The 57,671-nt window shown below is 34.3% G+C and carries 50 protein-coding genes and 1 tRNA gene (1 of these 51 running past the window's edge); 16 read left to right on the top strand and 35 right to left on the bottom strand.

Translation table 11 applies throughout. From position 1 onward, the window contains the following. The 3 genes in view from RM542_RS12870 to udk are tightly spaced (at most 18 nt apart) and all read right to left on the bottom strand, a layout consistent with a single transcriptional unit that may run on beyond the window. Nucleotides 1–1,317, bottom strand: partial view of a methylmalonyl-CoA mutase subunit beta gene (locus RM542_RS12870; protein ID WP_311386157.1) — the 5' portion only. Its footprint begins 81 nt before the window's first position; the window shows 1,317 of its 1,398 coding nt (coding positions 1–1,317); it begins with the start codon at nt 1,315–1,317; the stop codon falls past the left edge of the window. A gap of 18 nt (nt 1,318–1,335) precedes the next feature. Beyond that, a complete protein-coding gene (locus RM542_RS12865) occupies nt 1,336–1,662 on the bottom strand; it encodes a septum formation initiator family protein (protein WP_311386156.1) in 327 nt (108 codons plus the stop codon). 3 nt (nt 1,663–1,665) lie between these two features. After that, nucleotides 1,666–2,274 (bottom strand): uridine kinase, encoded by a 609-nt coding sequence (udk, locus tag RM542_RS12860; protein ID WP_311386155.1) that lies wholly within the window; start codon nt 2,272–2,274, stop codon nt 1,666–1,668. Nucleotides 2,275–2,474: 200 nt separating this feature from the next. Here udk and RM542_RS12855 point away from each other — a divergent pair, with 200 nt between their 5' ends. From RM542_RS12855 to RM542_RS12840, 4 genes are all read left to right on the top strand, one after another. Beyond that, entirely contained in the window at nt 2,475–2,960 is a 486-nt protein-coding gene (locus RM542_RS12855; protein WP_311386154.1) for an acetyl-CoA carboxylase biotin carboxyl carrier protein subunit, read from the top strand. A gap of 8 nt (nt 2,961–2,968) precedes the next feature. Further along, entirely contained in the window at nt 2,969–4,411 is a 1,443-nt protein-coding gene (gene accC, locus RM542_RS12850) for an acetyl-CoA carboxylase biotin carboxylase subunit (RefSeq protein WP_311386153.1), read from the top strand. A 5-nt stretch (nt 4,412–4,416) separates the two neighbouring features. Further along, complete coding sequence (locus RM542_RS12845; protein ID WP_311386152.1) at nt 4,417–5,958, top strand: acyl-CoA carboxylase subunit beta; 1,542 nt, start codon at nt 4,417–4,419, stop codon at nt 5,956–5,958. A gap of 143 nt (nt 5,959–6,101) precedes the next feature. Beyond that, entirely contained in the window at nt 6,102–7,313 is a 1,212-nt protein-coding gene (locus RM542_RS12840) for a multidrug effflux MFS transporter (protein ID WP_311386151.1), read from the top strand. Here the strand turns inward: RM542_RS12840 and RM542_RS12835 are convergent. The 5 genes from RM542_RS12835 to nagB are packed head-to-tail and all read right to left on the bottom strand — an operon-like array spanning nt 7,310 to nt 13,833. Next, nucleotides 7,310–8,395, bottom strand: coding sequence for an anhydro-N-acetylmuramic acid kinase (locus RM542_RS12835; RefSeq protein ID WP_311386150.1), 1,086 nt, complete (start codon nt 8,393–8,395; stop codon nt 7,310–7,312). The genes RM542_RS12840 and RM542_RS12835 overlap by 4 nt on opposite strands. Then, nucleotides 8,392–9,057: a methyltransferase domain-containing protein gene (locus RM542_RS12830; protein WP_311386149.1), complete on the bottom strand. Its 666-nt coding sequence runs from the start codon at nt 9,055–9,057 to the stop codon at nt 8,392–8,394. The genes RM542_RS12835 and RM542_RS12830 overlap by 4 nt, the downstream gene beginning before the upstream one ends. Before the next feature lie 10 nt (nt 9,058–9,067). After that, entirely contained in the window at nt 9,068–10,597 is a 1,530-nt protein-coding gene (locus tag RM542_RS12825; RefSeq protein ID WP_311386148.1) for a glycoside hydrolase family 3 N-terminal domain-containing protein, read from the bottom strand. Nucleotides 10,598–10,600: 3 nt separating this feature from the next. Further along, nucleotides 10,601–11,863 (bottom strand): MFS transporter, encoded by a 1,263-nt coding sequence (locus tag RM542_RS12820; RefSeq protein WP_311386147.1) that lies wholly within the window; start codon nt 11,861–11,863, stop codon nt 10,601–10,603. Nucleotides 11,864–11,898: 35 nt separating this feature from the next. Then, on the bottom strand, nt 11,899–13,833 hold the full coding sequence (gene nagB / locus RM542_RS12815; RefSeq protein ID WP_311386146.1) for a glucosamine-6-phosphate deaminase: 1,935 nt from the start codon (nt 13,831–13,833) through the stop codon (nt 11,899–11,901). Nucleotides 13,834–14,018: 185 nt separating this feature from the next. Here nagB and RM542_RS12810 point away from each other — a divergent pair, with 185 nt between their 5' ends. Both RM542_RS12810 and murQ read left to right on the top strand, forming a co-directional pair. Beyond that, complete coding sequence (locus RM542_RS12810) at nt 14,019–14,768, top strand: DeoR/GlpR family DNA-binding transcription regulator (RefSeq protein ID WP_311386145.1); 750 nt, start codon at nt 14,019–14,021, stop codon at nt 14,766–14,768. A 3-nt stretch (nt 14,769–14,771) separates the two neighbouring features. Beyond that, nucleotides 14,772–15,584: an N-acetylmuramic acid 6-phosphate etherase gene (gene murQ, locus RM542_RS12805; RefSeq protein WP_311386144.1), complete on the top strand. Its 813-nt coding sequence runs from the start codon at nt 14,772–14,774 to the stop codon at nt 15,582–15,584. Between the two features lie 24 nt (nt 15,585–15,608). Here murQ and RM542_RS12800 read toward each other — a convergent pair whose 3' ends face one another. Next, entirely contained in the window at nt 15,609–16,727 is a 1,119-nt protein-coding gene (locus tag RM542_RS12800; RefSeq protein WP_311386143.1) for a PQQ-dependent sugar dehydrogenase, read from the bottom strand. A 155-nt stretch (nt 16,728–16,882) separates the two neighbouring features. On the opposite strand from RM542_RS12800, the gene RM542_RS12795 reads away from it, so the two are divergent. The 5 genes from RM542_RS12795 to RM542_RS12775 all read left to right on the top strand — a co-directional run bounded on the left by RM542_RS12795 (nt 16,883) and on the right by RM542_RS12775 (nt 28,171). Beyond that, nucleotides 16,883–25,201 carry a T9SS type B sorting domain-containing protein gene (locus RM542_RS12795; RefSeq protein WP_311386142.1) on the top strand — a complete coding sequence of 2,773 codons (8,319 nt, stop codon included), beginning with the start codon at nt 16,883–16,885 and terminating at the stop codon, nt 25,199–25,201. A gap of 200 nt (nt 25,202–25,401) precedes the next feature. After that, complete coding sequence (locus RM542_RS12790; RefSeq protein WP_311386141.1) at nt 25,402–25,695, top strand: hypothetical protein; 294 nt, start codon at nt 25,402–25,404, stop codon at nt 25,693–25,695. Between the two features lie 69 nt (nt 25,696–25,764). Further along, a tRNA-Pro gene (locus RM542_RS12785) sits at nt 25,765–25,839 on the top strand. 216 nt (nt 25,840–26,055) lie between these two features. Further along, nucleotides 26,056–27,315 (top strand): site-specific integrase, encoded by a 1,260-nt coding sequence (locus tag RM542_RS12780; RefSeq protein ID WP_311386140.1) that lies wholly within the window; start codon nt 26,056–26,058, stop codon nt 27,313–27,315. A gap of 292 nt (nt 27,316–27,607) precedes the next feature. Then, nucleotides 27,608–28,171 carry a BfmA/BtgA family mobilization protein gene (locus RM542_RS12775; protein WP_311386139.1) on the top strand — a complete coding sequence of 188 codons (564 nt, stop codon included), beginning with the start codon at nt 27,608–27,610 and terminating at the stop codon, nt 28,169–28,171. Between the two features lie 161 nt (nt 28,172–28,332). Here the strand turns inward: RM542_RS12775 and RM542_RS12770 are convergent, their stop codons facing one another. Then, entirely contained in the window at nt 28,333–29,103 is a 771-nt protein-coding gene (locus RM542_RS12770) for a LytTR family DNA-binding domain-containing protein (RefSeq protein WP_311386138.1), read from the bottom strand. A 1-nt stretch (nt 29,104) separates the two neighbouring features. After that, nucleotides 29,105–30,166 carry a histidine kinase gene (locus RM542_RS12765; RefSeq protein ID WP_311386137.1) on the bottom strand — a complete coding sequence of 354 codons (1,062 nt, stop codon included), beginning with the start codon at nt 30,164–30,166 and terminating at the stop codon, nt 29,105–29,107. 194 nt (nt 30,167–30,360) lie between these two features. On the opposite strand from RM542_RS12765, the gene RM542_RS12760 reads away from it, so the two are divergent. The 5 genes from RM542_RS12760 (at nt 30,361) to RM542_RS12740 (ending at nt 38,357) form a co-directional block, all read left to right on the top strand. Next, nucleotides 30,361–31,248, top strand: a complete 888-nt coding sequence (locus RM542_RS12760) for a hypothetical protein (protein ID WP_311386136.1) — start codon at nt 30,361–30,363, stop codon at nt 31,246–31,248. Nucleotides 31,249–31,315: 67 nt separating this feature from the next. Further along, nucleotides 31,316–33,652: an ABC transporter substrate binding protein gene (locus RM542_RS12755; RefSeq protein WP_311386135.1), complete on the top strand. Its 2,337-nt coding sequence runs from the start codon at nt 31,316–31,318 to the stop codon at nt 33,650–33,652. Between the two features lie 20 nt (nt 33,653–33,672). After that, on the top strand, nt 33,673–34,761 hold the full coding sequence (locus RM542_RS12750; RefSeq protein ID WP_311386134.1) for an efflux RND transporter periplasmic adaptor subunit: 1,089 nt from the start codon (nt 33,673–33,675) through the stop codon (nt 34,759–34,761). Beyond that, nucleotides 34,754–37,834, top strand: a complete 3,081-nt coding sequence (locus RM542_RS12745) for an efflux RND transporter permease subunit (protein ID WP_311386133.1) — start codon at nt 34,754–34,756, stop codon at nt 37,832–37,834. Before RM542_RS12750 ends, RM542_RS12745 begins: the two co-directional genes overlap by 8 nt. A gap of 166 nt (nt 37,835–38,000) precedes the next feature. Beyond that, a complete protein-coding gene (locus tag RM542_RS12740; protein WP_311386132.1) occupies nt 38,001–38,357 on the top strand; it encodes a DoxX family protein in 357 nt (118 codons plus the stop codon). A gap of 771 nt (nt 38,358–39,128) precedes the next feature. Here RM542_RS12740 and RM542_RS12735 read toward each other — a convergent pair. From RM542_RS12735 to RM542_RS12620, 24 genes are all read right to left on the bottom strand, one after another. Further along, entirely contained in the window at nt 39,129–40,628 is a 1,500-nt protein-coding gene (locus RM542_RS12735) for an alpha/beta fold hydrolase (RefSeq protein WP_311386131.1), read from the bottom strand. Nucleotides 40,629–40,741: 113 nt separating this feature from the next. Next, the gene (locus RM542_RS12730) at nt 40,742–41,872 is read right to left on the bottom strand and encodes a helix-turn-helix transcriptional regulator (RefSeq protein ID WP_311386130.1); all 1,131 of its coding nucleotides are present in this window, start codon (nt 41,870–41,872) and stop codon (nt 40,742–40,744) included. 211 nt (nt 41,873–42,083) lie between these two features. Next, nucleotides 42,084–42,251, bottom strand: coding sequence for a hypothetical protein (locus tag RM542_RS12725; RefSeq protein ID WP_311386129.1), 168 nt, complete (start codon nt 42,249–42,251; stop codon nt 42,084–42,086). Nucleotides 42,252–42,282: 31 nt separating this feature from the next. Then, nucleotides 42,283–43,128 (bottom strand): NmrA family NAD(P)-binding protein, encoded by an 846-nt coding sequence (locus RM542_RS12720; RefSeq protein WP_311386128.1) that lies wholly within the window; start codon nt 43,126–43,128, stop codon nt 42,283–42,285. A gap of 27 nt (nt 43,129–43,155) precedes the next feature. Next, nucleotides 43,156–43,704, bottom strand: coding sequence for an NADPH-dependent FMN reductase (locus tag RM542_RS12715; RefSeq protein ID WP_311386127.1), 549 nt, complete (start codon nt 43,702–43,704; stop codon nt 43,156–43,158). A gap of 88 nt (nt 43,705–43,792) precedes the next feature. Then, entirely contained in the window at nt 43,793–44,194 is a 402-nt protein-coding gene (locus RM542_RS12710; RefSeq protein WP_311386126.1) for a DUF5367 family protein, read from the bottom strand. A 49-nt stretch (nt 44,195–44,243) separates the two neighbouring features. Next, nucleotides 44,244–44,735, bottom strand: a complete 492-nt coding sequence (locus tag RM542_RS12705) for a DUF1772 domain-containing protein (protein WP_311386125.1) — start codon at nt 44,733–44,735, stop codon at nt 44,244–44,246. Continuing rightward, nucleotides 44,725–45,096 (bottom strand): hypothetical protein, encoded by a 372-nt coding sequence (locus tag RM542_RS12700; protein ID WP_311386124.1) that lies wholly within the window; start codon nt 45,094–45,096, stop codon nt 44,725–44,727. Before RM542_RS12700 ends, RM542_RS12705 begins: the two co-directional genes overlap by 11 nt. Nucleotides 45,097–45,200: 104 nt before the next feature. Next, a complete protein-coding gene (locus RM542_RS12695) occupies nt 45,201–46,190 on the bottom strand; it encodes an AraC family transcriptional regulator ligand-binding domain-containing protein (RefSeq protein WP_311386123.1) in 990 nt (329 codons plus the stop codon). Nucleotides 46,191–46,388: 198 nt separating this feature from the next. Beyond that, entirely contained in the window at nt 46,389–48,041 is a 1,653-nt protein-coding gene (locus RM542_RS12690; RefSeq protein ID WP_311386122.1) for a serine hydrolase domain-containing protein, read from the bottom strand. Nucleotides 48,042–48,214: 173 nt separating this feature from the next. Beyond that, a complete protein-coding gene (locus RM542_RS12685) occupies nt 48,215–48,892 on the bottom strand; it encodes a hypothetical protein (protein WP_311386121.1) in 678 nt (225 codons plus the stop codon). Between the two features lie 260 nt (nt 48,893–49,152). Further along, on the bottom strand, nt 49,153–49,647 hold the full coding sequence (locus RM542_RS12680; RefSeq protein WP_311386120.1) for a hypothetical protein: 495 nt from the start codon (nt 49,645–49,647) through the stop codon (nt 49,153–49,155). Between the two features lie 502 nt (nt 49,648–50,149). Further along, nucleotides 50,150–50,704 carry a hypothetical protein gene (locus RM542_RS12675; RefSeq protein ID WP_311386119.1) on the bottom strand — a complete coding sequence of 185 codons (555 nt, stop codon included), beginning with the start codon at nt 50,702–50,704 and terminating at the stop codon, nt 50,150–50,152. Nucleotides 50,705–50,802: 98 nt separating this feature from the next. Beyond that, entirely contained in the window at nt 50,803–51,270 is a 468-nt protein-coding gene (locus tag RM542_RS12670) for a hypothetical protein (protein WP_311386118.1), read from the bottom strand. A gap of 204 nt (nt 51,271–51,474) precedes the next feature. After that, nucleotides 51,475–52,668 carry a S41 family peptidase gene (locus tag RM542_RS12665; protein ID WP_311386117.1) on the bottom strand — a complete coding sequence of 398 codons (1,194 nt, stop codon included), beginning with the start codon at nt 52,666–52,668 and terminating at the stop codon, nt 51,475–51,477. A gap of 22 nt (nt 52,669–52,690) precedes the next feature. Beyond that, nucleotides 52,691–53,302 carry a hypothetical protein gene (locus RM542_RS12660; RefSeq protein WP_311386116.1) on the bottom strand — a complete coding sequence of 204 codons (612 nt, stop codon included), beginning with the start codon at nt 53,300–53,302 and terminating at the stop codon, nt 52,691–52,693. A 162-nt stretch (nt 53,303–53,464) separates the two neighbouring features. Further along, nucleotides 53,465–53,866 carry a hypothetical protein gene (locus tag RM542_RS12655; protein ID WP_311386115.1) on the bottom strand — a complete coding sequence of 134 codons (402 nt, stop codon included), beginning with the start codon at nt 53,864–53,866 and terminating at the stop codon, nt 53,465–53,467. Between the two features lie 247 nt (nt 53,867–54,113). After that, nucleotides 54,114–54,566, bottom strand: a complete 453-nt coding sequence (locus RM542_RS12650; protein ID WP_311386114.1) for an MBOAT family O-acyltransferase — start codon at nt 54,564–54,566, stop codon at nt 54,114–54,116. A 161-nt stretch (nt 54,567–54,727) separates the two neighbouring features. Next, a complete protein-coding gene (locus tag RM542_RS12645; protein WP_311386113.1) occupies nt 54,728–55,159 on the bottom strand; it encodes a carboxypeptidase-like regulatory domain-containing protein in 432 nt (143 codons plus the stop codon). 154 nt (nt 55,160–55,313) lie between these two features. Beyond that, nucleotides 55,314–55,793: a hypothetical protein gene (locus RM542_RS12640; protein WP_311386112.1), complete on the bottom strand. Its 480-nt coding sequence runs from the start codon at nt 55,791–55,793 to the stop codon at nt 55,314–55,316. 152 nt (nt 55,794–55,945) lie between these two features. Continuing rightward, nucleotides 55,946–56,260: a hypothetical protein gene (locus RM542_RS12635; RefSeq protein ID WP_311386111.1), complete on the bottom strand. Its 315-nt coding sequence runs from the start codon at nt 56,258–56,260 to the stop codon at nt 55,946–55,948. Nucleotides 56,261–56,464: 204 nt separating this feature from the next. Beyond that, nucleotides 56,465–56,662: a hypothetical protein gene (locus RM542_RS12630; protein ID WP_311386110.1), complete on the bottom strand. Its 198-nt coding sequence runs from the start codon at nt 56,660–56,662 to the stop codon at nt 56,465–56,467. Continuing rightward, nucleotides 56,655–57,035, bottom strand: coding sequence for a DUF2750 domain-containing protein (locus RM542_RS12625; RefSeq protein ID WP_311386109.1), 381 nt, complete (start codon nt 57,033–57,035; stop codon nt 56,655–56,657). Before RM542_RS12625 ends, RM542_RS12630 begins: the two co-directional genes overlap by 8 nt. 179 nt (nt 57,036–57,214) lie before the next feature. After that, a complete protein-coding gene (locus RM542_RS12620; RefSeq protein WP_311386108.1) occupies nt 57,215–57,643 on the bottom strand; it encodes a hypothetical protein in 429 nt (142 codons plus the stop codon). Between the last annotated feature and the right edge of the window lie 28 nt (nt 57,644–57,671).

Raw genomic sequence — 57,671 nt, 5'->3', positions numbered from 1 at the left:
TTCTGTTTTAACAAAAGGGTGCAATTCTAAATCATCTTTCATTTTATCTTCCATGTTTTGGAAGGTGTTTGTGCCTATTAATACTAATTCTTCTTTATCAAATTTTGTTTGTTCTTTTGCTGCGTTTTCTTTTATTTTCTTTTGAATGATTCCTTCTTTCAATTGTTTTAAAAAGCCACCACTATTTTCTATTTGTTTAAAAAGGACAAGTGCTTTTTCCGCCAATTGTTGCGTTAGACTTTCGATGTAATATGTACCTTCAACAGCTTTCACCGCATCATCAAAATAGCTTTCTTCCTTTAATAACAATAGTTGATTACGAGCTATTCTTTCCCCAAACTCATTGTCTTTATGATATAATGAATCATAAGGTAGATTACATACTGTATTTGCTTCGCCAAGCACAGCCGACATGCATTCAGAAGTTGTTCTAAGCATGTTCACGTTATAATCATATATAGTTTTATTGCGCTTGCTTGGTGTTACTTTAATATGACAAGGTAAATCAAAGTTATATTCTTTACTTAAAGCAGACCAGAGAGCTCGTAGCGCTTTTAACTTTGCTATTTCAAAAAAATAATTTCCACCAACAGCTACATTAAAAGTCATTGATATTGACTTTTCTTCTGAACCCTGTTTTAAAAGTGAGAGGTGATTTAAATACTCATTGGCATGGGCAAGGCTATAGGCTAATTGTTGAACCATATCGCCACCTGCGTTTTGGTACAAGCTTAAATCAACTGCTAAAACTGAGATGTTTTTTTTTGTAGCACATGTATGGAATATATCTTCGAGAATTTGATGATCTTTTGTTTGATTATAAAACCAATTTCCTGTTCTGGCTAAATGTCCTAAAATATCGATGTGCAGATAGACCTCTATGACTTTGTCATCAACAAAATTTATTAATCTAGTGATGGCTTCATTGTCCAAAAAATTTAGATGAAGATGAATCGGTGTATTTGTGAGATCTAGATTTTTAAAAAGTACAGACCAAGTAATAGATGAATTAGAAATTTTAAAAACTAAAGATGAAACCCCTTTATTAAGAACATCTTTGGCTTTTTCATTGGCTTCGACTTCATCATTCACATAAATAGATTGCCCAATTTGCCAAATATCATTGTGAGTTGAGACTAGACTAGATGTTTTATCCAAATCTTCACTATGATAAAACGGTTTAACATGTATACCTTCTAAAGATTCCCAAACTAGAGTTTCATTATAATCTGCTCCCTTTAGGTCAAACTGAATTTTTTGTTTCCATTGCTTAGCAGAAACTTCTTGAAATTCTGAAAAAAGAGATTCGTTTTTCATGGTCATAAATTCAACTATTTAATGCTTCTGCTTTAAACTGTCTTCATGTTCAATGAGAAAAATTTCTTCATTGTCTTTTTTCATATAATATTGCTCTCTAGCGAACTTTTCCAGTTCATCTTCATTAGAAAGTTTTTTTAATACTTTTTTATCCTTCTCAATTTCATTTTTTAAAAAGGCTTTCTGTTGCTCTAGTTTATTGATTTCTTTTTTTAATTCTAAATGAATAAGTAGAGAGTTAGTATCAAAAAATGCCATCCAAATAACAAAAAGCGTTAAGACTAAAACATACATGTTTGTCATAAACCGAAACCAACCTTTTTGTTTTAAATCTTTCCAGCTCATCGATTAAACCAATTTTTCAATAATAATAGTTCTAACCATATCGACTGCTACCGTATTGTAATGGTTATTTGGAATAATGATATCTGCAAACTCTTTTGATGGTTCAATAAACTCGTTATGCATGGGTTTTACCGCATTTTGATAACGATGCAACACCTTTTCTAGGTCATGACCTCTTTCTTTCATGTCGCGTTGTAAACGTCTTATTAGGCGTTCATCAGAGTCGGCATGAACATATATTTTAATGTCAAATAACTTTCTTAGTTCTGGGTTACTTAAAACTAAAATCCCTTCAACAATAATCACCTTTTTTGGTACAGTGGTAATTGTTTCAGCTAATCTAGTTTCTTCTACAAAGGAATAAACAGGAATTTGAATTGAATTACCCTTTCTTAACTCATTTAAATGGTACATCAGTAACTCAAAATCAATAGAATTTGGATGGTCAAAATTTACCTTACTCCTTTCTTCTTTAGTCATATGAGCCAAGTCATTGTAATAGGAGTCTTGAGAAATCACTACCACTTCATCTTCCGGTAGTTCATCAATAATCTGTTTGACCACTGTAGTTTTTCCACAACCTGTTCCTCCAGCAATTCCAATGATGAGCATAAAAAAAGTTTAAATCAAAAGTAATAATTTGATCTTAGTATTTGATAGAAGAACAACTTTAAGTGAGTGGTTAAATTATCATGACCTTTCCATTTAAAACCGCCCATTCTATTTAAAAATCATATTCTCCTTCAATTTAGCCAGATAGCAAATTCAAGCTTAATCACTTATCTTAGAAGACCTAAAAGTAAAACAACCCAATGGAGAAATCGTATAAGCTTAAAGTGAACGGTGCCTATGAATTTGAACTTACCGCACAAGATTTAGATTCTTTAGATATTGTAAAGACCGGCGAATCTTCTTTTCATCTTTTACACGAGCATAAATCATTTCATATACAGACCACACATTCTGATTTTGGAAATAAGCATTATCAATTAAAAATAAATAATGATGACTATGATGTGGTTATTGAAACTCCATTAGATAGCTTAATTGATAGCATGGGTTTTGTATTGAACAATTCTGCTTTAGTTGAAAGTATTGAGGCACCAATGCCAGGTCTTATTCTAGAAGTTTCAATTCAAGAAGGTCAAGAAGTTAAGGAGAATGATCAGCTTCTTATTTTGGAAGCCATGAAAATGGAGAATGTTATTGTTTCTCCAAGAGATGGAGTTATTAAATGTATTTCAGTAACTACAGGTGAAGCAGTAGAAAAGAAAAGAACGCTAATTACATTTGAATAGGGTAATTCATGAGAAAATTATTAGTAGCCAATAGGGGAGAGATTGCCATTCGTGTTATGCGAACAGCGAAAAAAATGGGAATTAAAACTGTCGCTGTGTTTTCAGAAGCGGATAGATACGCACCGCATGTTCGTTTTGCAGATGAAGCGGTTTGTATTGGTCCGGCTCCATCAAATCAGTCTTATTTGTTAGGTGATAAAATAATCGAAGTCTCAAAAAATTTAGGTGTTGATGGTATTCATCCCGGTTATGGTTTTTTAAGTGAAAATGCTGAGTTTGCAGAAGCAGTAGAGGATAATGGATTACTATTTATTGGACCAAAATCTCATGCCATTCGTGTCATGGGGAGCAAATTGGCTGCAAAAGAAGCCGTAAAAAAATATGACATTCCGATGGTGCCTGGTGTTGATAAAGCTATAACAGATGTGAAAAAGGCACTTGAAATAGCAAAAGAAATTGGTTTTCCTATTTTAATAAAAGCTTCGGCCGGCGGCGGTGGAAAAGGAATGCGAATTGTAGAAAAAGAAGCGGAGTTAGCATCACAGATGACAAGAGCGATAAGTGAAGCTACTTCGGCATTCGGTGATGGCTCTGTTTTTATTGAAAAATATGTTAGCTCTCCTCGTCATATTGAGATTCAAGTAATGGCTGATGGACATGGTAATTTTCTTCACTTTTTTGAACGTGAATGTAGCATTCAGCGACGTCACCAAAAAGTTGTTGAAGAAGCTCCCTCCTCTGTTTTGACCACTGAACTTAGAAATCAAATGGGTATTGCGGCTACAAAAGTAGCCGAGGCCTGCGACTACGTCGGTGCTGGTACAGTTGAATTTTTAATAGATGCAGAACACAATTTCTATTTTTTAGAAATGAATACCCGATTGCAAGTTGAACATCCGGTAACTGAGTTAATAACTGGTTTAGATTTAGTTGAGTTGCAAATCAAAATTGCACGCGGTGAAGAACTAAATATCAAGCAAGAAGATTTAAGAATAAACGGTCATGCCTTAGAGTTAAGAGTTTATGCGGAAGACCCTTTAAATGATTTTCTACCAAGTGTTGGAACGTTAAATCGTTATAAATTACCAAAAGGAGTAGGTATTCGAGTCGATGACGGTTTCGAAGAAGGCATGGATATTCCCATTTATTATGACCCCATGCTTTCTAAGCTGATTACTTACGGTAAAACTCGTGAAGAAGCTATAGAGCTAATGATTAAGGCTATAGAAAATTACGAAGTCAAAGGTGTGCAAACAACACTGCCATTTGGCGCTTATGTGATGCGTCATGAAGCCTTTCGTTCCGGTAATTTTGACACCCATTTTGTGAAAAAATATTATGCTCCTAAAATATTACAAAAAGAACATGAAAAAGATGCTAGAATTGCAGCGATTATCGCTATGAAAAAATATTTTGAAGATCAAAAAATCCTAAGACTGCCTATAAATTAAATGACATGGACGAGAAAGTAAAAAAGTTACAAAACCATATTTCAGAGGCAAAACTAGGCGGAGGCGAAAAAAGGATTGAAAGACAACATGCCAAAAAGAAACTTACAGCAAGAGAACGCATTGCATTCTTTTTAGATGAAGGATCATTTGAAGAAATGGGAATTTTAGTAACTCATCGTACCACGGATTTTGGTATGGATAAAGAAATTTATTTAGGCGATGGCGTAGTTACAGGTTATGGTACGGTTCACGGGAGGTTGGTTTACCTGTATGCACAAGACTTTACGGTTTTTGGTGGATCACTTTCTGAAACACATGCTGAAAAAATTTGTAAAGTGATGGATTTGGCAATGAAAGTTGGAGCTCCAATAATTGGCCTAAATGATTCTGGTGGTGCCAGAATTCAAGAAGGGGTTAAATCTTTAGGAGGTTATGCTGATATTTTTTATAGAAATGTTCAGGCATCTGGCGTAATACCTCAATTATCTGCCATTATGGGTCCATGTGCTGGTGGTGCCGTTTACTCACCAGCAATTACCGATTTTATTGTAATGGTAGAGCAAACGAGTTATATGTTTGTTACCGGTCCGAATGTGGTAAAAACAGTTACCAATGAAGAAGTAACTTCTGAAGAATTAGGGGGAGCGATGACTCATGCTTCAAAATCTGGCGTCGCCCATGTAACATCTTCTAATGATGCTGCTTGTTTGATAGATTTAAAAAGGTTACTATCCTATCTACCTCAAAATAACACTGAGAAACCGACTAAGTTAGCTTTTATCTTAACTGATGAGATACGTGACAATTTAAATACTATAGTACCAGATAATCCCAATAAACCTTATGATATGCATGAAGTTATCAATGGAATTATTGATACGGAATCTTTTTTTGAAATTCATAAAACTTATGCAGAGAATATTGTTGTAGGTTTTGCCAGGTTAGGTGGCAGAAGTATTGGAGTCATAGCTAATCAACCTTTAATTTTGGCAGGAGTACTCGATGTGGATAGTTCTAAGAAAGCTGCTCGATTTACTCGCTTCTGTGATGCTTTTAATATTCCTATTTTGGTTCTAGTCGATGTTCCTGGTTTTTTACCTGGCACAGATCAAGAATGGAATGGTATTATTATGCATGGTGCAAAATTATTGTACGCGCTAAGTGAAGCAACGGTACCTAAGGTTACCGTAATAACTAGGAAGGCCTATGGAGGTGCTTATGATGTTATGAATTCCAAACATATTGGTGCTGATTTTAATTTTGCCTGGCCGTCCGCCGAAATAGCTGTTATGGGAGCAAAAGGAGCAAGTGAAATTATTTTTAAACGTGAAATCTCAGAAGCCAACAACCCAGAAGCTAAGCTTAAAGAAAAAGAAAAGGAATATGCGGATAAGTTTGCTAACCCCTATAGAGCAGCGCAACGCGGTTTTATTGATGAGGTCATCTTACCTGAAAATACCCGTAGGAAGCTACTAAAGACCTATGCAATGTTAGAAAATAAACAAGTAGAATTACCTAAAAAGAAGCATGGAAATATTCCTTTATAACCGATTTAAAGGGCTTCTTTGAAGAATACATGAAAATTTCCCTTTAGAATAAAAAAGGTGCACAAATGTTTCTTTGAGTCTACAAAATACAAATACCATAGCTTATTGTTTTTTAGTGTTTGAGGTATACTTACTTTTGCCGGATGCAAGAGAATAGTACCAAACCTAACTTTGAATTTATCGCATTAATGGCTTCATTAATGTCGATTGTTGCATTGTCTATAGACACCCTTTTACCTGCTATTCCTGATATTGGAGCGACTATAAATAGTTACGACTCAAAAGACAATCAATTATTAATCACCATGATTTTTTTGGGATTGGGAGTCGGGCAATTATTTTTCGGACCGCTCTCGGATCAATATGGGCGAAAACCTATGGTGTATGCTGGTTTCGTAGTTTTTGGAGTCGCCAGTTTAATTTGCTTATTAGCTCCAAATTTAGAGGTTATGGTAGTTGGAAGAGTGCTTCAAGGTATCGGATTGTCAGCACATAGAACTATAGCAATTTCTATAATTCGTGATTCTTACAAGGGTGATTATATGGCTAAAGTGATGTCTTTTATAACTGCTTTTTTTATTCTTGTTCCCGTAGTTGCCCCTGCTTTGGGTAAATTCATCATTGACCATTTTAATTGGCAAACAATATTTTATGTACATCTTTTCTTAGGTTTAATACTATGGATTTGGTTTTGGATAAGACAAAAAGAAACGCTTAATCCAGAGTATAAAGTCAAATTTTCGCCTAAAAACTTTGTAGGAGGGGCTAAAGAAATGATGAAGTATCCGGAAACGGTTTTATACACTTTTGTTTCTGGATTGGTGACAGGCGCTTTTTTGGTTTATTTGAGTTCAGCACAGCATATTTTTGAAGATCAATATGGATTAAGAGAGGCTTTTCCCTACATTTTTGCCGGTTTGGCTGTTTCAATCGGGACTTCTACTTTCACAAATGGTACTATGGTGATGCGTTTTGGTATGCGTAATCTTTCCCTTGCTGCTACTATAGCCTTTAGTTTAGTGGCAATGAGTTATTTAGTGTTTTTTTGGAATTCACCTAATCCGGAAGTAATTGTTTTGGTGGTTTTTCTCTTTTTACAATTCTTCTGTTTAGGATTTATGTGGGGGAATTTTAGGTCTATTGCTATGGAACCAATTGGTCATATTGCGGGAATTGGAGCTGCAATAAATGGTTTTGTTTCAACATTGATTTCTGTCCCTATAGCAACTTTTATTGGGGCATTTCTTGAAGATTTGGCTTTGCCTCTTTTTATTGGTTTGGCTTTTTGCGGATTTGGAGCCGTTCTTTTGATTCTTTTATCAAGAAGAAAGAAGGTTGCCTTGTCAAATACTTAGTGATTCTTTGTGGGTTCAAAAACAACTCCACTGCTAGAATCTTTTCTCGCACCCGTAACAGATGATAAAACATTTATTTCATCTAAGTCTTTCAGGACTCCCATAAAGGCAAAAACAAGAGCTTCTTTAAATTCAATAAATTTTTTAGGTGGTATATGTACTTTAGTAAGGCTACCTAATTTTTCTTGTAGCGTATCAATAAAAAATGAATTTAACGCTCCACCACCAGTAACTAAAACCTGACTATTTTTACGAGGTTGTTCTTTATTTATTGCATTAGAAATTTGTTCGCAATTATGGTGAATGATGGTACGTAATTTGTCTGCAATAGTTCCCTCATGACTTTCAATTAAAGGAATTATTTCGGAAGTAAACCATTCATAACCTGTAGATTTTGGATATGAGAGCTTGTAATATTCAAGAGCATTTAGTTCTTTCAAAAGAGTCGGAATTAATTTTCCATTTCTCGCCAATTTTCCATCGTCATCATATTTTAAATCAATTTTTTCAGTGAGATAGTTCAAAGGCATATTGGCAAGTCCAATATCATATGCGATGCGACTACCATCTTTTTCAAAAGAGAAGTTACTAATGCCGCCAAGATTTAGACAGAACTCATATTCTGGGAGTAATAGAGAATCACCTATTGGAACTAGGGGAGCACCTTGACCACCATTAGCCACATCAAATGTGCGAAAATCACAAATCACCTTTTGTTGGGCGGTATTGGCGAGTAACTGTCCATGGCCTAATTGAAAAGTAATTCCTTCTTCGGGTCTATGGTGTGAGGTATGACCGTGGCTAGCTATAAAATCAATATCAAAATCATGTTCTTCAATAAATACCTTAGCCTGTTCGCCCAGCCAAACACCATAATCGCGATGCAAATTAGCGTGCTCTTTTTCGGAAAGGTGTATGGCATTTTTTAGTAATCCGAATAATTCATCATGATAGGAAATAGCTCGAGTTTGACGAATTTCAAAATCCCAAGTATTATTTTCCTTCCAAATATGACAGTAAGCGATATCTAACCCATCAAGAGATGTACCGGACATCATACCCAAAACCTTAAATTTTTTCATGTAGTCTTCTTAATAGTTATGATTAATGATAAAGGTTTACCGCAAGTATTCGTTATTTCTTTAAAAGATATTTTGGTATCAGGAATCCTTTGTAATTCAGTATGCCAATCCTCAAAAGTTCGGGCAAACCAATGATGTCCATTGGTAAAGTTGCCGTCAAGTCCTTTCCACGAATCTTGAAGCCATTGACTTTCATAAGGCAGTTGCTGTTCCATTAAAAAGTAAGGGTGAAGGGTTTGTATTAAAATAGCTCCTGTTTTTACAAGCCTTTTTTTAGTTTGTGTCAATAAATCGGTCAGCCCATCCTTTTGATAGAGACAAAAGTTAAAAACGGCTAGGTCAAACGGACCATGGGGAATCGGAATCCCTGAGGTGATTTCTTCAAAAGTCATTTTTAAAAAGGGCACATCACTTTTGCTACGAGCATGTTGCAATAATGCTTCAACGGCGTCAATACCTACAACTTGTTTACCGGAATTTGACAAGACAGTTGTCAACCAACCTTCACCACAGCCTACATCAATAATAGTATTTGAATCCAAAGCTAGAATAACATCAAGAATTGCCTGGTTGGTGAATTGTCGAGAGCTTATGGACCCATCGGAAATGGTTTTAATCCATTCCGCTGCATTGAGTTCCCATGAAGTAATGATTTCATTCATTTAAGTGACATTACAATGTAACGGGTAAGTGACCTTCGGCTCGAATGCGTCCATAAAAATGGGCTACAGCATTTTCTTGAAACATATCAAAATCTTGATACACAACAACAATTGCTGTTGCCTTTTCCCAATTAAATAGTCTTAATGTATAGGGGTTTCCAAAGAGATAAACAATACAGTTAGTACTTGCAATAAGATCATTTACTTTCTTGATGTCATCTCCAAAAAGCCCAAAATGATTCGTTGGTTTCATTTCTGGTGGGAATATTGCAACGATAGTATTCTTCTTATTTTTTTGGTCTCTTTTGATGCTTTCACCAAAGATGGTACGTTCTTTTTTGCCTACTTGGATGAATTGAAACTCAGATTGATGTAACTTTTCAATATCCTCTGGTTTTCCTTTGACCATAGTCAAGGTTTTTGCTGCCAAAATATTCATCAAGTCCTGATAATCATAAGCAATATTTTTTGCAGAATTTTTAAATCCCTTCTCCTTCAGCGACCATACGCGTTCAAAACTGTTTTCGATTTCCTTCTTTGTTGCATTTTTTAGAATTAGATCAATACCTTCTGAAGTATGCTCTGCAAAACATAAAACATCATTTCCGGCCTCAAAGGCTTCCCATTCTAGTTGACCATACGTATCATATAATTTAGATACGCTATGCATATTTAATGCATCTGTTATAATTACACCAGAATGTTTAAATTCTTTACGAATTAAATCAGTAACTATTGGTATTGATATGGTTGAAGATTTAGTTTGACTATGACTAATAGCGGGCACCGCTAAATGACCCACCATTACAGAATCTACTTTATATTGAATTAATTGTTTGAAAGGAAATAATTCATTTTTAAGTAAATCCTCTTTTGATTTATCTATTCGAGGTAAACCTAAATGAGAATCAACTGAGGTGTCTCCATGACCAGGAAAATGTTTAATGGAATTCAATACACCACTTTTATTCATTCCATTAATAAAGGCTTTCGCTCTTTGGTAAACCTCTTCTGGTTCGTCACCAAAAGAGCGATAACCAATTACCGGATTATCAGGATTATTGTTAATGTCCACTGAAGGACAGAGATTCCAATGAATTCCTGCTTTTTTACAATCTACTCCAATGTGTTCTCCAACAGCTTCAATAAGTTCAGGATTGTCTTTTATCGCCCCTAAAGTAAGCGCGTAAGGATATTGTGGTGTTTGCTCTACCCGCATAGCTAAGCCCCATTCGGCATCAATTGCAATCAGTAGTGGATATTTTGAAGCAGCCTGATAGCGGGCAATCAATTCTCTTAATTTGTCGAGACTTTTAGCATTATAAATAACCTCTTTTTTGCCTTCATAATTTGTTGCTGCACTAGCACGACTATGAAAAAAACAAACAGACCCGATGCCGCAGTTTTTAATCAGATTCTCAATTTTTTGAATCTCGTCTTCTGAATCATTAATAAAAGCTGCAGGCATAAAAAATTGACCGACTTTTTCTTTTAAAGTCAACATGCCTTTTGCTTGATTATAGGGTGGTATTTTACTCATTAACTAAGTTGCTTTTTTACCATAATCTGGTGGGTACTTGATATATTTTAATAGTATTAATGACGGTATTGCTGCTAATACAACCCAAATAAAGAAACCATCATAACCTAACCATTCTTGCATATAACCACTGATTAAACCAGGCAACATCATGCCTAAAGCCATGAATCCAGTAGCAATTGCATAATGCGACGTTTTTGACATACCCTCTGCGATATAGATTAGAAAAACCATAAACCCTGCAATCGCAAATCCGTAACCAAATTGTTCTAAGACTACTGTGGTTACTACAGCTACAAGACTTGTAGTTTTGGTGAAGGCTAAAAATGCGTAGAATGCATTCGGTATGTTCAACGATAAAACCATTAAAAAGAACCATTTTTTTAACCCATCTCTCGATATTAAAATTCCTCCTAAAATTCCTCCAATAGTTAGCATTATTACACCAACTGTTCCATAAATGGTACCAACTTCTGCTGTTGAATATCCCAGGCCACCAACTTCCTTTGAATCTAAAAGAAATGGAGAGGCCATTTTAACTAGTTGCGATTCGCCTAATCTAAAAAATAATATAAAAGTTAGCGCCATACCCATGTTAGGCTTGGTAAAAAAAGACTTGAACACTTCTAAATAGCCTTTTGGTTTTTCCTTAATGATGGTAATAGAAGATTCATATTTTGGTGTTGCAAATAAATTGGAAATTGTCAAAACGAGCATCAAAATTCCGGCAGCAATCATGGTAATAGACCAGGCTTTGGTATTATCTCCGTAATGATTTTCTAAAAACCCGGCCATAATTACCAAAAGCCCTTGTCCAGTAACATTTGCTAGTTTGTAAAAAGTACTCCGCAGCCCTACAAAAAAGGATTGTTTTTCTTGGGTAAGACCTATCATATAGTAACCATCAGAGGCTATATCATTGGTTGCCGAAGCAAAGGCAGCCATCCAAAAACAGGCCAGGGTAGTTACAAAAAATATGTTTGTTGGCAGTAAAAAGCCTACCCCCAAAAGTGAAATTGCAATAACCATTTGCATGATTAAAAACCAATTACGTTTGGTGCCTATTAGTTCTAAAAATGGACTCCAAAGCGGTTTAATTACCCACGGTAAATACAACCAACTCGTATATAAACCAATATCGGCATTACTAATTCCTAATTTTTTATACATTATCACTGAAACCGTAACTACCATAACATACGGCAGGCCCTGGGTGAAATATAGTATGGGAACCCAAACCCAAGCCCATTTATTTTTTTCAATCATTTGATAGTGGTTTCTACTAAAATAGTTCTTTTACTTCAGATGTAACGATGGCGAACAAACCCTTCTATTGCAGCGTATTCTGCAAGTCCTAACTTTCGATATTTTTCCGCAGTATTTTTATTTCTTTCTTCTGCACGCATCCAAAATTCGCGGGTATCATCTCCCTGAAACATTACTCCATCTTTTTGCGATTGATGACAGAAAATGGCATTTCTTTTTTTCAAGACTTGTGTAGGACTCATAGGAACTGCCATTTCAATTTCATGAATATCCCATTCATGCCAGGCACCTCTATACAGCCAAACCCAGCAGTCTTCCATAAATTTTTCATTTTTTAAATCATTCAATGCGGCAAAAACAGCGTCTAGACAGACACTATGAGTTCCATGTGGGTCAGCTAAATCTCCTGCGGCATAAATTTGATGTGGTTTAACTTTTTTAATGATATCAATCATTAGGGCAACATCATCTTGGGTTAGATTATTTTTTTTAATAGTTCCTGTTTCATAAAAGGGTAGGTCCAAAAAATGCACGTTTGTATCCGGTAAGCCCAAATAGCGCGTAGCTGCAAATGACTCACCTCTTCGGATGCTTCCTTTTAGTTTGCGTACTTCTAAAGTATCTATTCCGCTTTCCGTTTTTGTTGTAATTGCAGAAATTAAGTCTTTTGATTTTTTTGATGAATTTACATTATCCAAGACTTCTGCAAATTTTAAAGCTTCAGTGTCCGTTACAGCAATATTACCTGAGGTTTGATAAGCCACGTGAACATCATGACCTTGTTCTATTAGTCTATCAAAAGTACCTCCCATTGAAATTACATCATCGTCTGGGTGAGGACTAAAAATAATTACTCTTTTCTTTTCAGGTTGTGCTCTTTCAGGTCTGCTAGTATCATCTGCTTTTGGTTTACCACCAGGCCAACCGGTAATTGTATGTTGCAGACTATTGAACATTTTTATGTTAAGATCATAAGAGTCTTGTTGCGCGAGTAATCCGGACATTCCGTTGTCATTATAATCTTTATCAGTTAGACTTAGAATTGATTTATTCAAAGTTATACTTAACCAGAGTACAGCCTTTGCAGTTAGTATTTCATTCCATTCACAAGATTCATCAACTAACCAAGGGGTTTTATTTCTTGTTAACTTACTGCCAGCTCCGTTGTCTAGAACAAAAGTACAATTGTGATGTTTCTGCAAATAAGTTGCAGGCACTTCTGATGAAATTTCTCCTTCAACAGTTTTTTTAATAATGTCCGCTTTATTTTGACCCCAGCCAAGCAATACAATTCTTCTTGCATTATGAACGGTAGAAATTCCCATTGTTATTGCTCTTCTAGGTACATTGTCAATTCCTAAAAATGCGGGAGCGGCATCTACTCTTGTGATATGGTCTAAAGTAATCACTCTAGTACCCGAATTATAATGCGAACCCGGCTCATTAAACCCGACATGACCCGTTCTACCAATACCTAATAATTGAAAATCAAGTCCGCCAACATCTTTTATTTTTTGTTCGTAATTCAAGCAATAAGGAATGATATCATCACCCAATAGAGTTCCATCTGGGATATTTATATTTTCAGAAGGTATATCTACATGGTTAAATAAATTTTCATGCATGAAATACCAATAGCTCTGTCGGTTATCTTTTTCCATAGGTAAGTATTCATCCAAATTGAACGTAATTACATTGGAAAAACTTAATTGTTCTTCCTTATGCATGCGCACTAGTTCTTCATATACTCGTATTGGAGATGAACCAGTAGCCAGGCCCAAAACACAAGGCAAATTTTGTTGTTGTTTTTTTCGAATAAGCTCAGCAATTTCTTGAGCTACAATTAATGAGGCTTGGCTTGAGCTATCAAAAATTACATTATGTATTTTTTCAAAACGTGTTTCTTCAAATTGCCCAACAGGCTTGTATGAAATGTCGAAACTTTTTTTAGATAGTAAAGTGGTTTTCATAATAGTAAATCGATGCTGTTAATATTGCAAGGTTTTGCGGTTACGCAGTACAAACATAAACATAATTGCAGTTTTATGCTCTTTTATTTGCTGTTTTTTGCAATTAATAACATTTATTTAATATTAAAACGGATTAAAACAGCAGTTTTGAGGATTTGTATATCTTTGTGTTTTGAATAAGATTTATGCTAAAAGAAGAAAGACAGCGAACCATTTTAAATGAGGTTGAGCTTCATAATAGAGTTCAACTCACAGATATTGCAGAAAAGCTAGATGTATCAATTGATACTGTTAGACGTGATGTCAAGGAATTGGATAGCGAAAATCGATTAAGAAAAGTACATGGTGGAGCTGTCTCTTTGGGTTTTGCAAATTATAGCCCCGCACGTAATAATGTTTATGCTTTAGAAGAGAAAACTGCCATTGCCGAAAAAGCTATCAAATTATTAAAAGATAATAGCGTGGTTTTAATTGACGGAGGCACGACTTGCCTCGAACTTGCCAGACTATTACCACTCAAAATTCAGTTAACCTGTTTCACATTGAGCTTAACAGTGGCTTCTGAATTATTGAATAAACCTAACGTTGAAACTATCTTTATTGGAGGTAAATTGTCTAAAGATTCCCAGATTGCGATTGGAGCAAATACTATTCATAACCTATCTGAAATTAAAGTGGATTATAGTTTTATTGGCACTGGGTATGTGGATGCTGATTTTGGATTAACAGAATTTGATTGGGATATTGTTCAAACTAAAAAAGCGGTTATTAGTGCATCAAAGAAAACGGTACTCTTGTGTATTTCTGAAAAGTTAAACTCTCAACATCGTTATAAGACTTGTGAGATTAATGCTATTAGTACCATGATTACCGAATTAAATCCTGATCATAAAGAATTAGATGCTTTTAAAAGTCAAAATATCAGTTTGTTATAACCTATGAATTACACTAAAATTACCGAGCAATCGTCTTTACATGATAATTTAGAGCAGTTGTCTACACTTGATTTATTACGAAAAATGAATCAAGAAGATATAAAGGTAGCACACGCATTAACCAATGTTATTCCTGAAATTGAAAAGTTAGTTGAGGCCTTAGTAAAACGTTTTGATAAAGGAGGGCGCTTATTTTATATTGGCGCAGGTACTAGTGGACGGCTAGGTATTTTAGATGCTTCTGAGATTCCACCTACTTTCGGTATGCCCCATGACCGTGTTATCGGTATTATTGCTGGTGGCGATACGGCGATTAGAAAAGCAGTTGAATTTGCTGAGGATAATACCTTCCAAGCTTGGAAAGATTTAGAGGAATTTAATATTAATGCAAATGATGTTTTGGTAGGTATTGCCGCTTCAGGTACCACTCCTTATGTTTTGGGCGGAATCAAAGATGCAAAAGCTAATGGAATACTAACAGCAGGTATTACCAATAACCCAGGTTCACCTTTGGCGGAAGAATCTGATATTCCAATTGCACTAAATGTTGGACCTGAATTTGTTACTGGTAGTACAAGAATGAAAAGCGGTACGAGTCAGAAACTCGCTTTAAATATGATTTCTACGGCCTTTATGATTAGGGTAGGTAGAGTAAAAGGAAATAAAATGGTTGATATGCAATTAACCAATACTAAATTGGTTGATCGAGGATCACGCTACCTTGTCGAGGCTTTAAATTTAGAATATAAAGCTGCTGAATCAGCTTTGAAAAAGTATGGCTCGGTTAGGGCGGCAATTAAAAATTTAAAAAATTAATTTTAAATAGTCCTAAGTAGAAACTTATTTAGGATCCAACCGAAAAATTCCTTTTCCTTCAACGGCAACATAAATGAAGCCGTCAGGAGCTTGACGAACATTTCTAACCCGACCAATACCATCCAGTAGTTTTTCACGATAGACTACTTTGTTATTCTTTAATTCTAAGCGTTCTAAATATTGAAAGGCTAAAGAGCCCACCAAAAGATTTCCTTTCCATTCCGGATATTTATCTGAAGTGACAAAAGTAAAACCCGATGGGGCAATAGAAGGCACCCAATAATATATCGGTTGTTCCATGTTGGGTCTAGTTGTCTCATCGGTAATTTTAGTGCCAACATAGTTTATACCATATGTAATAACAGGCCACCCATAGTTCATTCCTTTTTTAACAATATTGATTTCATCACCACCTCTTGGACCATGTTCATGATTCCAAATTTCACCGGTATATGGGTTCTTAATTAAGCCTTGAGGATTACGATGTCCGTAGCTGTAAATTGCTTTTTTTGCACCACTTTTATTAACAAAGGGATTGTCAATTGGTACACGTCCATCATCATGTAGTCTATATATTTTACCACCATCTCGCTTTATGTTTTGTGGGTTTTCATCGCGATTTCCACGATCTCCTATGGAGAAATATAAATAACCTTCATTATCAAACTCAATTCTTGAACCCCAGTGTTGACCTTTTTTAGTGTTTGGGGTGCCCTTGTATAACAATTGTTTATCAATAAGTTGATTACCATCTAATTTTGCTCTCATAATAGCTGTATTTCCTCCGCTATTTTCTCCTTCACTTGAAGAATATGAGAAATAAATCCAGCCATTTTTTTTATAATTTGGATGGAGTTTAACATCCATAAACCCACCTTGACCTCGGACATAAATATCAGGTAAATTATTGATTTCGGTTTCTTGACCGTTTTTGTATAAAATGAGTTTTCCGGCTTTTTCAGATGTTAAAATTGATCCATCAGGTAAAAAAGCCATTCCCCATGGATTTTGAAGGTTGCCAACCACTAATACCTCTGTAAATGAATTAGTTACGGGTAAATTTATTCCCTTATCAGTGGATTGGCCACAAGCTTCAAAGAGCAGTACAACGAAAAAATAGGTATACAATGAACGGTTTTTCATAATTTTATCGTTAGAATGTATATAAAGTTAGTCGAATGACGTTTTTATGCCGTTCAATGGATGTTAAAATTAAAAAGAATTTATAAGTATAGATAATTACTAATTAGTGTATTTGGCTCCCAAATCCCGATATACTAAAATACCGAGCTTAACCTATGCCCCGCAAAAAAACAAGACGTCATCTGTACGTCCTGCTATTGGTGTTATCATCAGTTGTAGTTTATTCGGCAGTAATAAAATCAAATGACCTTTTATTTGATACAAAGCCTGGTATGCCTAATTCTATCGAGACTACTGTACCTCCTGTAATAATTAAAAATGATAATAAAGATGTTACAGAAAGCTCCTTAACGACTTTTGCTCCCTTGTTTACCACAATTATTCAAGGTGCAAATGAAGAAGTTATTTGTCCTAATGATGCGAGTACCTTAGCCAAATTTTTTCTTTGTGGTACCAGTGATATTCGCACTTTATCACTTAGCCAAACAGGAAGTTCATATGAATGGGAAAAATTAGATGCAAGTACTTGTGCACCTAGTGTTATCGATGATTGCCCAACTTTTAGTGCAGCAGATACTTGTTGGGATTCAGTCGGTAGTGCTGCCACATATGATTTAGATGCACCGGGCGAGTATCGCGTTCGAGTTGATTCAGGACCTTACTATTATCTAAAGGCGACTCAAAACCCTCTAGATCCGCAGTTAATTTTTGAAGATATTGTATGTGGAAATCCAGGTAGAGTTGAAATAACAAATGTTCCTAATGGTTATGAGTATAGTCTGAACAGTTCAGCGGGACCTTATCAGACCGATCCATTTTTTGATGTTACTGTGGCCGACGATTATTTAGTATGGGTACGTTTAGTAGGTTCTGGTTCTAGTTCTTGTCTATTTCCATCAAACACGGTGACCGTACAGAGTTTAGATATGATGGTTGAAGTTACAAAAAATGATATTCAATGCAGTGGCGAACAGGGTAGTATTGATGTCCAAGTTACTGGTGTTCCTGGTTTTTATACCTACCGCTTAATCAAAAATGGTGTAACAGTAGATACATTTGGCCCAGACGGAGCAGACACTTATACTTTTGCTAATGTAGGTTCAGGAATATACACTATTCGTGTTGAAACAAACGACTGTGATCAAACCGTCACAACAGATATTAGCGGCAATTTAATTGAAATCGGAACAGGAATTAGTCCTTTAGATGTCTCAGCAACTACTTCTGATAGTTTTGGTTGTGGAGCAACTTCAGTTGATGTTACAGTGAATACAACGGGTGGAACAGCTCCTTACCGTTATAGTTTAGATGGGGGCACTAATTTTAGTGCTAACTATACAGGTTCAACTATGTTCTCTGTGACTTCTTCAGGCACTTATAACTTATTGATTGAAGATGCTAATGGCTGCCAAAGAACTGCTTCGGTTGATGTAGCAGATATTCCACCTCCCACATTTACGGTAACTCCTTTTGATGCTAACTGTGGAGGTGCCAACAACGGTCAAATTGTGGTTAATCTTACTAATGGGTTTGGTTATAATATTGAGTATAGTATTGATAATGGAACAACGTATCAAGTGAGTAATGTTTTCTCAAATCTTGCTCCTGGATCTTACGATATCATGCTGCGATATACACAAGATTCTTTTACTTGTAATACTGGTGCATTAACCACCTCTATAGGCACACCTTCAACTATTTTAGCAAGTGCTAACCCAGACTCAACACCTTCATGTTCTAATGAAACAGGTGGGCAGATTACAATTTCAGGTGTATCTGGTGGAACAGGACCATATGAATATAGTATTGGAGCTGGCTTCAGTACCGGGGCGGTTTTTTCTAATTTAGGAGTAGGGACCTACACACCATTAGTTCGCGATGCCAATGGCTGTGTTGAAGCTTTACCGGATATTGTATTTGATACTTTAGATAAACCAACTGATCTAGATTTTGCTATTTCTAGTTTAGACTGTATTTCAACAACTGCTTCTATAACTCTTACAGTGACTGATGGGGTTGGCCCCTTTAACTACGAAATTATTGCACCTAGTGCAAGTGTTATTGATAATGGTGCAAATTCTACTTTTACAGGTCTAGGGTTAGGTACATATACTTTTAGAGTAACGGATTCAGCGGGCTGTTTTTATGATGAAAACTATGCAATTACAGATATCAGCTCCATTGAAGCACAATCTCAACAAATTAGTCCTATTACCTGTTTTGGCGATAGTGATGGAGAAGGGCGTTTTTTAATTGATGGATTTAATGTCACTTATAGCTATAGCATTGATGGTGGAACAGTATTCACCGGTCAGACAAATAGTACTATTGATTTAACTTCTTTAGCTGCTGGTAATTATAGTATTGATGTAACAGATGAAGATACGAACTGTACTTCAACAGCAACATTGACTATAGAAGGGCCTTCAGCTGCTTTAGTTATTGATAACCTTGATGTTGAGGTTATGAATTGCCAAAATGGAAATATTGGAAGTGTTATTGTCAATACTTCCGGTGGATGGGGTGGAAATAGATATACGCTAACACAACCAGATAGTTCAACCAGAGGACCAAAAAACGGAAATACATTTTCAAATTTATCACAAACGGGTACTTATCAAGTAAGTGTTACAGACACCAACGGATGTACGGTTACTGATACATTTACCCTAAGTGCCTTGAGCACGCCTACTTTGACTGTGGATGTTGCAGCGTCGGACTTTTGCTATGATGCATTCGACGCTGCTTCCCTAGTTATGAGTACCACTGGCGGACTTGCGCCATATGAATATAGAATAAATGGTGGAGCACTTCAAAGCAGCGCTACGTTTTCCGGATTAAACCCAGGTAACTATACTATTGAGGTGGTAGATGCTAATGATTGTAGAGATGATTTAGCTATAACAATTCAACCACAAATTACAGCAAATGCAAGCATAATACGAGAATTAGAATGTTCAGGACCTGATGCTGAGATTGAAGTAACGGTTTCCAACGGTTACCCTTCAGGTAGTAATTATGTGGATTATGATGTTTATGTTAATGGGGTTTTGACCTCTTCAAATATTGCCTTTACTGGTAATACTTTTGTTCATACTATCCCGAATAATGGATCTATTACTGTAGATACTACATTTCGGTTTGTCGTAAGAGACAGTCAGGGTTGTGATAATACTTCAAATGAGGTGATTTTGACTCCACAAGAAACCATCGCGGGCAGCACTAATGTTATTGATACAACCTGTGGCCTTGATAATGGAATAATAGAACTAATACCAGATACAACTCAGGGTGTTCCACCATACCAGTATAGTAATGATGGTGGTACAACTTTCAGTAATCAAAATCTATTCTCGGGCTATGCAGCAGGTACCTATAGTAATTTATACATTAGAGATAGCAGAGGATGTGTTAGCCCTGCAATTTCCGCAACAATAGCTGTTAGTGTTGCATTAGATGCAAATGTGGTTGTAACTGACGCAGTTTGTGCATTTCCACCTGCAACTACTGAAGGGTCTATAGATGTAAGTATTTTGAATGGTGTTGCCCCTTATGATTATGAAGTTTACGACAATAGTAATACCCTAGTTGGTTCTTCATTGGCAACAGTAAGTACTTCGGAAAATTTTCCAAATCTTCCTATAGGTGATTATACAGTGATAACTACTGATGCCTCAGGTTGTGAAGATAGAGATATAGTTAGTATAGAGCAGAATCAATTAGATTTAACTCCTTTAGATACACCTCCTTTAAATTGTTCTGACCCTTTTATTTCTTATCGAGTACAGGCTTCAGGGGGGCTCGCTCCTTATGAATTTAGATTAGTTGGAGATCCTACATTTGTGTTGGCAAATGTAAATAGTATTGATATTCATGATTTTTCTGCAGTAGTAACGTTTGGTGTAACCTACTTTGTTGAAGTTAGAGATGCAAACGGTTGCACGTATATAGAACAAATAGATCCTATTACTCCCCCAAGCCCAATTAATGTAAATACAACCAGTTCGTCAGCATCCTGCTCACCGGCGGGTACTGGCGATATTTTCTTTGAAATTACCGGTATTGCTCCAAGCCCTGCTGATTTTACTATAGAATTACAAAATACAGATACAGGTGTTACTGTTTCCGGACCTACAACATTTAATAATGAGCCAATCCCGTACAATGGTTCTTTTACCAATCTTTCACCTGCCAATTATCAAATAATTGTTAATGATTTAAACACACAATGTAGTGCAAGTGATTTAGTGCTGATTACCCAAGATTTACCAAGTATTTTAATTATAAATAATATGCCTGGCACTTGTAATGCAGGAGCTTTGATTACGGTAAATGGACAAGGTGGTACCGCACCATATGGTTTTGCTTACGTGCCTAATGGTGATCCAGTTCCATCTACTTTTGTTTCGGAAACTACTTTTGAAATTGCTGGACCTTATCCAGCTGACTATGATTTCTATATTCAAGATGCTAATGGATGTACAAACTTAGTTACTGAGACCGTCACGGAAACAGCAGGGATACCTGCACCATCAATTAATGTAATTAACCAATGTACAGCAACAAGTGGTTATCAAATTGATGTTACAGCACCTTTAACTGTGCCAGCCAGTGGACCAGAAACTACTTTTCAGTATGATATTGGAGGTGGTTTTCAAGACAGTCCAAATTTTTTGGTTCCGAACCCTGGAAGCTATGTGATTACCATTAGAGATGGTAATGGTTGTACTGCAACAATAAGTGCCGATGTTTTTGACTTTTTCTCTATAACTGCTGATGCTACATCAGTACCAACTTGTAACGCTGGAGATGGAATCATTACTGTAAACACAAGTGGAGGAAGTGGAAATTTTGAATATCAATTACGAAATGATCTCACATTATTGGCTATTGGAGCACCTCAAAGTTCGAATGTATTCACAGGTATTGTTCCAGGAGATTATAATATTTTAGTTACAGATTTAAGTTCTAATACTGTGCCCTTATGCACAGATAATGCTGTTGTTAATGTGACAACTGTAGATACTCCAGTTATTACAGCAACACCCAATACCTCAATTAGTTGTTTTGGAGCCAATGACGCATCAATTTCGGTTGAACTTCAACCGGGTACAGATAGCGATACACCGTTGAGTTATACCCTTTATGATGGCAGTACAACAACAATAATTGCAGGTCCACAAGGTTCATCAGTTTTTGACAACTTAGGTCCTGGTACTTATCAAGTTGGAGTTGAATCAAATAGGAGTTGTACTAACCGTTCGACAGATATTATTATTAGCGAACCAACTGCACTTCAGATTAATACTTTAAATACGGAGTTTACTTGTAACCCTTCAAGTAATCAATTTAGTACAGCAACAATTACAGCTTTTGTTGATTCAAATGGTGATGGTTCTGGTGTTTTAACCGGTACTGGTCCGTACACCTATAGCATGAATGATGGAACAGCAGCATTTGACGGTACTAACTTTCAAACGAGCAGTGTTTTTGAAGTTATTGATAATGGTAGCAACCAAAGTATTGTTATATCTGCAAGAGATCAAAGCGGATGTGAGGTTGCTACAACTGTAAATATTAATGCGCCAACTGATTTGACTTTTAGTTATAATGTTAATCCAATTACGTGCGATGTTTCCGGGTCTGGTGTAGCTCCTGGCGCAATTGAAATTGTCATTAATCAAGGAGTCGGCAATTATGAAGTCGAAATACTTCCACTAGGTTCAGAGCCAGCACTAAATTCAGGCGGGACCGATAGGGTTGTTTGGCCAATTTCAACACCCGGTGATTATATTTTTGCTGTTACAGATTTATCAGGAGGAGGATGTAGTTATTTGACAAGCGTGATAAATATGCCAGAGTATAATAATATTCAAGCAACTATTGCTGAGGTAAGACCAGTAAGTTGTTTCAATGGCAATGATGGACAAATTAGTCTTGAAATAGCAAATTATAGTGGCAACTATAATTACGAAGTTTTCTCTCGTGACAACAGTGGTGTTGAAACTACTACTGGTGTTACAGGTTCTTTTGATACCAATGCACCTATAAACTCACCAGAAATTATAAATGGTCTACCTGCAGGTAATATGGTAGTTCGAATAGAAGCATTAGATAGCCCTTTTTGTGATGTGGTAAGTAATTTAGCTACAGTGCGCTCCCCAGATAGGGCATTAACGGTTACAACGAGTCAAACTGCCGAAGTTACTTGTAACGTACCTGGTCAAGGCGAGATTACTGTTTCAGGCGATGGTGGTTGGGGGGCTTATGAATATCGATTAGAAGCTCCAGATGGAAGTATGCTAGTTGATTTTCCTAACAACAATCCAATTTTTTCTGATTTAGAAGAAGGCCTTTATACGGTTAGCATAAGAGACAGTAATGGTTGTGAGACCACTAGTACAGTAGATTTAGCATTGCCAACAGCCATATATGCTGATATTCAAGTCGTAAGTCCTTTAAGATGTAATAACGACAATGACGGTAGTATAGAAGCTTACAATATTTCTGGCGGTCAAGGAGCTGGTAATTATCTGTATCAATTGAACAGATTAACAGATGGAACAACTAGTGGTTTACAGACGAATCCAACTTTTGCAAATTTAGCAGCAGGTGATTATACGATAACAGTTTTTGACGGTTGGAATTGTAGTTTTACAACAATACCAATTAATGTTCAAGACCCAGAGATTGTTATCGCTGAATTAGTTGAACTTCAGCCGCCAGGTTGCGGCGATTTGGGTAGAATGTTATTAACGGTAACAAATCCGGAATTAGGCGTTGATTATTATTACCGTCGATCAGGCACTACAGACCCTTTTGTTCCTTTTGGTACGGGTTTAACCAGTATTGAAATTGCAGAAGATATTACAATAGATCCTGGACCTTTTCAATATGATGTTCAAAACTCTAATGGTTGTCCTTTTGAATTATCAAATCAAATCTCGCTTGATCCCGCAGCTCCATTAGTTATTTCTTTAGATTTAACGAACGCAACAATTAATTGTGCTGGAGAAGCAACTGGTATTATTCGTTCAGAAGCATTTGGCGGAATTGGTAACTACTCTTATATGTTGCTTAGTACCAACTTGCCTCCGTATCCAAACCCTAGTAATACCATTCGTGCTGCACAAAGCTCTGGTATATTTAGAGATTTAGCACCTGGTACTTATTATGTTTTCGCAACAAGTGGAGGCTGTGAGGCCATTTCACCTCCAATAGTTATTGAGCCTAAACCACCATTAGTATTAGAGTATTTTGAAGTTATGAATGCTTCCTGTTTTGGAGAAACTAATGGACAAATAATCTTAGAAGCAAGCGGTGGAACAGGAGTAATTAGATATTCAATTTCTGATACCTTAAGTGAGTTTTTTGAAGGTGATGATCCCGCAAATCCTAATAGAAAAACCTTTACTGATTTAGCTCCACGACAATATGATATTATCGTCCAAGATGAGCTTGGTTGTACTATTACGAGAACTGTGGTTATTGAGCAGCCAATGGAATTAGTTGCTGGCTTAGCCGATTCAACTCCAGAAACTTGTCTAGGTGATGATGATGGTACCATTACTTTAAATGTCATGGGAGGAACAGCACCTTATTTCACAAGTGTTAACTCTGCTGACGATGCTGATTTTGTTCAGAATGATGCGCTATTCTTCGATAATTTAGCTGGTGGAGAAGACTATGTGATATTTGTTCGAGATTCAGCCGGATGCGAAACAAATATTATCGTGCCAGTCGGTATTGGTATTGATTTAATGGCTGAACCAATTGTTCAATATGGCTGTGATGGAATTTTCCCAAATAGCACTACCACAATTGAACTTACCGATAACTCGCTACTTTCTAATGTTCTCTTTTCTTTAGATGTTGATGATATTTCTTTAGCCACTGATACTAGAGTATTTGGTGATTTGCCAGCAGGTCAACACATTGTATATGTTTATCATGAAAACGGTTGTGTAACATTTACGGAGTTTGAAATTGATGAATATATGCCACTAATTTTAGAAGCAGAGAAGACTGGACCTAATGAAGTTACTGCAACGGTTACTGGTGGTTTTGGAGGATATGAGTTCTTTTTTCAAGATGAATCTTACGGAGATGTCAACGTTTTTACCATAAATCAAGATGCAAACATTAATATCATGGTTCGTGACCAAAACGGGTGTGTCGCTAATTTAGTAATGCCTTTTGATTTTGATGGAATGCCAGAATTTCCAGATTTCTTTACGCCAGACGGCGATAATTTAAATGATGAATGGTTCCCAGAGAATAGTGAGTTCTTTCCTGATATTGAAGTTAAAGTTTACGACAGGTATGGGCGCGTTGTAGCCGTTTTAAACGAAGTTAAAGGTTGGGATGGTAGTTATGAGGGTAATCCACTTCCAACGGGAGATTACTGGTATGTTGTGAACACCAATGACAATGAAAAACAGCAGTTCTTCGGTCATTTCACCTTATATAGATAATAGCTAGTTTAATCTATTGATAATCAATATGTTAAATAAAACTTAATTTACATTTTCAATTCACTATATAATATTGTCTATTCACCGTTATAAATAGTCGATTCACCTATTAACAGCATTGCTATTACTATATATTGGTCTAATTTGCTGTAAGTAAAGTAATGTTAAACTGGAACGAACCTTCTCCATTACCATAATTAATGAAAAAAGAAAGACAATCCCACGCAACTTCCTTTTTATTCAATAGTGATTTTGCTATTAATAAAGAATCCATCTTTATGATGAATTTATATTTAAATGCTGTTGATGAGAAACCCTATTCTATAGACTATAATACCCTTTTGATGAGCTACCATTTATGGAAAGGCGATGACATTGAAGATTTTTGCGAGAACCAAACTATAAGTTACTTTCTTTTTAACCCACAGAACGATTCGGCAGGAGCTCGAGAGGCATTTTATATGGATATACGAGAATTTCTTATAGGCAACTAATTCAACGTAATTTCAGCTTATTGCACCTTCACAAATCATAATAAATTTATATTTTTGCGTTTCTTTTTACGGGATGTGGCGCAGTCCGGTTAGCGTACACGGCTGGGGGCCGTGTGGTCGCAGGTTCAAATCCTGTCATCCCGACGAACCGCCATTCTGGCAATATCAAAACCTTGCTAATCGTATGATTTCCAGGGTTTTTCATTTTTTCTGCAATCATATGATATCGTTTAAAACCACCCTTCTGGTGTGCAATTCGGTGTGCAAAGCGGTACGCAATTTGTGCTAATTTTAAATAGCATTTAGTTCATTTTAGATGTAGTCTTTAAACAATATTGTTTAACCCAAAAGACTTATAACATGCGTACAGACAGCACATTAGGGGTGATATTCTTCACCCGAAAAAAGAGAAGCAATCCAAAGATATTGGCCATTTATGCCCGAATCACGGTCAATAAAGAGCGCGCAGAATTCAGTATAAAGCGGGACATTTCGGTGTGCAATTGGGATATTTTTAGGTGTCGAGCCAAAGAAACGAGCGAAAACCTGATTTTATTGAACACCTATTTGGACGATGTACATGCCGAAGTCCTCAATGCCCACAAGCAATTGCACTCGGAAAGGAAGTTGATTACGGCCAAAGCAATAAAGCTGAGGTACTTCGGGGAGGACGAAGAACGAATGTCCCTTATGAAGGCCGTGGAATACCATAACAAGAATATCAACAACGCCCTCAAGCCCGGAACCCTTAAGAACTATTTTTCCACTGAGAAGTACCTGAAAGAATTTTTAAGGGAAAAATTTAAGACTGATGATATCTACTTAATCCAATTGAACTATAGGTTCATTGTCAACTTTGAAAACTATATCAGAACCTATAAACCCAAAACAGCGAGAAGAACCTGTGCCAATAATGGTGTAATGAAGCATATGGAACGGTTGATGAAAATAGTTAACCTAAGCTTGAGTATGGAATGGTTGGAAAAAGACCCATTTCGGAACTATAAGCTTCGGTTTGTAAAAAACGAACGTAGCTACCTCACCGAAAGAGAGCTCAAATTGATTGAGGATACCTCTTTCATGCCCATAGGTTTAAAAAGGGTCAAGGATATATTCCTGTTTAGTTGCTATACAGGACTTTGCTACGTTGATATCAAAGAACTAAAACCCAACCAAATACTGATTGGAATAGATGGAAGCCAAAGGATACATACCAAAAGGGCGAAGACCGATGAACCGGTCAGGATTCCATTGCTGCCCATGGCCAAAGCAATACTTGAGAAGTACCGAGAAGAAAGTATAATGACAGATGAACTGTTGCCGGTCTATAGCAATCAAAAGACCAATCAAATACTAAAGGAGATAGCCAATGCCTGTGGTATCCATAAGAACATCACCTTCCATACTGCAAGACATACGTTTGCAACTACGGTCACCTTATCCAATGGAGTTCCCATAGAGACAGTTTCGAAGTTATTAGGACATACCAAACTATCCACAACACAAATCTATGCAAGGATATTGCAAAAGAAAGTAGGGGAGGACATGAATGATTTGATGGAGAAGTTAAAAAGGAAACAAGAAGTTGAAAGAAGCGCAGCCCCAAAATCCTTACCCTAACTTTTGTGCTAGGTTCCTGTTGGGTTTTTGTAGCGTCCCGAGAGGTAAGCGTGAAGCAAAAATCCGATAGGGCACAACTACTTTTTTGAATAAAAAATTCTGCTAGAAGTTTACAAATTTTAGCGGCGTAGCGGATAAGGTTTGTAAAGCAAGAGGGTAACACGCTAAAGCGATGTTACGAATTACAAACCATTGGTTTTCAATGAATTGAAAATGAAGCTAAAAATAATTTTGGCGCAAAAAACAGTAAAAGAGCTGTTAACCCTTATAAAACCTCAAAAAAATTACTGTAATGGAAACTGAAAAGAAGAAAAAAAGTGATTTCTCGGCCATAAGCATCAATCGTATAGTTGCTGGAAGGTATCGGGAGTTTTCAAAGAAGATTTCCAAGTCACATACACTTACCTTGGAACTGATGATGGACTTCTTTGAGGGGGCAAAGATTTCACCAAAGAACAAATACCTAATGAACCAAATGGGTTTTGAACATCGATTGAACAAACGATTGGATTATTTGGAAGAACTGCTTCGTAATTGGGAAAAGAACAGTTCCATCCCAAAAATCCATGATATGCTTAAAAAGGTATTTGACTTCGCAGAACAAGAAGAGAAGAATAGTCGAAAGGATTTAGAGCTCCAACAAAAAATGTATGACCAATCCTTAAAAAGGGATAAAGTGACCCAATACGACAATTATATGCTAAAGAAGAAATGGAAGTCAGAACGAAAACAAGTGCTTCGATTCTTAGAACAGATAAAAAAAGAAAAACCAAGATTTGGAAAACCATATTTCAAACTTGAAATTAAGGAATCAGAACTCGAAAGTCTAAAACAAGTATTGAAAAAAGACTTTTAATTTTACCTCGCAAAAAAATAGGATGAAGTTTGGTAAGTTTTGGGACTTACAGCACGAAACAAAGTTTCGCTTGTTTGTCTGGAAAGGTTGATAAGAATTATCAAAATAATCTTTCCACATAAAACCTTACTATTGAATCAAAATTACGGCGTGAGTTTTAGTTAACTATTCATCCATTTTTTAAAGTCTGTTATCCGTTCAGCTGAAATGAAAACATCAAAATCCAAAGGGTTGTTTAATTCTAGCTTATATCTACTTTTAGAGAAGTGATGTATTTCCTTAATAGCTTCAATTTTTACTATAACCTTGCGGTTAACTCTAAAGAATTTTTCAGAATCTAATTCATTCTTAAGTTTTTCTAAAGTATAATTGACATCGTATATCTTTTGTTGACGAGTAACTAAAAAGCAAGATTTGTTTTCAGCATAAAACAAATCAATCTCGTTAATATCAATTGAGCGAATTTTGGAACCAACTTGCACTAAAAAACGCCTTTTAAGATTATTCCTATTTATTTCTAAATCTCTAATAAGTTTAGAGTAATTTACTTGAAAATCAGTGTTGGATTTGCGAAAAATTTGTTCAAATTTCTTCAAACTTTTTTCAAGCTCTATCTGTTGTATTGGTTTAAGTAGATAATCAACGCTTGCCTGTTTAAAAGCTTCAAGCGCATAATTATCATAAGCAGTGGTAAAAATTATGGGAATGTTTAACTCTATTTGGTTAAATATTTCAAAACTATTACCATCTGCTAGATGAATATCTAAGAATATTAAATCGATATCATTTTTATTAGTATTTAAATAAGTAACCGTTTTGAAAACGGTATCAAACTGACCTGCAATAGAAATATTATTTTTTTCTGAATCCAAAAGCCGAACTAAACGCTTAGCTGATAATTCTTCATCTTCTATTACTAGAACTTTTATCATACTAATGAGATTCTTTGATTAATGGAAGTTTAGCAATAAACTCTGTTTTTGTCTTAATAAATTCCGGTTTTGTTTTTGAAATCAGATCATACGTCTTTTTTAAATTTAAAATACCGACGCCAGTGGAATTAGGCGTTTCTAAACGTGTTTGTATACTGTTAGTAACTACTAAATATTCACCAGTATCATTCATTGATATATATAATGGTTTAGCTTTAGACACTTCATTATGTTTTAAAGCATTTTCAATCAACATTTGTAAAGAAAGTGGTGGAATTTTTTTGTTAAATGCATCTTTGCTTAACCGATTTTCAAATTTTAGATTATCACCAAACCTTATTTTTTGAAGAAAAATATAAGCATTCACAAACTCAATTTCTTTCAATACAGAGACTAAAATTTCTTCTTTAAACTCTAACACATAGCGATAGACTTTGGTGAATTCTTCGATAAATGCATTCGCTTTAATTGGGTTTTCATACACGAGTTCTGAGAGAACACTTAGACTATTAAATAAAAAATGTGGATTTACTTTTTGTTGCAAGGCAGAAAGTTGAGATTGTATTTTTTCTTTTTCAGCTTTAGCTAGAGAAATCTGTAAATGTTTATTCTTTTGAATTGAATTCCATACTTCTACTATAGTGTAAATAACAGTTAAAAAAAGATAATTTGGTAAAAAGAAGAAAATGAGTTGCTGAAACTCGGACTCAATAACATCAAATGGTGGAGGTGTTGGTAGTACTTTGAAAGTTGATAAGCTAATTGTTGCCGAAATTATCAATGTAACGATAAAACCAATAATCCATCTTTTCCAATTATCAATAGCAATACCTAATTTATCTAAACCCTTTACTATGTAATCTATTAATATCGTACAGACAGATATTGTAATAAAGACTAATATTGGCATTAAAATAACTTCTAAGCCTATCGTTTTTTTTAAATCGGGAGGTGAAAAGAAAACTAGAATGATAAAATTAAAGGATAAGTATATCGCACTTAAAAAAACTGATATCAGTATTAAGTGTTTTTTACTTCTAACTTTTAATTTACTTAAGTCCAAATAAGATGTATTTAGGTACTCAAAGTACAAATATTTTAACAAGCAAATACTTTTTTTTATTTGGTTAATGGGTGTAATAATATTCGTCCTGATTTTCCCCTTTTTTACACTCATTTTTACAGCCTTCGTCAGTTTAATTTTCCTTGATTAGCGACTAAAAATTAGCTTGTGGAAAATTAAATCAGGGGAATTAAATGAAAATCATACTTGGATTTATTTTATCATTATTGCTGTTTTACTCTTGTAAAGAAAAAACTGTCCTTAGTAAAGAAGAGGTTATTGGATTTAAGGTAAAAAATAATGTTTCTGGCTCAGGTTATAGAGATTTAGAAGGAAAATTTATTGAGTATACGTATAATAATTTTGGTGGTTTTAGACTTGCCATATTTGACAATAAAATTAAATGGCGTGGCTATAAAGGGTATTTTGATAGTATTGTTTCTGAGGTAAGTCCGCAAATTTCTAAGGTAGGTGATAGTATCTATTTTTTATCGTGGATTTTACCCAATGGCGGTAGTGATAACGTGGTTGTAAACTTAAAGAACAAAACTGTTTTTGCCCATTTAGATTCTGGTCAAACTAATGATGCCAATACTACAGATTTTGAAATGATTAATGGAAGTATCAATTGCGGCCCATCTATTGAGTGCCCATTTCCTGATGGTGAATTGACAAGTATGTTCAAAGTGATGTCTACTATCGAATCCAATACAGAATCTTATAACCTTCCTGAGATTTATACAAAAGAAAAGCCCCTTATAAAAGAAAACAAATCTGCGAGAACTGAATTAACAGGAAAGGTTTTAAAATTAAAAACACCAGCAGGTATATTAGTTATTAAGGTAGAAGATGCTACCACACACGTAACAAAACCTGAGGGTAATTCCCAATCTTATAAAACCTATGTCACTAAACCTGCTGACGATATCTATTTTATTTCTTGGCTTAGTAAAGAATCAAATAGTGAAAATATAGTCTTTAATAAAAGTACTATGAAGGCTTATGACCATGTCGTTAATCCAGAAGGAACTCACGAAGAGCGAGTTTACGAGGCACTTAATTTTGAGCATAAAAATCTTTAATAATTGAATTTTTAATTTCAATAAAAGTATTTAAAAAGAAAAAACACGTATTAAACCCTAGCAGAAAATGAGGATTCATAAATATTTGTTATTGACATTAGCATTAGTCTTTAGCATAGGATGCTATGCCCAAAAGGAAATAAATATAGGTGTTGTCACAGATGTGCAAAACAGACAAATGGCGTTGGGTTTATTAGATAGTCTCCAATCCGAAATTCAAAAGACAGTAGGAAGCGACTACAGTATCAAAATCAATCCATCAAATATAATTAATGGTATTACCAATAAAGATGAAAGTCTAACCGCGTATACTAAAATTAATGCTACTTCTGTAGATATCATTTTTGTACTAGGCCCTAAAAGTTTGAGTGGTATATCACAAAATACTGTGTTTTCAAAGCCAACAATAGTCGCAGGAGTTTTAGATTACAGATTACAATTCTTGCCAAAAACCGAAAACGGAACTAGTGGTAAAAATAACTTCACATACATAGAAACTAGTACCGATTTAATAACATCCATCAAAAAATTTAAAGAATTGGTAGATTTTGAATCACTTTCGTTAGTCGTTGATAGTGATTTAATATCAATATTCGATGAAGCTACAGCAAGGTATAATATTCTAGAAATTGAAAATGAATTAAACATAAAGATTAAAACGATTGCTGTAGATGAAGCGAATTTAGAATCATTTAGGTTTCCCGAAGATGTGCAAGCAGCATTTCTACTCTTTAATTTTCAATATCCAAAAGACAACTTAAATAAAATTATAGAACAATTAGAACTGCAAAAAACACCTTCTTTTTCAACTTCAAAAGAACAAGTTACAAGTGGCGTTTTATTTGGATTAGGTGACGACATTGAGCAGATTAAGAGAAAAATAGCTTTAACCGTTGACGAAACACTAGAGGGCTTTTCGTTATCTGAAATGCCAGTGAGTTTAAACCTGAAGCAAGAACTTTTTGTAAACCTATCTACAGCAAAAAAAATTCAATTTCCGCTAACTTATCAATTAGTGTTTACCGCACATACCATAGAAAATGATAAAAACGTCATTTCTTATAGCCTCACTGATATTTTGACATCAGCACTAAATGAAAACCTTGACATTAAAATTAGTCAACAAGATATCCAGAACTCAACAATAGATATTGACCAAGCTATTTCAAATTATTATCCAGATTTAGATGCCTCTGTTTCTTACACTGAATTAAGTAAAAATCAATCAAGCGATATTATTGGACAATCACAACGTTCAGCATCTGGTAATTTGTCATTATCACAAGTTATTTTTTCTGAAAGTATTCTCGCTAATATTAAAACAAGCAAATATTTGCTTGAAGCTCAAAAATATAACACGCAACAAGATATACTAGATGTCATTTTCGATACTTACTCCGGGTATTTTAGTATTCTGCAGAATCAGGCTTCCTTAGATATACAAAATGAAAATTTACAACTATCAAAAACAAACCTTGACCTTGCAAAACTCAAAAAGAGTTTAGGGGCTGCAGACAACTCAGATGTTTATCGTTTTGAAGGAGAAGTAGCATCGAATACCCAACTAGTTATAGAAGCTCAAGCTAATACTGCAATTACCAAATTAGGACTAAATCAATTACTAAACTACACCTTAGAAGATGAATTTGAAATTGCTGATTCAAGTACAGAAAGTGAGGTTTTTACACGTTATAAAGAGCATCCTATTTTGGAAGCCATCAAGTCGCCAATAGGCTTAAAAAAGTTAGCTTCATTTTTAGTTTTAGAAGCTCAAAAAAGTAACCCTACTGGTGGCGAGCTTTTGGCTAATAAAAATATCTTGGAACGTCAATTAAAATTAAATAAACGTCAATTTTATTTACCAACGTTATCCGCTAGCGGTAACTTAAACAGCACATTTCTAAGAGGTGGTATGGCAAGTAGTCCCTCTGAAGGATTTGAGTTTGCTGATGATACCTGGAATGTTGGTCTTACCCTAAATTATCCCATTTTTGATGGAACGCAACGAAAACTAGATAAGCAACAAACGTTGATTTCTTTAGACCAAACCGAGTTATCTATCGAAAATTTTAATCAAAATATCAAACTAGCTATTCAAAATAGCTTGATTTCATTATTTACGTCTTATACCGATTTAGATTATTCAAAAACAGCACTAGAGAACCAAGAACAAAATTTCAAATTGAATCAAAATAAATACAGAGTTGGGCAAGTATCTATTGTACAACTTTTGGATGCACAAAATGCTCTAGTACAAGCAAAACAAAATTATGCTTTTAGCACCTATTCGTTTATTCAACAGTTTTTACAGCTAGAATATAATTTAGGTTATTTCAGTTCTTTGGCAACGCCCGAGCAACTGCAGGATTTTGAGTTTAGGCTGTTAGAATTTTTAAATAAATAGAATTACAAAATTAAAAATAGATGAAGCATATTTTAGTAAGAATGATATTTGTATTGTTGATTTTTTCTAGCTGTAATGATAGCAAATCAAAAAGTGATGCAAATCAAAACGAAGATATTAGAGCCGTTAGATACAAAAGCATTTTTCTATCGGGCGGTAAACAAATAAAAACCTATTCTGGCACCACACAATCTGCATCAGAATCTCGATTATCCTTCAGAACAGGTGGTCTAATTACTGAGTTGAAAACTGATGTCGGTAAAAAAGTAAAGAAAGGGCAATTACTCGCGAAATTAGATGTCACTGATGCTCAGTTAAACTACGAAAAGGCAGCAGCTTCTGAACGAAGTGCAAAGATTCAATTGGAAACCAGTAAGTCTAATTTAGACAGAGTAAAACAACTATATCTAGCCAATAGTACATCCCTTAGTGAGTATGAAAATGAAAAAAACAACTATGCAAGTGCCTTGTCTAATTACGAATCATCAAGAAAGTCTCTGAATTTACAGGCATCCCAGTTCAGTTATGCTAAAATTATTGCACCAGCAGATGGGGTTATTTCTGAAGTAAATTTTAAGCTCAATGAATATGCCCAAGCTGGAAATACAGTATTTGTATTCAATGCAGAGAATAGTGAGATAGAGGCTAATATTGGTGTTCCTGAAAAACAGATAGCAAATGTCACGTCAGGTCAAACAGTAAAAGTCAGTATTGGTGAAACAGAAATAATGGGAGAAGTTACTGGTGTAAGTTATTCAACATCAAGTTCTGCAACATACCCAGTAATCATAAACCTTGGAGCTGATGATAGCTTAAGACCAGGTATGCCTTGTAGAGCGACGTTTGAGTTTAATTATGGTACAGGACAACCACAACTAGTAGCGCCAATTAAATCAATAAGCGAAAACACCAATGGAACCTATGCTTTTGTATTAGTAAAAAATGATTCTTCAAGTCATTACACCGTGGAAAGACGTGATGTAGAAATAGGGCCTATAAACGATGAAGGGTTTATTATCATTTCAGGCTTAAACGAAGGAGAAAAAGTAGCAACTGCGGGCATTAGTTCACTTGTTAATGGAATGAAAGTAACACTACTAGATGAATAAAAGTAACCTAACATACATCGCACTAAAAAACAATCAAGTTGTTTATTTGGTAATGGCAGTAATTATAGGTCTTGGTTTGAGTGCATATTTTAGCTTGCCGCAAGACAGTATGCCACCATATACTGTCAGAAACGCATCAGTTGTTACAAATTATTCAGGCGCAAGCCCTGAACGAATAGAGCAATTAATTACCATTCCTATTGAGGAAGTTATTCAAGAAATTCCAGAGGTAAAAACCATAACAAGTACATCAAGAACTGGTGTTTCAATTATTAGTGTTTCGCTATATGATTTTGTAAAAAAAGAGCAGTTACAACCTATTTGGGACAAATTACGTCGAAAAATCGAGGCAATTGAAAATGGATTTCCAGGTGAAGCTTCCAGTCCAGATGTACAAGATGATGATATTGGTGTGTCTTACGGGATTTTTGTAGGGCTAAAAAATGATGGCTTTGCATATAATGAGCTTGAAGATTATGCAGACCATGTGAGGCAAGAGATTATAAGACTTCAAGATGCCGCAAAGGTAGAAATTGCGGGTATTATTAATCAACGTATTTATATTGATTATAATGATGAAGAATTAGCAAATTATGGTCTCTCAGGGCAACTATTACAAAACTATATAGCGTCTACAAATATCATAATACCAGCTGGTGAAGTAGCTCTAGAAAATGAACGCATAATTTTAGAACCTAGTGGTAACTTAGAATCTGTAGATCAACTAAAAAATTTATTGATAACTATTAATGGAAGTTCTATTCCTCTTAATGAAATTGCCAATGTTCGAAGAGACTATGTGACGCCAAGAGAAAGTATTGTAAAAATAGATGGTAAAGAAGCTATGGCTATTTATGTATCTATGAAAGATGGTGCAAATATTACAAGGTTGGGTGCCGAAATAGATAAGCTTATTCCCCAATTAAACAGCAAATTGCCATTAGGTATAGAAGCAATACGAATAGCGTCACAAGATTATGAGGTCTACAAAAGTGTGGATAGTTTTGTAAGCAATGTAATACAGAGTATCCTTATTGTACTTATTGTAGTTATTCTGTTTTTAGGCTATAGAGCTGGTTTTCTTGTTGCTAGTATAATACCCTCAGTAATAATAATGAGTTTCCTGTTTATGAGTTATGCAGGAACAGGACTCAATCAAGTCTCTTTGGCTGGTTTTATTATTGCTCTTGGACTTCTTGTAGACAATGGGATTGTAGTTGTTGAAAGTATTCTAGAACGCATAGAAGAAGGAGAAAGTAAATTCAATGCTTCTGTCAATACTTGTAAAGAATTTTTAGTTCCATTATTAATTTCTTCTCTAACAACATCAGCGGCGTTTTTATCTTTCTACTTAGCCGAATCCGTTTTAGGAGAGACAATGGGTAACCTTTTTGTGGTGGTAAGTATAGCACTATTGTCTTCTTGGGTAATAGCTTTTACTTTAATACCACTTTTAAGTCAGTGGATTCTATCAGACAAAAAGAAAGAAAAGGAAAAGTCAAATACTACGGTGTTTGCTAAAATTACACCGTATTATAGCAAGTTGATTAGCTACACATTAAAAAAACCATTACTAGCACTAGCATCTGTACTTATTTTATTCTTAATATCACTTTATGGCTTTACTAAAATTCCTTTTGAGTTTATGCCAAATAGCGAAAGAAATCTGATTACACTGGAGCTGGACTTACCATTGGGAACTAAAATTGAAGTTACCGAATCTACTATTGGAAAGTTAGAATCCTACATAACCAATAATCTGCAGAATGATTCAAAGGACAGTATAGGTATTTTAGATTGGTCCACATATATTGGGGTAGGTCCAAATTCTTTTGACCAAGGCTATACACCAGGCGAGCAAAATTCGTCCTATGCCTATATGATTATTAATACCACAAAATATGCTGCGAATCAACCAATGATTGATGCATTAGAAAGTTATGTAAAGAAAAACATATTGGATGGTTCAGTAACTGTAACGGAACTAGTTATGGGAGGTGGTGCTTCAGTTCCAGTTCAAGTGAGGTTAAAAGGCAATGATGCGTCTGTAATTAATAAGGCGGCTATTGAAGTAAAAAAGAAATTATTAACAATAGAAGGAACGAAGAACATAAGTGATGATTGGGGACCAAGAATAAAAAAGTTTTTTGTAGATATTAACCCGGTTAACTTGGCCGAAGCAGGTCTTACTAATCAAGATGTAGCACTTTCTTTAAATACGTTACTATCAGGTATGAATGTTGGAGATTTTAGAGAAGATGACCTAACGATACCTATTGTCTTAAGAAGCAGAACAGTAAATGAAATTAAATATAGAGACTTAGAATCGATAAATGTGTACTCTCAAAGTACTGGTAATAGCGTGCCCCTAAGTCAAGTAGCCGATATTGATTTAAAATGGCAATATCCAAAAATTAAAAGGAGAGATTTAGCACTCAATTTAACAATAGATTGTTTTATAGATAGTGATATTACAGCCAAAGATGTTACAGATATATTAAAGCCTTGGCTTGATGAAAAAAGTGAAGAATGGGGCAATGCAGTAGCTTTTGAGTTTGGTGGTGAGTCTGAATCTAGTGGTGATGCTATGGGAGCAGTAATTGTGAATTTGCCAATCTCTTTATTTATTATGGTTATTCTTCTAATGATTCAATTCAACTCATTGAAGAAAACCTTTATTATTCTGTCGACTATTCCATTTGTTTTAATAGGTCTGGTAGCAGGTTTATTACTAACAAATTCTTTTTTCAGTTTTACAGCATTCTTAGCTATTATATCCTTAGCTGGTATTGTAATTAATGATGCCATTGTGCTTATTGATAAGACCAGGCAACAGATGGAAGCAAATCCAGATGAACCCATTAAAGCATTAATCGATGCTGCTAAAAGCAGACTACAACCTATTTTACTTACCACATTTACGACATCTTTTGGTATGATTCCATTATGGATAGGTGGAGGTGTGATGTGGCGACCAATGGCAATAAGTATCATTTTCGGCCTCTTTTTCGCAACGGTGATTCTATTAATTTATGTACCTGCTTTATATAAAATAATGTATAAACTAAAATAATATGATAGTATCACAAGCTGATAGATTTGTCAATATTAGAGTGTTAAGACTAATTAACCAAATTGGTGAAAAATTATAATTCTCCAATGTGTTGTAGGAATTTATAGTCAAATGCTCTGGTTCAACTTTATGAAAATTTAAAATACTAAATATTATACTAAACGATATGTCTAAAAAAACAGCTAATAGAATTTACTACACTGCCAAATCTTTATTGTCAATATTAATGTTATTATCTGCAGGAATGTATATAATATTTCCACAAGCTGAAACTTTTGTTAAATTGGGTTATCCAACTTACATAATATATCCGTTAGCCATTGCGAAAATTCTAGGTGTTAGTGCTATATGGCTAAAACAATTAAAATCTTTTAAACAGTGGGCATATGCAGGCTTTTTTTATGATATGGTTCTTGCATTTGCAGCACATATATATGTAAAAGATGGCGAGTGGCCACCAGCACTTGCTGGATTAGTATTTGTTATTGTAGCAGTTATATACGAGAAAAAAGTTGAAAATTAATCATTTAGACTAATGATTGGTAGCTATCTCTTAATCAAGATAAATTTTAACGAAAGTAGAGTTTCGAGAAACTAATTACTACACTACAAAAATAAATAATACTTAAAAATTCCATGAAAAACCATTGAATAAGATATTTCTTTAACAGTGGATCAATCAAATCATTATTACCATAATATTAAAACAACATTGTTTTGACTTAACATTATTAGGTTAGATTTTGTCTAAGAAGAAAGATTTGTTAATTTGTATTTAAAAGAAACTACATCGTTTGTGCTTATTTGACTTAAAAATTGCAATACGGTGTACAGCTAAATATTAGCAAGGTAAATTATTGATAATCAAGGTGGTATATTTTTTATTTTAGGACTGTCATCCCGACCAACCGCCATTCTGGCAATATCAAAACCTTGCTAATCGTATGATTTCCAGGGTTTTTCATTTTTTCTGCAATCATATGATATCGTTCACTTCATTATTTGAATTTTGGAAGTTCATTAATAATTTTTCTAAGAAAATTATTTGCGTCGTCACAAGAAGTATTTGCAGGTATGAGTTAATTCAATTTTGATTAAGTTTATATTGAATAAAATAATCCTAACAAGATGGATTTTTTTTAAAAGTTTTTTATTTTCTCAGTGGTAAGCGTTCTGCTGACCTCCATCTCCTGTTTTAACAATTCTTGAAGTGACTCGAATAGAAAATCCGCCAAGATTTTCGTAGGTGTACCTATGCTAGCAATAAACTATACACGTTGTTGTAAAAAGTTATTTATTCTGTTTTAAATTCCGGACTTCCAATTTGTTCAAAACAGTCAGAATTTGGTTTTTCCGTAGGGTTATTGAAAAATTCATTTGCTAAGATCATTGCACATGGGTTACCCCAATTGGTTGTTGGGGTATGTTTCCATCCTTTAAAAACGAAATGATAGCTATTTACGAGGTTATTACTCATTGAATTTGCCCATTTAGGTGGAGTCAAATTATCATATTCTCCATTTATAAGTAAAACAGGAATATCACTTTTGACCGCTAAATCTTCAATTTCCGATACTTTTTGAACACCCCAAATTTTACATATCTCTTCTTCAAAAGTTTCAGAAGATAACCCCTTAACTTCTGGGTATTTTGTAGTTTCAGTTTTAATAATGCTTTGAGAACTAAATGGATATTCTTCTGCACACCAAACAGAAAGCCGCATGCCCAATCCAGAACCATAATTTGATTCTTGAAATAGATATGAAAGTTGTTCTTTTACCAAAGTTAAATCATCACTGAGCAGTTTATTTATTTCATAAGGTATATTTACGATATCCTCAGTAGAAGCTATAGTGAAAACCCCTATTAAATCTGCACCTGTTAGATTAAAGGTTTCAATTTTCCCATTGTTTGGATTATCTATTTTGACCTCCAGAGGTTTTTCTGTCTTTTCTTTTAGATAATTATAAAACCTAGTTTTTATTTTTGGAAAAGCATTATTGCACCCTTCATTTGCCTCACAATCAGAAAGCAATTTATCAACTGTTTCCAATAAGTTTTTCACACTTTCTTCATCATAGTTTGACTCTAATGGAAGTGGTGAATCCATTACTATACTTCTAATTTTTTTAGGGTAATCCCGCATCAAAACTTGAGCTATTTTGGTGCTGTAGGATATGGTAAGTAGGTTGTATTTTTCAATTTCTAAAATATTGACCAAATCATTTATATCGGCTGCTATTTCATTCGTATTATATCCATCAAAATCGATACCTTTTTTAGCAAGTCTATTTCTACAATCTTTAGTTGCTTTCGCAACTAGAACATCATATTCCGTTTCATCGAAATCTGGCAGATTGGATCTAAACGTCGCTTTTGCCAATTCAGGACAGTCCAAATGCGGTTTTGCGTAATAGTTGCCGCGTTGTTCTATAAGTATAAAATCTCTGTCATCTAAGTATTTGTAGTACTCCATATATTGAGCACTTGGCATAGTGGTTTCCCCAGGCCCTCCAACGGTATAAATAATAGGGTCTTTCTTTGGGCTTTTACTGCGACTTTTGAAAATATAAACTGGAATCTTAATCGTTTGGCTATTTGAGTCTTGTCTATTTTCCGGTACTTCTAGGTAACCAAATGTATATTTCTGTTTCTTATTTATTTTATGGGTTGTTTTCTTAGAAATGGTAAAGGTTGTATTAAACGAACCTTTGACATTCTCTTGTATCGATTGACAATTTATTATTAGAGGAGCAAATGCCATTAATAGAAAGTATGCTATTTTCTTTGTCATAATTTTTTTTGATTTTAGACAAACCTATGCTTTGGCAAATAAAAAATGGTTTCAAATGGCAAATTGAAACCTATTTAGTGGGTTAAAATGGTGTCATTATGAAAATTGACACCTTACTTTTTAATCTTTAATTCGCTTGGTGAAATACCGAATTGCTTTTTAACTGCACGGTTAAATGAAGATTTTGAATTAAAACCTGCGTCCATAGCTAAACTGAGTAAAGTATATTTTGAATTATTGGAGTTTTGCAAAAGTGATTGCACTTCTTTTACTCTGTATTCATTTACAAAATCATTAAATCTTTTGTTATAAATTTCACTGAGGCTTTTTGAAATGAGGTATGGTTTAATATTTAGTTGTTCTGCAACACTTTTTAGAGAAAGCTCTTGGTCTTTAAATAACTTGTCGTTCTCCATTGCGTTTTCAAGCTTTTTAGAAATATCCTTAAGTCGTTCTAAATCGTCAGGATTAATAATAGTCTTGATAGTAAGCTCTGGGTCGTTTCGTCTGGAAAAACCTTCTAGTCCTATCCAATATGTTATAACAGCAATCCCTATAAAAAATGGATAGTAGTAAAATCGTGTAAAGTAAAAATAAGATCCATCGTTAATGGATTTATAAATCACTAGGTCAACTAAAAGAACAAAAAGTACCAAGGAAAAGTAGACCAAAAATGATTTTATAATGCGTTTAATCCAAGCCAATTTAGTTATATCGATTTCAAACCTTTCATCTACTGAATTCAATAGCTTTTGAGATTTAAAGGCATACGCAATAATTAAAATACTTGCCACTATGTAAATGGTTGAATTGTTCATCCATACCACATAGCCATAATAGCCTAACCACGACAAACTTTCTTTTGTGCCATCCCAATATAAATTCTGTAGTCTCACAAAAACACTACAGAATATTTGAATGACTAAAGGAAGAAAATGCACCCAATCTTTACTTGAAAACTTATAATTAGATTGTGTTTGTGCTTTTGTGTAAAAGTAGATAAGTGCACCATAGACCCAACTTATGTCTATCATTATATAATACCAACTATCATAATATCCTAAACCAAATAGCCGCATTATTTGAATAGAAAGTCGGTAAGAGAGTAAAAGAAGAATTACTGCTAATATTCTATTTGCCAACCGATTATATTTATTCGATTTAAGTAGGATGAATCCATAAATTAATCCTTGAATTGAGCCAATAGCCAGTAGAAGTATGATTACAATCGTTCCTAAGTCCATTGTCCTTGCTATCCTGAGTATTTTGTCATTTTGTAGTTGCCATTTAAATGTCTGGTATAATTGCTTACAGTCTTGCTTATGATAAGTAGCGAGTTTATCTGTGTTACATTTGGGAAATTAAAATACAAAATAAAAAAGAATAGCGACTTGGATTAAGGTTCAAATCGCTATTAATTATACACGTTGTTGGCAATAGTTTAATTATGATTTTTTATTTCTCATTCTCTTTTTTAAATCTAGTTCCAATAGCGGTTCCATAGACTAAACCCACGCCAGCTCCTAAAGACAAACCAATTTCAATATTATTTGACAAGATGCCAATACAAAGTCCGATTCCTGCGCCAAAAAGGACGCCTAATGCCATTTTCTTATTTTTCATGTTATATGTTTTTAAAAATTGTTAAATGTCATTAAAAATTCTGTGCAATGGAATGGTTCCATATCCCAGTAGCAGCCGTTTGTTTTGCGTAGGTTTCAAAATCTTTTGCAGGTCTACCTAAAACTTTGGTAATATCATTTGAAACTTCTTGGTTATCTGGATTTCCTAATACTTCTTGGAACAAATACCCAAAGAGCCACACATAAGAATCTGGTAATCCTGCTTTTCGCATACCATCTTTAAATTCCTCTATCGTAATAGGTATAAATTGAATGTGTTTATCAGAAGCTTCAGCCATAATTTCTACGACTTCTTTAAAGGTTCTTTTTTGAGGTCCAGTAACTGTAATTGTTTGTCCATTATATGAATCATCGATTAGCACTTTAGATACAACATCGGCAATATCATCGGCGTCAACAAATGGAATTTCCGCCTCCGGCATAGGTAGTGCAACCACTCCATCTAATACAAAATCTAAGAATGCACCTTCGCTAAAATTTTGATTAAACCATGAGGCTCTAACTAAGGTGTAATTTAAACCTGAATTAGCTACGATATCCTCACAAGCTTCAGCTTCAGTCTCACCTTTACCAGAAAGTAATACTACTTTTTCTAAACCAGCTTCTAATGCTTTTTTAGTAAGTGTTGTAATGGCATCTCTAGAACCAGGAACCGCCAAATCTGGATAGTATACAATGTAGGCTCTATCCATATCTTTTAAAGCTGCGTCATAAGTTTCAGGATTTTCCCAATCAAATGCTGGATTTGTTTTTCGTCCAACAACTCTTACGTTGTGACCTAATTGTGTTAAATTTTTTGCAACTCGGCGACCCGTTTTTCCAGTCCCTCCGATAATTAAAATGTTCTCTGTTTTCATGTTTTCTGTTTTTAAAGTTTATAATTATTATAGGATTGAATTGAGAATTAAGTGTTGTTTGAAAAGTTGAACCTTTTGAGTCAGCTCTTCTTTTAATTCTGTGTTTGAAATATCATTATCTGAGAAATTATCAAAGAAACTAGGCAAGGAATAGTCTGCAACGACATTAGCCCCTAAAAATGGAAAATAGCTAACCGCTGCTTTTAAAACAGTAGCTCCACCGCGACCACCAGGTGAGGTTGCCATTAAGAAGGTGGGCTTATCTCGCCATACTTTTACATTAGCACGAGACAACCAGTCTAAGGTGTTTTTAAATACTGCTGTGTAGGTTCCGTTATGTTCTGCCAATGCTATTATAAATCCATCAGCGTTATCCAATAATTCATTGAGTTTTTTTACGGCTGTTGGTATGCCATTTTCAATTTCATAATCGACTCCATACATTGGTAGGACATAATCGTTTAGGTCGATTGAAATGATTTCCACATGTTCTAATAAGTTGGAAGTATATAACAACAAACTTTTGTTGATAGATTTCTGACTATTACTTCCTGCGATTGTGATTATTTTTTTCATGATTTATTTTTTTAAATTAATTGTACGTTTTTACGATTGTTAATAATCTATCCTTCAAATACCTGAAGCTTTTTGATCCTATTTTCTATTAATAAGTAGTAGTAGTCCTTTTACGATTTATTTTGAGATACCAATACAAAGTTGTTGTTATTATAAACTCGAGACCAATGAACCAAAATCCGAAATCGAGGAAGAAATCAGAATATGTTCCTCCATAGGGAAGTATAGTAAAGGGCACTGTGATGAGTGCGTCTAAAATTCCGGATATGATGAAGAATATCAATCCTACTTTAAACCCATGAGCACGATTATCCTTTACGTAGTATAATCTTGCCCCAAACCAAACCAAGGGAATTATTACTATTGATAACCATATATTGGCTTGTTGTTCTGCATTTTCGAGAAGTTGTACATAGTAGGACGATGCGTATAAGCATACTCCGATTATCCAAATTATAATCCCTACAGCTATGATTCTAAATTGTTTCATGATTGTTATTTTATAAATTTATTGTTCGTTTTTTGATTGATGAGTTGTCTTATTTTGAATACAGCATTCCAATAATTAAGAGCATAAAAGCACTAAATGATGAGAGTGTTCTTATAGTATGCAATAGGTTCCATGGTTTCTCAAATTTATCTCGAAGCTCTTGCAATTCTATTTTAGAGAGTGCTTCCAGATTCGATTTATCCAATAATTCGTTTAAAGGCACATTTCCAAAAATGGTTACCAAACCTATTCCTATAAAAAATAGTATTGCTGCAATCAGAAATAGCCAAAAGCTAGTGTTGTTTCCCTTAAATAAATAAGTATTAAGAAAGAGTAGTAGAACCGGGCCAAAAAATACAATCATAAATTTGCCATTAATGATTGCTCTATTCATGGCTTGGAAAGCTTTAAGGAAGCTTAGGTTATCAAGTCGTCCAATTCCTGGTGTTACAGCATTAGACCAAGTAAAACATAGTCCTGCCGTTAAACCAGTAAATACTAAGCCTAGTATTAACACGATAAATTTTAATTTAAATTCCATTGGTTGAAGTTTTAGTGGATGATATCCAGGTTAATAAATCTTGATATTCTTTAGAAGTGAGCTTTATTTTTTTGCTTTTAGGCATGCGTTTCTTTACAAAGACTTGCGTGTAAATATCATCAGCCCAGGTATTCATATTTTCTGTTGTGAATACACATTTTTTGTTGCGTTTACGATGACAAACGTTACACTTATGGTCCAAAATTTGAAAAGCGTCTGGCTTTGACTCTTTTATTCCATTGCTTGAAACATATACCTCAGTCAATTTATTAGACTCACGAATCGACTGATAATTATTTGTTGAATTAACTAGAAGTGCTATACTAATTCCGATTAAAAATTTTACTAGTGTAACCATCATTAAATTGTATTAATTAATTTGATGATACAAAGGTGCAAAGTGTTCAAAAGGAATTTTTGACACTTAAAGACAACGTTTTGACATTTTACGCCAAAAGGCTAATTTTAGTTAGATTTTCTAAATTCGGAAGGTGTTTGGTTAGTCCATTTCTTAAAAGCACGATTGAATGCACTTTGCTCGGAAAAACCTGTTAAGAAGGCAATTTCGCCTACGCTTTGCGTAGTATTGAAAAGCATATCTTTTGCAATAGATTCTTGCGTTTTTTTAATTAAGTCACGATAGGTTGCGCCAGTTTCAGAAAGTCTTCTTGTTAGTGTTCGGTTGCTCATAGCCGTAAGGTCAGCAATATGATGAATACTAGGAATACCCGTCGGTAGCGAGTCTTTTATCAGGGATTCAACGTCGCGCACAAATTTTGAGCCTGGGATTTTGATACCATTAGTTTTTTCATCCACTTGTTGTAGTAGATAACTATTAATACTGGCATCTGCTTTGGCTGTTCTTAAATTAAGGTCTTTTGTTTTATAGCTTATCGCATATTGAGGTTGGTTAAATAAGATGGAACAATTAAATGCTTTGTGAAAGCTGGATAAGTCATTTGGTGCACTGTGCTTAAAACTGACTTGAGTTGGTGCTATTTTCTGCTCAGACATAGCTTGCAATACTACAACCGTAGCAGAAAGACTAGCTTCTGTGGATAATTCCATGCCTCTTCTAAGTGCTTCCCTATGAAGAATAACATGAGAGACATCACCTTTTTTTTGAATTTGCCATACAAAAGTGTTGGATAATAGTTTAAAAAAACGTTCACTCCGCTCAAAAATTTCGCCTACCCTTGAGCAGGTACGCCAAGATAAACCTAACACGCCATAATCTTCAATAATCATTTGCTGTCCAACACGTACACCAAAACCAGGACCTAATCTATCATCAAGTAATTCGTGTGCGGTTAAAAACTCCTCAGCAGAAATAACCTCTAATTTTTTAGCTTCCTCCAAAGAAGTTGTCCAATCTGCAAAATCTTCATGATTCATGCCTTCTGCTATAGCGCAGTTAAGCATTTTTACATAAAGATTTGCAGAGAAGTATTTCATTTTTTTACAAGCATATTATTTTAGATTCTCTGTTTCTTTTAATTATTGCCAACGGTCTTGTATATGAAAAGTAGCGGGTTTTATGCACTAATTTTCAGTTTGGTAATGACCTTTAAATTATTCATTTTGTTTCGTTTAAGCGATTAAACCGCTAATATTTTTATACAATGTTGTACGCTGGCCTTTTTCAAGTCTTTTTTAGACGGATTGCTTTTTGAAAATGACATTTTTAATTCGTCCGTTCTCTAAATTTAACCCTTGTACATCTCCATTTTCATCTCTAATAACTATAATTTTGTATGAGCTCATCATTCTAAGAAAGTCTTTTGTAATGAGTTTTCCATCTCGTTTTCTTCCATTTTTGATAATGTTGTAATTAGCATCTTTGACGTGTTCAATTACAATCTCTGTATCGGTTTCTTCATTGAAATAGGTTCCGTTTAAGCTCGTATCATAACCATTTTCTATTTCTTCAGTTGGTAATTTATGATAAACGCCTGGTTTTTGAGAAGCTAAATATAAAGTGAATTTTTGTTGCTCTTTCCCAATATTCGAAAAGTTCATTTTAAGCTTATCGTTCGTCTCATAATGAAACAAGCTTTGTTTTTCTTTTATCATTTTTACTGGCTCTCGTTGATAAATCTCTCGAAATAAAGAACCATCTTTTTCACTTATCTTTATTATCGTCCCATCAACGTTTTGATAATTACCTACAACACTTTTGAAATTTTTCAGTATTTCCGTTTTCTTGGGAACTGATGGGTATTTATCATTATTTATGTCTAATTCAAAAACAATATCTGTCAATTGTTGTGCTAAATAGTTTGTAGGTACGTTGCCATTATTTGACATTATGACTATCGATAGGTTTTTATCTGCGAATCTAAAAAATGTCGCATTATATGCTCCAGTACTACCATCGTGATATGTGTAGTTTAAGCCTTCATAATTTCCAAACATTAATCCGTATCCGTAGTCGTCAAAATCTACATTTCCTATAGTCGATTGACTTTGGTCGATCATTGAAGTTGATAGGTATTTCCCATTATTTTGTTGAATAGTTTGCTCCCATTTTAATTGGTCTTCCAAAGTTGTGAATAAACCACCATCTCCATTCAATTCTGTTACTATTGGATATTCTCGCCAACCATTCCAATTACCGTAAGGTCTTGCCTTATTTGGAATTATGGCCATATAATTGGTGAGAAATGATGAATTTTTCATTCCTAATTCTGTAAACAATGAATTAGAAAAATCTTTGAATTTAATGCCGGTAACTTTTTCAACGATTTCTGTAAGAAGTATATAGTTAGAGTTGCTGTATAGATACTCTTTTCCTGGCTCAAAATTCAAGTCTGTTTGAGATTGTAAAAGTTCGATTGCATCATCGTTATCTATAAAAAGTTCATACCAATCTTTACCTTTCAATGCCCATAAACCGTAAACATCTCTAATTCCACTTGTATGTGTCAATAGATTTGATACAGTAATTTTGTATCCAATTTCTTTATATAATTCGGGTAAATATTTTCTGATATCATCATCTAAGGCTAATTTGTCCTGCTCAATTAGTCTCAATATGCACAAAGCGGTAAATTGTTTGGCATTTGAGGCTATATTGAAACTTGTATTTTTGTCTATTTTTATTTCGTGTTCAAGGTTTGAATAACCAATATACTTTTCGAATACAGTTGCTCCATCCTTTACAATTCCGACTGCCATTCCTGGTGAAATCCCATCGATATATTTCTCAATCTGACTGTCGAGCCTGTCAATTATTGGATTTTCCAATTCTTGGGAATATGCATTTATTCCAAGAAATAAGAATGTTATTATAAATGTTTGTTTCATTATAGAATATTTGTTTTGGCTTGAATACAACGGTCTCGGCTATGATTTTGTAGCCAAGGAACTAAAGTTAGCAAAAAGGGACTGAGTTTTGGAAATCCGTTAGGATTTCCTGATTAGCCTTTAAATGGCTAGCTATAAATTATAGCCATTGTTACCCATAGGCTTTTTCGGTTTTATTTCAGTTGGAAATGTATATGGTCATCGTGTCGAACTGCCTGACAGCCGTGAAACCTGACTTTTCTGTTCATTAAATTCAGGCGTTTTTTTAAATGTGGTTCAATAAATAGTTTTCCCGTACTATTTTGACGTAAAATCAAATTAGCCAATGTACGGGTTCCGTTCTCAGAAAATTCGATACCCTTGTTAATCGTTCCTAAAGTCAAATATTTAGGGAAATCGTACTGCCAATTGCCGCGTTGTTTGCAAACAGCATTTTGGTCATATTCATTTGCGTTTGGTTTTTCGTAAACTCCATATCCGCTTATCGATGGTTTTTTATTGGTTAATTGTCCGTTTGACTCTTCGTAAATCAGTGATACATCTACTTTTTTTCCGTCATTATGGCTCAAATGGGGAAGAAGCGGAAACTTGTCAATAAATGGAAAGTTAGCGTCTAGGTAAGTCATTTTTATTCCGGTGTTACTTTTCTCAAATTCAGTAGCAATTTGGTTGAGCGATTTGTTCAGCTCAGGACGGACGTAATTCCTATTCATTAGCTTATAGAAAAACGAATGTGCTTTTAAAAATTCAGTTTCTTTTATTTTCTCTCGTCCAAAAATCGGTGCGACATTAGGAACGATTAAAAATGTTGTTAGCAAATATAGAACTGCGAAAATCTTAATCCTTTTCAACCGTTTCTTAACCAACAAAATTGCAATCAAATATATTACTCCACCTATTTGAGTGACAACAGTCAAAAAAACAATAATTATTATGTGAAATAGTATTTTCAATGGTTGGTTCAGCTTATGGGTAACGGTCTCGGCTTTGATTTTGTAGCCGAAGAACTAAAGTTAGCAAAAAGGGACTGAGTTTTGGAAATCCGTAAGGATTTCCTGAGTAGTCTTTAACCAGCCTAGCTATAAATTATAGCCGTTGTTGTAACCAGTTTTTAATAATTCCATACATCTTTTATGTATCCATTTTCAAAATATTCAATGGACTGACCTTTTAATTTATCATTTGAATAATTCCATTCCATTTTCTTCTTACCGCTCTTAAAATATTCTATTGTAAGCCCATTTCTTTGGCCATTTTCATAACTAAAATCATACTTCTTCTCACCTGTTTTGAAGTATCCTGTGCCGCCAATTACAATATCGTCTCTAAATTCCCATATTATTTCTTTTTCGCCACTTTCATAATATCTATTGGAAATTCCATTTCTTTTTCCATTATTGAAACTATAATCTTCAAGAAGTACTCCACTTTTAAAATAAGACTTGCCATCGACGAGTTGTCCGTTCAAATAATTCCACTCGGAATATGTCCCATCTTCATGATATTCTTTAGAAATCCTATTTTGGGAATTTTCAGAAGATAATTTTCTATTCGATGAACAAGAAACAATTATTAAGATAAGGGTCAATGCTAAAATTCTAATCATAAATTATAATTGGTTACAACTACAGCGCTAAACGTAGTGCTGTGATTTCTACGGAAATATAGCAAAATCCTTTAAACAATGCTGCGTGAATCGGGCTTCCGTATAATCACGCTGCATTGTTCGCCAAGTAGTCCGCTAAAAGCGGACGTATCCTTGTTGGATTTTGTGGTATTGGGAGTATAAATTACAGTACCAAATTACTTTTAGCACGCCGTTCTTGTCAGTTTTGGCTCGACGCCCACCTAGAGGTGATTTTAAGTTAAGGTGCTTGATGTAATTTGGTTTAGCGCTGTAGTTCGAGTCGATTCTTTAAGATGAGTTGCAACGTAGTTGCGCAGATTAAAGTTCACCGTAGGTGAATTGACTCGAACGGTCTCGGCTATGATTTTGTAGCCGAAGAACTAAAGTTAGCAAAAAGGGATTGAGTTTAGGAAATCCGTTAGGATTTCCTGAATAGCCTTTAACCAACCTAGCTATGAATTATAGCCGTTGTTGGCTACAGTTATTTTTCGATTATATATTTCGAGAATACATTTGCGTAATGGTCATCAAAACTCAATTTTGTAATGTCTTCAAAATTATGCGTTGTATTTTTTTTGTCTAAAATTCCATTAGCATTAAAATACCTTATCGAAATGGACTTTTTATTCACTCGTTTTAGTTGTCCAATACAAAAATAGTTTAGTTTCGGATGCTCACATTCTGATATAATTGTCAATTCCGTTGCTTTTATATCATTCGCAATAGTATTCCAGCTAGTTAAGTCCACCTTGTGTTTTGATGTAATTATCTTTTTTAATCCTTCTTCTTTTAAAATCCGTTCGTATGTTTTGTCGTTTTTGTTGTATCGAACGTGTTTAATTGTTTTTATAGGGATTATTTGATAACCTAGAATTCTGAATTCGTCTGTTTCTTGAAGTAAAATAAAATCAGATGATTTGTCAAGAATAAATCCTGTTGTAATTCCTTCAAATCCTTCTTTTTTTCTCGTCAGTCTAACATAAAGATTTGCAGCTAAATGCTTTTCCAACTTTTCTATTACTTTTTCTCTTTTCACGATTCAGTTTTAATTGTAGCCGAAGAACTAAAGTTAGCAAAAAGGGACTGAGTTTTGGAAATCCGTTAGGATTTCCTGAGTAGCCTTTAAATGGCTAGCTATAAATTATAGCCATTGTTGGCAACTGTATTTTTTATATTAAACATAGTTTGATAGTAAACTCCAAGTACTATCGCCAGTCTGTTTTCAAATTCCTTTAAATCGGTTTCATTTGTGTAAGATAAATTTTTCAATGCAAGCCTTGGACTTAAGCGATATTTGGAATTTGCAAGTAAAAAGCGTCTAATTCCATCCCAATCTCTGGTGTTTTTGGATAGACAAGTAGAAAACTCAGAATTTAGTTTTACCCTTATAAGGTTCATGGAATCAACATCAAACAATGTTTTTTCAAGTTCCATGTTTCTATCTGTGCGTTCAGATACTTCCCATAGATTTAAATTTCTAATTTTCAATTCCAACGAATCTTGAAAAAAATCAAGTGGCAACTTTTTAGATGCCCAGTCAGATAGAAATTGAAAATATGCAGCTTCTTTTGAAAGATTTTTATATTGTTCTTCTAATTTCAAATCGAACGATTCAACAGCGTTTACCAGAATTTCCCTGTGTTCCTTATCAATACATTTTTTTGAAGAGGAATCGAATCCTGTTTTGCAAGAACAAAGAATAAAAAATAATAAGAATATTAGTTTCCTCATATTGTTGCCAACGGTTTGAATATGAGTATTAGCTGACGATAGGAAGCTATTACTTATATTTTTTGTTGTAGCCAGTTATTTCTTATTATCGCTTATTTCAATCGCTTTTCTGTATGTTTCATCTCTGTTTTGGGTAAGATTCCTTGGTAAAAAATCCTCTCTGGGCAAGCCATTCACATGGTACATTTTCTCGGTCGGTATGGAATAGCCTAATTTTGTGTTTGGCATTTTAAATATATAAATGGCCCCGATTAGACCTGCCATTTTGGTGCCAACAATATCGGCTCTTTTCATTGCGTCAAAGCCGATAGCCAGTCCTTCTCCCATACTGCCAGTCCAATGACCAACCATTACTATTAAATTACCTTCGTAGGCTTTTCCTCTTGGGCTTGCAAGTTCAATCCATTTTCTAACTGTCTGATAAGGTTTTTCATTGAATAAATGTATTTGATAAGGAAGTTCTTGGTTTATAAATCTACCCATAATTCCTCTTGCTACCATTGTATTACCACCACTTGGTGTTTCTGTTAGGTCTAATATAATTGTCTTTAACTGAAGTAAACTGTCCAGTGCCTTGTCAAATTTTGATATCAATTCAGAATTACCAAGAGAATTATTAATTTTAATATATCCTATATCTTCACTGATTTTTCGTAATTCCAATAGTTTATCATACTTCTTAAAAGCAATTTTATTTGGAAAAAAATCAAGCACTTTGTTATTTTGAAATACGGTTATTTTTCGTTCTCCTTTCCTTCCACCAGCCAAAAGCATATTTAATGCATATTGGTACATTTGTTTATTGTATATATTTTTACTTTTTGGTAAAAATTTTAAGATTGCATTTTCAATTTCTTGGTCATTGAATTTCAAAATTTCACTTCCTCTTTTAAGACCAGATAATTCGGCTGGAAAATCTTTTCTCAAATCAGAAATAAAATATTTTCCACCAATTTTTTCGGCATATATATCTGCTCCCGTTGGGATAATTTTATTTGAAGATGAAATATTTGTGTTCAGTGAGATATGACCATTATAAAATTCGTTAATTACGATTTCCATAAAAGATATAAACTCATCTTTACTCTTTATAGATTTTGCCTGATTTAGGTAGTGGTTTCTAATGTTTTCTATGTCGACGTTTTGCTCTTCCAAATAGCCGAAGTACTCTTTGTAATCGTCCAGAAACTTATTGAAATCAGTTTCATAAACCGATTGAGAACTTGATAAAAATGGAATCAAGAATAGAATTAATATAATTTTTCTCATTTTTTGGATAAGGGTTTAGTTTTCACTCTTGAAAGTATATCTGATTTGATTGGTCACAAAACGATGTCTTTTCAATAAGATTTTTTTCTAAGTTATTTTTTAAACCAGTTCTTTTTACTTTCCAATAATCATCATAAACAGACCTGTAACAAATTTCAATAGTTATTTTATCAGCCCTTTCATAAATATATTGCATAAGGTCTTTATTGTTTGACCAGTCAACTAAGTTAAAATTTTCATTTGGTGAAATTATTCTGTTGAATAGAATGTCATTACCATGTCCAATTGATATAGAATCGGGCACTTTAATTAACTTATAAAAATCATTCCAATTATTGAAAGCATTTCCATCATATGTAATAATTGTTTGTTCGATTACAGCGGGACCAGTTCCTCTATTAACTATTTGAAAATTGAATTTTTTTAACCCATCTGTTTGTATATTTCTCATCATACCAATACTTAAACTTGGCCAAGCATTTGATTTTGATTGCTCTATTAAAATTTTGGTTTGTTCATTCATAATAGAAGCTTGTTTCATTGATACGAACAATGCTCCAAAACTTGCAATTAATACACCAATTGCTATTGCGAGGTTTGCGTCAATTTTTAGTTTTGATTTTTTCTTATTCATTTTAGTTTTAATTGGCTACAACGGTCTCGGCTATGATTTTGTAGCCGAAGAACTAAAGTTAGTAAAAAGGGACTGAGTTTTGGAAATCCGTTAGGATTTCCTGAGTGGCCTTTAAATGGCTAGCTATGAATTATAGCCATTGTTGTGCAACGTTTTTTATATTCAGTTTGCAATTCCGATTTCTGTAAATAATTCGCGAGCTTTAACTAACTCAAATTGGTCTTTAAAATTTCCCAAATTCCTTTTCTTTCCGTTTTTTAATTTCAGCGCAAACCTTTTCTTTCCAAATACAGTTTTTTCTTCAAGTCCCTTTATTTCTTCGATTGAAATTTTTTCCGATGTTGACATTTTAATTATAAACATGACAAGTATAATCAATGAAAGAAGTCCTAATCCAATCCAGAAATATTCAATAAATCCATATTCGTTTGTGTTTTTTCCAAATATTCGTATTAGAGCATTGGTCAAGTTGAGTATCATTAGGATTTTTATAAAAAGATATTGATTTTTCAATCCGTCTTTTATTTGAATTGTTTTTTCTGTTTCGATATATTCAATTTTCATTCCACGATATTTTGGTCAAATGTTGCACAACGGTCTCGGCTATGATTCTGTAGCGGATAGTCAGTTTTGCGCCAAAGGCCCGCGCCAAGAATAACCGCAAAGTAGCTGGCGCGTTTGGATGGCGAGCAAAAGTGCCGAGCTACATATTCGCCAGACCGGTTTTGTTTTTATTTAAAAGTAAGAAAAGTTATTCTTTGTAGAAGGAAAGCTATAGATTATAGCCATTGTTGCCATTAGTTTTTATCAGCTATCCTATCATCAGGTCAATATATCTTGTAAAACAAAACGTGCCTACAAGATAGCTAAAATGAAAAATCGGTCGAATATTTTTATTAGTTTTTCTAAAATCAATTTGAAAAAGTTCGGTAATCAAAACTCCGATTGAAATTACTAAAAACCAAACTGTTATCAGCGGAAAAGTAAATCCGCCACCATTTATCATCAGCATTGGAATTACATAAATCAAATCGTGAAGCAAGCCACAAATCAGAAATGTAACAATCAAAGAAATCCAATGGGGAAATAAACTGCGCATCGGTTTATAAATAAAGTAAAGAAGATAATATCCAAAACCTGGGTTCCAATATTTCCAAAATGAGCGTAATGAAGATGCTAAAAATGGTTTCATAAACATATTCCCTACAATCGAAGATATCTTATTCGCACCAGTTCGATATTGGATATATTCTTCTACCGTCATATTTTATTTAGTTCACAATATTTTTTTCAAATTAATGGCAACGGTCTCGGCTATGATTTCGTAGCGGCGATTCCCAACGGGAATTGTCGGACTGAAATCCAGCCGTATTAAAAGTAATTATTTTTAAGCTAGCAGAATGCAGCTATGAATTATAGCCATTGTTACCTGCAGATGTTTTTCTCCGCAGTTATATATTCCGTACTATTATATATTTTATTCAGTTCAGTATTCAATTCCACTCTCACTTTTTTCCAGTTCCGAGTAGCCTTTTTAGATTTCCGTTTACCCTTTCCGATTTTCAGTTCAACTTTGTTGTCAGTCGGTTTTATTTCACGAAATATTTGGTCAAAACAGAATGGCAATTCGATAAAAACTGTTTTGTCTTTTGGTATTATCAAGCAAAAATTTCCGTCAAAATCCGTTGTTGTTCCGGTTTCAGTTCCTTTAATCATAACTGTTTGTCCAGGAAGTGGTTGTCCGTTTTCCTCAACTAAATTTCCAGTCAGATTCCGAAATTCAAATTCCGATTCTGAACTTTGTGAAAAAGTCAGATTAATAGTCAGAATTAGTAATATGAGTACGGTTTTTCGCATTTGCAGGTAACGGTCTCGGCTATGATTTTGTAGCCGAAGAACTAAAGTTAGCAAAAAGGGACTGAGTTTTGGAAATCCGTTAGGATTTCCTGAGTAGCCTTTAAATGGCTAGCTATAAATTATAGCCATTGTTAGCTATAGTATTTTTTAATTTTCAATAAAATGAATGAACAAAAAGGTAAGTCATTTGACTTTTTGTATTTGTCCATAAGTAATATTCACTAAATGATTTTCTTTCGATAAAGTCCATCTTATAATAGACTTGTTCCGTATTCTTGTCAGGTAATTCTAGCCATTTTGGATTATTAACACTCTTTTTAATTTCTCCCTTTATTTTGGTAAACTCAGAAGTGTTATATAGAGCAATTCCTAATGGTTGGTCATGTTTAATAATTTTTTCCATTACTGTTGGGTCAAAAGTAAACGCCATCCAGTGCACATCAGTGTCATACAGTCCCCAATTTTTCAATTTTATTTTCTCAACCGATTTTGGTGGCTCAAATCCAAAGTTGTCTTGGAAAGAAGAAATAAGTTTTTCTCTATTTTCAGATTCGTACGAGCCTCCGCAACTTGCGAATAAAGTAAACAAGGTTAAAATTCCAATTAGGCTTATTTTTTTCCTATTCTGCGTCATCAATATTATAGCTAACGGTTTCGGCTACGATTTTGTAGCCAAAGAACTAAAGTTAGCAAAAAGGGATTGAGTTTTGGAAATCCGTTAGGATTTCCTGAGTAGCCTTTAAGCAGATCAGCTATAAATTATAGCCGTTGTTAGCAAACGTTATTTTATTCACGTTTTGTAATTCTGGTTATTTTTCCGTCCGAATTTGTTTTGAATATGAAAATGTCTTTTGATTCTTGAAGTTCCTTTATTCCACTAAACAGGCTGTTTTTAGGTCTTTCTAGTCCCCATGATGGAGCAAGAGTTAATTTCCTAATCCTCAAATCCTGATTATTAATGTTATTTTTTTCGTCAATTTCAATTAAGTCCACTTCCGCGATTAATTCTCCGTCTAATTCGTATACATTTTTCAAAAGTCCATAAAATTCAGAATCCACAATTTTAGTGTCCTTAGATTGTTTTTTTTCTTCTTTATTCAAACAGGATTGGAGAAGAAATAATGAAATGGTAAGCAGGACGATTTTTTTCAATGATTAAGATGTTTGCTAACGGTCTCGTATAACCGTCAGTTACGGGTTAATATGCGTTATTTTCGGTTTAGCACTGACTTTTGCAATTCCTAGTGGATTCGGACGTAGTCGAATCCGCCGTAATTGCGGTTATACATTGTTGTAAAACGTTTTTTATTTTCCATTTTCTCGATAATTGGGATTCGACATAAATTCTCCAACTATTTCTCCTTTTTCATCCACTTTCCAAGCTCCTTTTATAAATTCGGGTGGAACTTCTTGTTTTCCCTCAAATTCTTTATCCAAAACGTAAACCCAACCATTCGGATTATTTTTGGCTTCTTTAATCAGTTCTGGATTATTCTTATTCATATTGGCTTAATTCAAATAAGAGATGATTTTTCATATCCACAGCAGAAACGTGAACAGTATTAAAATCCGAATTTGGAAATCCTGCTAATTCCACGTTTTCTTTTTCCAAATCAGTTAGCCATTCCATAAAGTCGTGAATATCATATTCAACAACTTTATAGTTTTTCCAATCGTCAGTTAGAAATAATTCCGCAAATTCTTTTTCAGGCCAAACAGGAATAACACTCAAATCATTTGAGCCTATCATAACATATTTATCTTCATCATCAGAAATAAGATATATGGTTTCAAAGTCAGCTACTTTTCTCAATAGATATCCATATCTTTCTTTTGAGTCAAGTCCAAAAACGTTATTTATTTTCTGTTGGTTCATTCAAATGTTTTACAACGGTCTCGGCTATGATTTTGTAGCCGAAGAACTAAAGTTAGCAAAAAGGGACTGAGTTTAGGAAATCCGTCAGGATTTCCTGAGTAGTCTTTAACCAGCCTAGCTATAAATTATAGCCATTGTTGGCAATAGTTAGTTTTTATATTTATTTACTCGTCCTATATTCAGCTTCCAAACCTTGTCATTGTTATAAAAATTAGTATCAATGTTAGTATTCCAATTATGCTAGTAAATCGTCCTACTTTTTTTGATTTTGTCCAACCCGATAAAGCAATCATAGCAGAAAGGGAAATAAGCCCAATCATAAATGTCAACATTCCCACAATTCGGGCAATTTGAAAGTCATTCAATGAAACATTTTTAATATATCCTCCAGGTGTTGTAGTCATTACAATATTTACCATTGCAAAAACACTCACAAGAAAACATCCAGCTGATAAAGTCGCTGATTTCAAAATTCGATTGTTCAGTTTATCACTTTTGTCAGAAACCAATAAATTCGCCACTACAGTAATTGAAAATCCACTTAATAAGGAAGTAATCAGTAGTGTTTGCTTTCCAAGTTCATTCCAATATTCTAATGTAATTTCCATTTAAAATTTTGTTCGTTCTAATTATTGC

Source organism: Croceitalea sp. P059, assembly GCF_031846365.1.
Classification (GTDB): Bacteria; Bacteroidota; Bacteroidia; order Flavobacteriales; family Flavobacteriaceae; genus Croceitalea; species Croceitalea vernalis.
This window is presented reverse-complemented; position numbering and strand designations above follow the sequence as displayed.

Bases quoted from the DNA above. Each gene is read 5' to 3' on its own strand.
- nagB (WP_311386146.1), bottom strand. From the start codon at position 13,833: ATGAAAACCACTTTACTATCTAAAAAAAGTTTCGACATTTCATACAAG.
- RM542_RS12840 (WP_311386151.1), top strand. From the start codon at position 6,102: ATGCAAGAGAATAGTACCAAACCTAACTTTGAATTTATCGCATTAATG.
- RM542_RS12800 (WP_311386143.1), bottom strand. From the start codon at position 16,727: ATGAAAAACCGTTCATTGTATACCTATTTTTTCGTTGTACTGCTCTTT.
- RM542_RS12750 (WP_311386134.1), top strand. From the start codon at position 33,673: ATGAAGCATATTTTAGTAAGAATGATATTTGTATTGTTGATTTTTTCT.
- RM542_RS12825 (WP_311386148.1), bottom strand. From the start codon at position 10,597: ATGAGTAAAATACCACCCTATAATCAAGCAAAAGGCATGTTGACTTTA.
- RM542_RS12720 (WP_311386128.1), bottom strand. From the start codon at position 43,128: ATGAAAACAGAGAACATTTTAATTATCGGAGGGACTGGAAAAACGGGT.
- RM542_RS12820 (WP_311386147.1), bottom strand. From the start codon at position 11,863: ATGATTGAAAAAAATAAATGGGCTTGGGTTTGGGTTCCCATACTATAT.
- RM542_RS12790 (WP_311386141.1), top strand. From the start codon at position 25,402: ATGAAAAAAGAAAGACAATCCCACGCAACTTCCTTTTTATTCAATAGT.
- RM542_RS12645 (WP_311386113.1), bottom strand. From the start codon at position 55,159: ATGCGAAAAACCGTACTCATATTACTAATTCTGACTATTAATCTGACT.
- RM542_RS12735 (WP_311386131.1), bottom strand. From the start codon at position 40,628: ATGACAAAGAAAATAGCATACTTTCTATTAATGGCATTTGCTCCTCTA.
- RM542_RS12760 (WP_311386136.1), top strand. From the start codon at position 30,361: ATGAAAATCATACTTGGATTTATTTTATCATTATTGCTGTTTTACTCT.
- RM542_RS12810 (WP_311386145.1), top strand. From the start codon at position 14,019: ATGCTAAAAGAAGAAAGACAGCGAACCATTTTAAATGAGGTTGAGCTT.
- RM542_RS12755 (WP_311386135.1), top strand. From the start codon at position 31,316: ATGAGGATTCATAAATATTTGTTATTGACATTAGCATTAGTCTTTAGC.
- RM542_RS12740 (WP_311386132.1), top strand. From the start codon at position 38,001: ATGTCTAAAAAAACAGCTAATAGAATTTACTACACTGCCAAATCTTTA.
- RM542_RS12775 (WP_311386139.1), top strand. From the start codon at position 27,608: ATGGAAACTGAAAAGAAGAAAAAAAGTGATTTCTCGGCCATAAGCATC.
- RM542_RS12715 (WP_311386127.1), bottom strand. From the start codon at position 43,704: ATGAAAAAAATAATCACAATCGCAGGAAGTAATAGTCAGAAATCTATC.
- RM542_RS12630 (WP_311386110.1), bottom strand. From the start codon at position 56,662: ATGAATAAGAATAATCCAGAACTGATTAAAGAAGCCAAAAATAATCCG.
- RM542_RS12655 (WP_311386115.1), bottom strand. From the start codon at position 53,866: ATGAAAATTGAATATATCGAAACAGAAAAAACAATTCAAATAAAAGAC.
- RM542_RS12730 (WP_311386130.1), bottom strand. From the start codon at position 41,872: ATGGACTTAGGAACGATTGTAATCATACTTCTACTGGCTATTGGCTCA.
- accC (WP_311386153.1), top strand. From the start codon at position 2,969: ATGAGAAAATTATTAGTAGCCAATAGGGGAGAGATTGCCATTCGTGTT.
- RM542_RS12855 (WP_311386154.1), top strand. From the start codon at position 2,475: ATGGAGAAATCGTATAAGCTTAAAGTGAACGGTGCCTATGAATTTGAA.
- RM542_RS12770 (WP_311386138.1), bottom strand. From the start codon at position 29,103: ATGATAAAAGTTCTAGTAATAGAAGATGAAGAATTATCAGCTAAGCGT.
- udk (WP_311386155.1), bottom strand. From the start codon at position 2,274: ATGCTCATCATTGGAATTGCTGGAGGAACAGGTTGTGGAAAAACTACA.
- RM542_RS12640 (WP_311386112.1), bottom strand. From the start codon at position 55,793: ATGACGCAGAATAGGAAAAAAATAAGCCTAATTGGAATTTTAACCTTG.
- RM542_RS12830 (WP_311386149.1), bottom strand. From the start codon at position 9,057: ATGAATGAAATCATTACTTCATGGGAACTCAATGCAGCGGAATGGATT.
- murQ (WP_311386144.1), top strand. From the start codon at position 14,772: ATGAATTACACTAAAATTACCGAGCAATCGTCTTTACATGATAATTTA.
- RM542_RS12620 (WP_311386108.1), bottom strand. From the start codon at position 57,643: ATGGAAATTACATTAGAATATTGGAATGAACTTGGAAAGCAAACACTA.
- RM542_RS12660 (WP_311386116.1), bottom strand. From the start codon at position 53,302: ATGAATAAGAAAAAATCAAAACTAAAAATTGACGCAAACCTCGCAATA.
- RM542_RS12835 (WP_311386150.1), bottom strand. From the start codon at position 8,395: ATGAAAAAATTTAAGGTTTTGGGTATGATGTCCGGTACATCTCTTGAT.
- RM542_RS12650 (WP_311386114.1), bottom strand. From the start codon at position 54,566: ATGACGGTAGAAGAATATATCCAATATCGAACTGGTGCGAATAAGATA.
- RM542_RS12690 (WP_311386122.1), bottom strand. From the start codon at position 48,041: ATGAAACAAACATTTATAATAACATTCTTATTTCTTGGAATAAATGCA.
- RM542_RS12695 (WP_311386123.1), bottom strand. From the start codon at position 46,190: ATGAAATACTTCTCTGCAAATCTTTATGTAAAAATGCTTAACTGCGCT.
- RM542_RS12745 (WP_311386133.1), top strand. From the start codon at position 34,754: ATGAATAAAAGTAACCTAACATACATCGCACTAAAAAACAATCAAGTT.
- RM542_RS12865 (WP_311386156.1), bottom strand. From the start codon at position 1,662: ATGAGCTGGAAAGATTTAAAACAAAAAGGTTGGTTTCGGTTTATGACA.
- RM542_RS12725 (WP_311386129.1), bottom strand. From the start codon at position 42,251: ATGAAAAATAAGAAAATGGCATTAGGCGTCCTTTTTGGCGCAGGAATC.
- RM542_RS12625 (WP_311386109.1), bottom strand. From the start codon at position 57,035: ATGAACCAACAGAAAATAAATAACGTTTTTGGACTTGACTCAAAAGAA.
- RM542_RS12680 (WP_311386120.1), bottom strand. From the start codon at position 49,647: ATGATTAGAATTTTAGCATTGACCCTTATCTTAATAATTGTTTCTTGT.
- RM542_RS12795 (WP_311386142.1), top strand. From the start codon at position 16,883: ATGCCCCGCAAAAAAACAAGACGTCATCTGTACGTCCTGCTATTGGTG.
- RM542_RS12705 (WP_311386125.1), bottom strand. From the start codon at position 44,735: ATGGAATTTAAATTAAAATTTATCGTGTTAATACTAGGCTTAGTATTT.
- RM542_RS12845 (WP_311386152.1), top strand. From the start codon at position 4,417: ATGGACGAGAAAGTAAAAAAGTTACAAAACCATATTTCAGAGGCAAAA.
- RM542_RS12700 (WP_311386124.1), bottom strand. From the start codon at position 45,096: ATGATGGTTACACTAGTAAAATTTTTAATCGGAATTAGTATAGCACTT.
- RM542_RS12665 (WP_311386117.1), bottom strand. From the start codon at position 52,668: ATGAGAAAAATTATATTAATTCTATTCTTGATTCCATTTTTATCAAGT.
- RM542_RS12780 (WP_311386140.1), top strand. From the start codon at position 26,056: ATGCGTACAGACAGCACATTAGGGGTGATATTCTTCACCCGAAAAAAG.
- RM542_RS12710 (WP_311386126.1), bottom strand. From the start codon at position 44,194: ATGAAACAATTTAGAATCATAGCTGTAGGGATTATAATTTGGATAATC.